Below are 56053 nucleotides of genomic sequence, written 5' to 3'. Positions count from 1 at the left end.
TTGGTGTTGGTGTTGGTACTACCGTCAGTACTCTCAGTTTCAGGAACCGGTTCGGGGTCGGTCGGCGCTGACACAGACGAGACGGCTGAACGAGGGTCGGAGACGCACCGGCAGAACTGCCCGGTGATCCGTGGATCGTCGACCGATTCGGGGAAGAGCAAGGACTCGTCCATCGATCGAATAGTAATACGGGACTAGCGCCATAACGCTTCCGTTGTGTGCTCGGGAACAGTAGAAGTACTTTCTTACTCGATAGCAGGCAGTGGTGAGCGCCAGCGAGCAGATAGTATGAACTGCATACGAGCGACGAGTAAGCCGGTAATATATTATTACGACCGTCGCGCCGTATAATGGGTCAGTGTGACGGCATGACGGTTTCGGCGATTTATTGTCGGCATCCTCCTAAAGATGATGTCGTGTCAATCGTCAATCACGCGTTCGCAACGCGGCGACAGATGGGGTTCCGGTTTCCTGTGGTGTCCGCACGATTGACAACGGACGTGAGACGCGTGGCACGATGCCGGGAATGGTGTCCGTAGCACAAATGCAGGGACTGTGCGTGATGGCCCCTGGGACCCGTCGAACAGACACACCCTCCGACACCCACACCACGACATGACACAGGACACGCTCACAAAAGCCGACGAAGGAAAACGAGTCCTGAACATCGACGGGACCGAAGTCGGCCGCATCGTCGCCGTCGAGGAGGGACGTGGCTACGTCGATCCAGACCCATCGCTCACGAAAACGATCAAGGCAAAACTCGGCTGGGGCGACATCACCCACGGCGCACACCCACTTGACGAGGGCAGTATCGAGGAGATCACCGAGGAAACCGTCCGACTTCGTGGGACGCTTTAATCTCGGCTCTCCGACCGATCCATGTCCAATGACGCTGCTTCTGACTCCATTTCCGACCGATCTGGCGGCACCAACGGCGACGCCGCCGCCCGCAACTCGTCAAACACGGACTCGGCCCACTCGAGTGCAGCCTGCGTATCGTTCTTGATGACGCCCTCGATCTCGGCGCGGTCATTGAGTGCAAAGAGGAAGAGCTGACAGCCCTCGGGCTGTTCGACGATGGTGAGTTCGTATGGGAGCGACTCGATTTCGTATATCTCGAAGTCGCCGTGATTCAGGACGCCGTAGGCCTGGCCCGGGTACGATTTAAAGAGGAAGTCAGCGAGGTCGGGGGTAAGGATCGCCTCGACGGAGAGATCCTCCTCGATGGATCGGTGGTACAATCGGTCGCGCGTCTCCGGAAGGCGTTCTGCAGCGGACGTGCCCCGAACACGTGTCGCGGTCTCAAAACTTGCCGCCAGTTCCTGCAGGGGAGCGTTTGGCGCGTGCGGTTTCGGTTCGGAGACGGTGGCATCCTTGAGGAAGGCCGGTGACATCGGGGCCTCCCGTGGGATGGCAGCGAGCACCTGGCTCGCCTCGCCGATTGCCGCGAACGTCTCGGTGGTCCGGCTGAACTCCTCGAAGACCAGTTGGCCGGCTGCCGTGAGTCGGTAGCCTGACTCGGCGCGCTCGATGAACTCGAAGCGCTCGAGTTCGCGGATCGCACGGTCGACCGTCGACCGCGAGCACGCCAACTGCTCGACGAGGTCGCGCTTTCGCTGTGGCCCGGCCGCAAGCGCCTCGAGCAGTTCGCGTCGCCGGGACACTGTCTCGACGACGTCGGCAGTCGGCGGATACATACAGTCTGTTAGAGGGTCGTCAGTTTCGACTAAAAGAGCATCGGCCAAACTGACGGGTTCCGTGCAGTGGCACTCGAGTTCACACGTGAACTACCCCACCCTACCGCTCGCCTGACGGCTCGCGCTTGAGGGTGGGGCTTCCTGATTCAACGACGCGCTTTGCAGATACGGACGTATCCACAGGGAGCGCAGTCTCTACAGGCGTTCGAAAATCGCTGAGCGATTTTCGCAGCCCATCAGAATCGCTGTGCGATTCTGAGGACGTTGATTCGGAGCGTCCCGCTCCTAACCGCTTCTTGATACCGCGAGAAAGAATATTCCATGCCGCGTTCGCGTCTCTATCCGCTTCAAACCCACACGCCGGACAGGAGTGTTCGCGCACCCACAGCGGTTTCTCAGTCGAAACACCACAGGACGCACACTCTTTGGTCGTCCCACGCGGATTCACCGCGACGAAGTGCGTTCCTTCCCGCTCACACTTGTACTCAAGCATCCGTAGGAACGTCCCCCACGCCGCCCCTGCGCGGTTCCGAGAGTTGCCCGGTAGTTCGACCAAGCCCTTCGCGTCCAAGTCCTCGACCGCTACAAAGTCGTACTCGGTGGCGTAGTAGTTCGAGAGCTTGTGGAGGAAGTCACGGCGCTTGGTCTTCAACTCGGCGTGACGCTCGGCCACGACTCGACGCTGTTTCTCCCAATTCTCAGACCCGTGCTGTTTCCGCGAGAGGTCACGCTGTGCGCGTTCCAACCGTTCGCGTTCGTCGGACAGGTCAAGCGATTCGACGGCGGTTCCGTCGGTGTCGTGGGCGCACTTGAGAATCCCCACGTCGATGCCGACGTACCGCTCGGGATTCTCCGGTTTCTCCGGCGGGTCGTCAGGGGTTTCGACACCGAGGATGGCGTACCACTTCCCGGTCGGTTCCTGTTTGACCGTGACGGTCTTGATTTCGGCGTCGTCGGGGAGGTCACGGTGGAAGGTGAGTGGGATTTCTCCGAGTTTCGAGAGCCACAATCGGGTCCGACCGCTCGTGTTCTTGAGCTTGAAGCCGGATTGACTGTAGGTGAAACTGCGGTACTCGCCCGGTGCTTTCCAGTTGAGCGTGCCGACGCGGTAGCCGTTGTCTTTGCGACCGCGAAGCGTCGAGAGGTTGTCGTACAACCGCTGAACGACTTTCTGAAGCACTTTCGAGTGAACGTGTTTCAGGTCGTTCCACCACTTCTTGAGGCTCGGCAGGAGTTTCTGTTCGCTGTATGCCGAGGTATCGTCGGTTCGGTTGAGTCGGTGGAGGAAGTGGTTGTAGACCTGTCTACAGGTATTGACAGTCCACGCTAACTGTTCTTCGAGAGCGTCGGACGGTCGGAGTCGATACCTGTAGTTGTAGTTCATCTACGAGCGTTCTTCGATGTGTTCGTCAAGTTTCTCTTGGACGAACGAGGACAGACTCAGGTGGTTCTCCTGAATCCACTCCTCTTGGTCGTCGCGGATAGAGATGGTCTTGCGCGTTGCCACACCATAAGTTATGCAAACTGCATACTAAACAGTTGCGATTGCGTGGGACTGTAGGCCGAGCGACGAACGTGTTTGAGAACCGTGCGGCGTTGACGAGACGCTCCGCGTCTCGTTCGCACACCAGAAATCGAAGATTTCTGGGGACGCTGTATCCCCTCCCTACTCGCTCCCTTCGGTCGCTCGTTGAGGAAGGGGCCTTAGCGCCTCAATTCAGGTAAATCGAAGAGACAAGAGAGCTAAGCAGGTCGGCGAGCGTATCGGGAAACGGAACAGTTGCGTTAGACGCCCGTGCTGTAGCGCAGAATGCCGGCGAAGCCGCCGAAGGCGTTATAGAGCTGTTCGCCCTTCTCGAAGTCAGTCGAGATGAACTTCGTCTCGGTGCCACGCTGTTCGGCGATGTCGATGAGGTGGTCGATCGCGTCCTCGCGGTCGTCCTCGATCGCGTCGACATCGCTGCCACACTCGCTGCAGGTGTGGTCCGGCGTCGCTTTGCGGCGGTCAATGACCTCACGATCGGTGTTGTCACACTCCTCACAGTCGTAGGTGATGACGTCCTTACGCAGATCCTCGCTGATCAGCAGGCGGTCGACAGCACCCATCATGAGGTTCTGGCGGGTCTGCTCGAAACCGTAGGTCGCGCGGTCGCCTGCATTGAGTTCCTCGAAAAACTCCTCCATCTGCTTTTTGTCCTTCATCACCTCGGCGTCGGCCAGTGCATCCTCTGCGTTGTCGACGAGATCCCGAAGGCCGGACTCGTCCGTGTAGGCGACATCGAACTTGCCGATGACGTTATCCTGAATCTCGTGGTGAAGGTAGTCGCCGTCTAAGAACTCGTCTTTCGTCGGCGAAGGACCGCCCACGAGGATGCCGTCGAGTTCGTGGCGCTTCGGGACGAACAGGTCGTTCGCCATCCCTGCGACCTCCTGGTAGAAGTTGTCGATCGCCTCGAGACGCAGGCGAGCGAAACGCTGGGCGGACTGGCCACCTTTGCGCTGCTTGCCGGGGACGAGCGAGGAGGCGGACTTCACCGGCTCGACGCGCTTGCCCTTCAGCCAGCCGACGTTTGCCTCGCGCCGGTCGAGCACGACCAGCCCGTAGAGGCCCTTGTCCGCCAGCATGTTCTCGAGTGGCTCCGTCAGGAAGTCAGAGTCACAGTGATAGCGGAAGGACTCGACTGGCTGGGGCGGACTCTCGAGTACGTGCGTGACCATTTCGGTCTGACCGCCGCCGGAGTCGACCGCACCGGAGAACAGTACGATGCCGTTCTCTGGTGGGTAGGTATCGAAGTAGCGCAGTCGGTCCTTGATGCTCGTCAGCGCGTCCTGAACGGCCGTCCGCGTTTGTTTCGACTTGATGTTGGCTGCTTCGCTGTGTTCTTGTGTGACGTGGGCGACCACGTCGCTGATCTGTCGGTCTTCGGGAACGTAGATCGAGACGAGTTGCGTCCCGGATCCATCAAAGTTCTTGAGGTCCTCGATAACCTTCCGGAATTCGTACTTTTTCCGGTCGGATTGGTCCTGCTCGCCCTCCTGGCTCATTATCCGTACAAAACGGTGCTGCGGGTAAGTATTCTTTGACACGCACCAGTGCGTATGCAGGTCATTCCCGGGGAAAACGTCGGCATTTCGGCGGTCGCGTGGCCGCTCGACTACCGCGAGCGCCGGAGGTGACGATTTAAGGTGTTCCCGTCCCACTGTCCGGACAGTAATCGAATATGTCTCACGAGACGGTATATTCCATCGCGAGCGGGAAAGGCGGCGTCGGAAAGACGACGACGACAGTCAACCTGGGGACCGCGCTCGCGCAGGCGGGCAAGCGCGTCGCCATCGTCGACGTCGACCTCGGCATGGCGAACCTGGCCGGCTTCGTCAGCCTCTCACCCGACTCGACGACGCTCCACGACGTCCTCGCCGGCAACGCAGCAGTCGAGGACGCAACGTATCGACTGGCAGAGAACATCGTCGCCGTCCCGAGCGGCATCGGACTAGACGAGTACGCAGAGACCTCACCCGAAGGGCTTCGCGAGGCCGTTTCCGACCTGCGTGCGGCGTACGACTACGTCCTGCTCGACGTCGGCGCGGGCATCAGCCACGAAACCGTTCTCCCGCTCGGCCTCGCAGATGCTGTCCTGCTCGTCTCGACGCCGGAACCCGCCGCCGTCCAGGACACACAGAAGACGATCGAACTTACCGCGCGCGCTGGTGGCGACATCGCCGGTCTCGTCCTCACGCGCACCCTCCCCGGCAGCGATATCTCCCACGAGGACCTCGCCAGCCGTCTCGACGTCCCACTCCTCGCGAGCGTCCCCGAAGACGACGCCGCACGCGAGAGTGTCTACGCCGGCACCCCGCTCGTTGCCTACGAACCGAACGGCCCCGCAGCCGCGGCCTACCGCCGACTCGCGGCTGACCTGGCCGGTATCGAACTCGAGTCCCCCAACGATAGCGAGAAGGCAGCGTCGGATGCGACCGTGGAAGACGATGCCGAAGCAGCGAATGCGAGTTCTGACACCGATGGTGGTGACGATGCGGACGACGATACCGAGGACGACACCGACGCTGATTCGGACGCCGTCTCGAGTGCCATCACCGAAGCCGAGTCGAACGACTGAGTCGCTACCGCGGTCGAGACCTCATTTCACGGCGGTAGGCACCGCCTGAACCGTCGAACTCGGCCTGTCGCGGCGATTTCTATCGTTTGCGATGATTGCAACCGGTTTCGGACTATTGCCGTTTCGAGACAGTGTTTGGATGTGACTGATTTGATTTCATGACTATTCGAGACCGCCGAAAAACGGCCCTGGAGTCCAGATAGGACCGGTATTCCAATAGCGGAGACACCACCAAACAGATTTTTCAACACCGGAAACGGTACGAGCTAATTACTAATTCCATCCCTTCTGGTTGGCTCGTGCATGGAGCGACGAAAAATCCTCCTCGGCAGTGGAGCCGCACTCGCAACCGCACTCGCTGGCTGTTCCAGTAGCGAAACCGACGACGGTTCTGGCAATGGAACCGACGACGACGGCAGCACTGGATCCAGCGGTAACGGATCCGACTCAGGCAACGGGTCTGACTCGGACTCAAGTTCGAGCGCGGACGTGCCGGGATTCGACAGTGACGGATTCGAACTGAGCAGCAGTGACCTCACAGTGATGGAACTCGACCGGAGCGGTGATACGGTCGACGTGCTCGTGAGCACCGAGGTCACCGAGACCGAGGCACTCTACGCGGAACTTGAGTCCGTGGCCGCAGACATCGCGGCCGCGATCACGGACCCGGATCGATTCAAAGACGAGATCGATACGGTGTCGTGGGTTCTCGAACACGACGATAACCGCGTCGTCGGCCTCTACGTCGACGTCAGCTGGGTCGTCGACTACATCGAAGACGAGATTTCGCGCGACGAACTCGTCGACAAAATGATCGACTCGGCTCACTGATCCGAATTAGGCGCTCGCCGCAGACCGGTGCGAGCGACTACGCTGTCGGCAGGAGCCGAGTTACGGCCTGTTTTCTGGAGAAGACGGTGAACGGGTAGCTGTGGGTGTCCGTCGATGCCCGTGCCAGTTCTACATCGAGCGTGGCGCAGCCACACCCAGAACGGAGAGTGCGTTCGCGATCGTGTGCTTCGACGCCGCAACGAGCGCGAGACGCGTCTCGCGGACCTCGGGATCGACATCGTCCGCGAGCACCGGGCACTCACGGTAGAACCCGTTGAACCGGTCGGCGAACTCGCGGGTGTAGGTCGCAATTTGGTGGGGTTCGAGGTCCGAGGCGGCCTCGTCGATAACCGCCGGGAAGCGCGCGATCGTCTCGAGGAGGTCCTGTTCTGCGGGTGTTTCGAGGCGGTCGGCGTCGATGGCGTCGAAGTCGAGTGATTCCTCCTGACCTGCTGCGGCGAGCGGCTCTGTCGGGTCGAAGCCAGCTTCCTCGAGGATACCACAACAGCGCGCGTGGACGTACTGGACGTACGGCGCGGACTGGGCCTCGAAGTCGAGCGCCTGATCCCACTCGAAGGTAATCGCCTTCGTCGCCTGTTTCGAGACGATGTCGTAGCGGACTGCGCCGATGCCGACCTGGTGGGCGATGCGCTCGATGTCCGCCTCGTCTAGGTCGTCGTCGCGGATACGGTCGTCGAGGCGATCTTCGACTTCCTCGCGGGCACGGTCGATTGCCTCGTCAAGCAGGTCGTCTAAGTCAACGCCAGTGCCCTTGCGGGTAGACATCCCGAGCCCGCCGGGGAGGTTGACCCAGGAGAAGATAACATTCTCGAGCTGGTCGGTGTCGTTGCCAAGCAGTTCGAGGGTTTGTCCAAGCTGGTCGGCCTGAAGCTTGTGGTCCTCGCCAAGAACCGTCACTGCGCGGTCGTAGTTCTCGAACTTCCACTCGTGGTGGGCGAGGTCGCGAGTTGTATAGAGAGTGGTGCCATCGGAGCGCAGGAAGACGAGATTCTTGTCGATGCCGTGGTCGTCGAGTTCGAGCTGCCAGGCGTCGTCCTCGTAGACGGCCTCGTCGAGTTCCTGCAGGCGGTCGACCAGTTCGTTGGTGTCGCCATTGCGCATGAACCGCGTCTCCTTGACGAACTCGTCGAACTCCGCGGGCAGGCGGGCCAGACACTCCGTCATACCGCCGAGCACCTGGTCGACGACCTCGCTGACGCGGTCGTAGGCCTCCTCGTCGCCCTCCTCGAGACCCTGCATGATGGCCTCGATTTCGGCTTCGGCGTCTTCGACCTCCTCCTCGGGACCGTCCTCAAGGAACGCGTTGCCCTTGCGGTAGTAGCGCACCAGATCGTACTCGGTGCGGTCGCGTTCCGGTTCGTCCTCTAGGTCCTCCTCGTCGAAGGTCTCGTAGGCCCAGGTGAACGTCGCGATTTGACGACCCGCGTCGTTGACGTAGTAGTGGCGCTCCACGTCGTAGCCCGCGGCATCGAGCAGGCTTGCGACCGCGTCGCCGATGATCGGGTTGCGCGCGCGGCCGACGTGAACTGGCCCGGTCGGGTTCGCGCTCGTGTGCTCGACGACAACGGACTCCTCGCGGTCGTCGAGGTGGCCGTAGTCCGCCTCGGTCGCAGTCTCGAGTGTCATCGCGAGATAGGCGTCACTCGGCAGGAAGTTCAGATACGGTCCCTGCGTCTGCACCGCTGCGACGTAGGTTAGTTCGTCCGCGTCGATTTCGTCGGCGAGTTGGCCCGCAACCTGCGGCGGGGCCGCCCCGGCCTCGCCGGCGAGTCGGAACGCCACGCTCGATGCGAGCACGCTCTCGACGTCTTCCGGCGGTTCTTCGATCCCGAGGTCGTCCGTGGGGTACTCGAGTGCAGCGAGTGCGGACTCGAGTGCGCCCTCGACCTCTTCGCGTAGGGCAAGGAACATACCCGCTCGTATTCAGGGCGCAAGTAAAGGAATGTCGGGTTTCGTTGGTGGCGGGTGCGGCGGTTGTGAGTGCTGTCGTTGGGGGGTGCCGTAGCTGGCAGCGAGAGCGAGAGCCAGAACGAGACTGATCACACTCTGTCAGCGTAGTGACCCTGTCTACACGGAGACGTCTCTCTGCAGTGGAGTTGTGTGTTGGGAAAAGTAAACTTACACGCTATCGTCAGAAGACGACGTCGTGAAGTCGTACGGTATACGTACTTACGCGCGAACGACGTTCGTTGCGCGGGGACCCTTTGGGGCCTGTTCAATGTCGAATTCGATTTCGGTCCCTTCCGTCAGATCCTCGCCGCCAACGTCTTCCATGTGGAAGAACACGTCGTCGTCAGCATCCTCTGTCTCGATGAAACCGTAGCCGCCTGTGTCGTTGAAGAAATCAACAGTACCGTTTGCCATTACGACTAAACAAATCCCCGGCACACGTGTAAACCTTCCGTATTCGTTTTTAGATTTGCTCACTCAATATACGAATGTCCATACAGGGCTTCAATTAGAGAATATCTGTCTATCTGTGGCACTATTCGAGCTATTGTCGCTGTTCCAGCAGAACGTGACCCGGCTTCTGTCGCACCCCCGATTTTCCCAATACAGTTGCACCGCTCTGCAGACAATCACAGCCGCAAAATGGACGAAATCAGCACCCGATCGTGCGGCGGGTCAGCAACGCGATTACTCGGTTGGGTCCAGCGGCGAAACAGTGGACTCGAGTTCGTCGCGTTCTGGCCGCTCGCTATCCGGCGGTACATCCCGTGTCTCCTCGTGTTCACCACCCAGTTCGGCCTGCACCTTCTCGACGAGCAGGTCGACCGCCATCCGGTTTGCCCCCTCGGGGATGATCACGTCGGCGTCCTTCTTCGTGGGTTCGACAAATCGCTCGTGCATCGGTTTCACCGTCTCGAGGTACTGGTCGATGACGCCCTCGAGTTGCCGACCGCGCTCGGCCACGTCGCGTTCGATGCGCCGGAGGATGCGCACGTCTGCGTCGGTCATGACGTAGACCCGCAGGTCGAGCATCTCGCGGATCGCCTCGTCATGCAGCGAGAGGATTCCCTCGAGGACGACGATATCTGTTGGTTCGACGCGCACGGACTCGTCCTTGCGAATGTGTCGCTCGAAGTCGTACTGTGGCATCTCGATAGGCTGACCCATGAGTAGCGCATCGAGGTGCTCCCGAAGAAGGTCCCACTCGAAGGCGTTCGGGTGGTCGTAGTTGACGTCCGTGCGCTCCGCGCGGTCGAGATGGGAGAGGTCCTCGTAGTAGTTGTCGATTGGAATACGGGTGACGGCCTCGCCGACGGTGTCGGCGACTGTCCGCGCGACGGTAGTCTTGCCGGCACCGGTACCGCCGGCGATGCCGATGGCGAACGAAGGGATACTCATCGTCCGTTGCTGGTCCGTTGCGGTCATTAATCCGGTGATTCGGATTCGACGTGTTGGGCCGACAGTTCGGAGGTTGTGACCACGTTTGTCGGCTGATCAAAAACGGCCGCTGCAGCGCGAAAGCGCTCCTCGTGAACCGGGCGGAACGTTTCCTCTGCCGTGTCGAACTCGCTGGGCGACCAGAACGTAGCGTCGGTCGCGTCGCTTCCCGCGATCAGATCGCCGGTGGCTGCCGCGCGCTCGACCACGTAGTACGTCGTTATCACGTGCTTGCCGTTTCGCGGCGGGAGCGAGACCGCATCGAGAATCTCGAGCGACGAGGGGTCGACCTCGAGCCCGGTCTCCTCGGCGAGTTCCCGCGCCGCAGCGGCCTCGGGTGACTCGCCGATCTCCATGTGCCCGCCAGGAAGCGTCCACTCGCCGACGCCCGGCGGCACGCCGCGTTCGACGCAAAGCACTGCGGACTCGTCGGGGTCGACGACCGCGACGGTCGCACAGGGAACCGGATTGTGCCAGACGACGCGCTCGCAGACAGAACAGTACTTTCGCTCGCGATCCTCGATCGTGGTCGTCTCGAGTGCATCGCCACACTGGGGACAAAACGCCGGCGGTCGACTGACCATCTACGCGGTCATCGGGGATGGGGGTTCAAAGCGTTTTCAGTCCGCTGCCGGTGAGCGGGACGACCACGTCGTCATCTTCGGCGAGCGTGCCATCCTCGCGGAACTGCTGGAGGGCGGCAGGGGCGACGGCGCTCGTCGGTTCGACGTAGAAGCCGTTTCGGTGGAGGCGATCCAGCGCGGCCTCGATGGGATCGTCGCCGAGCGCGATAGCGTCGCCGTCGGTCTCGGTGATGGCTTCGATAAGCTGGTTCTTGCGTGCGGGGAGTTCGATCTGAATCCCATCCGCGATGTCGGTTTCGTCGTGGTCGTCCTCCTCGCCAGTTGGGTCGCCACCGACCGCCTCGACGATGGGGGCGTGGCCGGCCGCCTGCGCGCCGAACAGTCGAGGCATCTCGTCGACGATACCGGCCTCGTTCAACAGCGAGAAGCCGCGATAAGCACCGAGCAGGAGTGTCCCATGGCCGACCGGGAGGACGACCGCGTCGGGGACGGTCCAGTCCCGCTGGGCTGCGACTTCGAACGCGAACGTCATCGTGCCCGCGTAGAACGCGGGGTTCCAGGCGTGGCTTGCGTACCAGCCGTCGCCCGATTCGACCGCCTCGATACAGGCGTCAGTCACGTCCTGTCTGCTCCCCTCGATTCGAACCGGGCGGGCATCGGCGCGCTGGATCGTCATCAGCTTCGACTGCTTGACGTCCGCCGGCACATAGATGTCCGCCTCGAGACCGGCGCGAGCCGCGTACGTCGCGATGGCCGCCCCCGCGTTACCCGAAGAATCCTCAATAATCCGGTCGACACCGAGTTCGACCGCGCGCGAGAGCGTCGTCGTCGCGCCACGGTCTTTGAACGAACCCGTTGGGAAGACGTACTCGAGTTTGAACTGTGCGTTCCACTCGGTGTCGTCAACCAGTGGCGTAAAGCCCTCGTGGAAGGTGACGTGTGGTTCGATCGGGAGGAATTCGAAGAACGTCCAGAGACCGTCGCTCGTGTCGAGTTGAGAGAGGGGGAGCGGGTCGCCTTCGGGATGTGGGCGCTCGGTGAACTCGAGTGCGCGGCCGCACTGGCAGCGCCACGGTTCGTTGGGGCCGGCTTCGTACGTGGTTTCGCACGCGGGGCAGATGAGATTGGATGTCATGTGCGGTGGGTTGTGTGGTCTGGGTAGCGAGTGTGAGTGCTGTCGTATATCTGATCAGTGTGTGAGGGTGAAGTCAGTGTGATAGTGTACTGTAGGTGGTCGAGATAGTGAACATGGTCAGTGGAATCGGTGTGAGTACTTGTTGGCAACCCTAGCAATTAGTAGGAATCGATATCGGTGCCAACCGAACAGACGTACTCGCCGGTGGCGACCTGTGGGAGTCGGCGGGTGCGCCAGAGGATGCCCTCGTTGTCGGCGGTGACGGGTGCTTTGGTCTCGCCGAAGGGAGTCGTCACCTCGAAGAGGGTGTCACCGCGGACGACGCGGTCGCCCAGGTTCTTCTCGAAGCTGACGAGACCGCCGTTCGGCGAGCCATACTGATCGAAGCCGTTGGCGCGAGTCTGGCGCTCGAGTTCGACCGTTCCCTCGAGGAAGTCATAATGAGTAAGCACGTTGAAAACGCCCTCGACGCCCTTCCGGATGCTGGTCTTATCCCAGCCGACACAGCCGCCGAGTTCGGGGTCAATGGTCGGAACTCCCTCGTCAGGGGCGGCACGAGCGAGCTGGCCGTCGGGTCCCTTCTGGTCGAGGACGTAGCCACAGCCGAATGCCTTCGCGAGTTCGAGACACTCCTGGTGGAGGCGGTGGCGCTTGCCACAGCGGACACGGACCTCGTTTAACATACGACTAGTTGAGCCCTGGTGGAGGTCGAGTACAAGATCAGCACGTGACGCTGCCTCGAAGGTAGCGGCGGCGATACGCTCGCTGGAGGTTCCGCTCTCGTTGCCGGGATAGGCACGGTTCATCTTCGTGTCGTCGATCGGGTTCCGGTGTTCTGCGATCTGAAACGCGTGATAGTTGACGATTCCGACGATCAGGATCGTTCCCGAAATCTCTGCGGGATCGAGTTGCGGGACAACCCGTTGTATCACGCCGACACCGTTGAGTTCGTCGCCGTCGCTTACCGCCTGCACGTACAACGTCTTCCCCGATTGTGCGCCGTTGATGACGGCGACCGGCAGACCGATCGGGCTCCCATCCCGGGTCTCGCCGACCTCGAGACGGCCCGTATCGATCTCTCCGGGCCCTGCACTCGCCGTTCCGAGCGTCGTCGTCATGCCCCAGTCGACGGACCGGCCGGTCTTTATACTGTCCTTTGATGTCGACTGTCCGCCGGACTCGACACTCGAGTCCGGTGGTCGGACAGTCCTGTTCTGGACCGTTTCACGGGGGACTAACAGTCGGTGATTGACACCTGGAAGTTGATAATGGGCAATCGACATCCGATATCCGACACCCAGGGACCGACACTCAACACCCGACACCAGTCGGCAAAGCACCCTACTCTACTCCCGTCCCCACGCTCGTACGCGCCCAGCGCGGCCGGTCACGGAGTCGACACAACAATCGGGTGACGACGTGCAACAGCGGTAACTCGAGTAGCGGGCCGATCACGAGTGCCATTGCGACGAGCGGTTCGTGGGGGAACGCGACGACTGCGATGGCGAGGGCGGTCGGCGAGTTGCGTGAGAGGATCGTGCAGGTAAGGCAGACGGTTTCCTCGTAGCTGAAGCCGCCGACAGCACTGACAACGAGCCCAAGCAGGAAGGTGAGTGTGTAGAACGCGAGGACGGGGACGGCGAGCAACGCGAGAACGCCAGGGTTAGCGACGAGAACCGTACTCTGGGAAGCAAACATCGCTGCGATTGCGAGTGCGAGAAAGACTATCTGGACCGGTCCAAACGCGGGAAGCAGCGTCTCCTCGACGACCGACTCGTCGAAGTGGCGGGAAAACGCCACGCGACCGATTGCGGCCGCGCCGAGTGGAATGACGAGGACGAGCAGGATGCTCTCGGCCAGCGTCTCGAGTGGCAGCGTGACGAGTTCGCCGGCAAAGACGGCGAGGTAAACGGGGAGCAAGAGCAACTGCAGCACGAGGTTGTAGGGCAGCAACGACGTTGCGAGGGCCACGTCGCCGTCAGCGAGATCGGTGAAGATGAGATACCAGTCGGTACAAGGCGTGACGAGGAGCATGAGCAGGCCGACCCAGAGCGCCGGCTGGTCCTGCAGGAAGACGAAGCCGAGACCGACCGCGAGCAGCGGGTTCCAGACGAAGTTGATCGCGAGACTCGCGCCGGCGACGCGGCGATTGCCGACGGCCGCATGGAGGTCCGCGAGCGGAATCTGCAGGAACGCACCGAAGAGCATCACCAGCAGAAACGGCAGGATCAACCGATCCGCGATGGAAGGGATACCGGAGAACTGGCCCGCGACAAGCCCACCCGCGATAGCGAGGGCGATGGTAGGCGTCTGGTACCGCTCGAGCGCGTTCACGAACGATCCGTCGGCCGGCGCGCGGTTAAACTGCCTGCATCGCTCTGTTCGGGCTGCTGTGCCGAAATTCCGGTGAACGAAACCGCTCAGAACACCAGGTCCGCGTAGTACGGACTCACGAATCCTTCGATGATACCCGCGACCAGAAGCAGGAGACCGACGCCTACGAGCACCCAGAACGCCCGCTCGAGTTCGTCCGCAAACGCGACTCGCGTCGTCCGCCCGCGGAACGCCCGCCAGCCTGTCAGGCCCAGCGTCACCCCGACCGCGGTCGCGATAAAGATCGCAGGAATCTCGAAAATGCCGTGCGGGACGACGAAAGCGACGAGCTCCATCAGTTCGGCTTCTGTGCGGGCGATAACGCCCATGTAGACACCGTTGAACACCAGCGAAACGATTGCCGGAATAACGAGGGCGATGCCGCTGAACGCCGTCGTGATCGCGACCATCCAGTTGTTCCCGAAGAACTCGAGTGCGGCCGCCGGCGCAATGTGGCCCTCGAGTCGGGCTGCGATCGAGGTCTCGATACCGGCGTCGACCAGCGGTGCGCCAGCGCGCCAGCCGATCCAGAAGCTGGCGATCGCGAGGACAACGACTGCTGCGTGGAGCAGCGGTGTTTCGCGGACGTAGGACACCATTTCACGCCAGCCACGGCTGATACCGCCGCGGAACTGGGTCCAGAGGGGTTGTTCGGGCATTTCCGGCGGCTCGAGTCGGCCGCGGTAGTTGACATACAGCGACATCTTCAGCAGGTCGAGCGCTGGGAGGAGGACAATCATCGTCACGAGCGACGTGAACGCGACGACCTCGACGAGCAACAGGATGCGCGAGATGACCGCGATGATGACGGAGGTGCCGATCCAGAGCACGTAGTAGAACAGCGCGTCGACCGGCCGGGCGCGGATGAAACCGGCGGTGCTCGAAAGCGACTCCAAGACGCCAGCGTCGTCAGCGACGACAGCAACTGGTGCGAACGCGAACAGTGCACGAATCGCGGCCAAGAGTACAACGATGACGAGGAGAGCGAGGAGCACGGCGGGTACAGCGACGACAGACGCACCGGTGACTGCTGTAATGGTCCCGACAGTGGCGACGAGACCGACGGTGGCTGCACCGAGGATGCCGACCCAGAGGATGAGTTCGAGGAGCACCAGCCCAAGCAAGCGCAGCCAGTACCGCCGGGCACCGGCGAGGGCAGCGATCATCCCGCGGTCGTTACGGGTGCGGCCGTAGCAGGCACTCAGCTGTGCCGCCGTCGTGACCGCGTAGAGTACGAACGCGAGGACGACCGTGAGGAGGAGCGACCCAAGGATCAACAGGGCAGTCGTTGGCGTAATCAGCAACTCGATGAGCGGTTCGAACTGGCTGACCCACTGTTCGACGGCTTCCTCGCTGGCCTCGGGACCAGGGACCTCTCCCAGATCTGTCTCCTGGACGAACGAGATGATGGACTCGAGTCGACCGCTGAAGCTGAGATACAGGATCCCGATCAGCGCAGCGATCATGGGAACGACCCGGATGATCGCGGGAAGTGCGGCTCCGAGGAAATACACGGGGAACAGGTCCCCGGGACGACGCCGGAGTGCTGCGACGACGGCGGTGACGGAGTCGGAGAGTGACATCGCTATGGGCCGCCTTCGGACCAGTATCAGTTAAGTGAACCTGTCGGAACCGAACAGCGTGTCCGGCGATCAGTTGAACGTGCGGTCCTCGAACCCGTCCTCGGACTCGGTGTCGTCGCGGTTGCCGGAGAGCCGCGGGGTGAACCCGCCCGTGAGGATAACAGCGACGACGATGAGCGCGGCCGCGAGAACGACGTAGTCAGCGCTTGGCTCGTAGCCGGCAAGGCTGGCTCCGGTCGAGATGACGAAGATCGTGACTGCGAAGACGACGGTTGCGAGCAGGCCGATAACGAGGATCCCGATAACACTCGCGAGAAGCCCCTTCATGATGGACTGGATGGATACCATTGTGGGCCGTTTTGGAGCCACCGTACGTAGTGATTGTGACATCCATTGCGTTTCGTACAGCACAACTGTCGTCGAATCAGCAGCGAGCGACTGCCACGGCGAGGTTTACAGGACTACTCCGCCTACAACCGCTATGGTCACCACACTCTCGGCCGATCGCCTCGCGGAACTGCAAGACGCGGGCGAATCGTTCGCGCTCGTCGACACCCGCCCCGAAGACAGCTACAAGGCCTGGCGCGTCCCCGACGCGATCAACTTCCCGTTCGGCCCAGACGAACAACTCGACGAGAACGGCCAACTCGAGTCGTTCAAAGAAACAGTCGGCGACACGAATCAGGTGATCACCATCTGTGCGAAGGGAATCTCCTCGGGAAATCTCGCAATCCAACTCGAGTCCGCCACGGACGAGTACGAGGTGCAGACAGTCAACGGCGGGATGGAGGGCTGGAGCGGCGTCTACGATCACGTCGACCTGAGTGACGAGATGCCAACGGACGGCCTCACCGTCGTGCAAGTCCAGCGCCGCGCGAAAGGCTGTCTTGGCTACCTCGTCGGCTGCGGCGAGACCGGTGAAGCCGTCGTCGTCGATCCCACCGCTGACATCGACGAGTTCGAAATCGCGGCCGGCAACGCCGGGCTCTCCATCGTCGGCGTCGTCGACACGCACGTCCACGCTGACCACGTCTCAGGCGGCCGGGATCTCGCAAACAGCCTCAACGTACCCTACTATCTCGGCGCACGTGCCAAGGAGCGCGGCGTCGAAGTCGAGTTCACGGCGCTCCAGCGCAACGAGGTCCTCGACGTTGGCAGCCTCGAAGTCAAGGCACTCGCCACACCCGGCCACACCAGCGAGATGATCACCCTCCTCGTCGACGCCACCGCACTCCTGACCGCCGACACGCTGCACGTCGACTCGACGGGACGGACCGAACTCGAGTTCAGCAAAGATAGCGAGGCGCAGCGCGCCTCGGAGGATTCGAACGGTGAAACCGTGAGAAGGGGCGAGGACGGTGCGCGGATGCTCTACGAGACGCTCCACCGGACCATCCTGGCGGAACCCGAACACCTTGCGGTCCTGCCGGGTCACGTGACCGTCACTGAAGAGGGCAAGTTCGAGCACGGCTTCCCAGGAGAACCGATCATGACCACCGTGCGTGCGGCACGGACCGGTATCAATCTGTTCGAACTGGACGAGGAGGCGTTCGTTGAACGCATGGCCGACGCTGGCGAGAAGCCCGCGAACTACGAGGAGATCATCGACCGCAACCGCGGGGAACTGGACCTGCCGCCCGAGGAGCGAGTCGAACTCGAGATGGGGCCGAACAACTGTTCGGCGTGAGTGTGGTGTGACTGCTCGCGCCAAGAGCAAGCGGTGAGTCGTCTCTGAACTGACCGGCGGGGACTCTGGATAATGACTCGACGCTACGACTCGCTGTCACTCGCCTGGTACGGGTCGAGGTGGCGCGTGATCGCAGCGCTCGCCCCGATGGAGGACGTGAGCCCGACGGCGACGAGAAACACCAGCGCGGCCAGCGTCGTGTAGCTGAAGACGAGTTCCGTTACCATGGTGGAGACAGTATGTCTCCGAACTAAAACTTTTGTACCAGAGGATCGTCCGAAACGACATGATCTCCCAGGCGTGGTCTGACCGCATCCACCGGGTACAGCTGTTCCTCGGCGAGCATCCCGCGTTGCGCTGGTTTGCGCTGCCGCTCATCTTCATGGGCGCAGTGATCACTGTGCTCCTCTTGCTCGCGTCGGACGTTACGGCCGTCGAGGCCGGCCAGGTCACCGGCCTCTTTCTCCTCGGGTCTGGCGCTGTCACCGCACTCGGGCTCGGTGCCGAACGTGCGCTTAGAGTTGTGTTCGCCTGAACGAACACCCGTTATCGGGAGTACGTCTCGAGGCGCATCAGGCGCTCTGTCTCGCGGTCGACCGTGAAGAAATCCGCAAACTCGAACAGTTCGCCGGACTCGTCACACACTCGTCCGCGAGCCGCGACCGTGACCGTGAGCTCGTCGGCACTCGAGTTCAAATTCGAGTTCGAGTCCGAGTCCGAGTCCGACTCACGCTCGTGTGCTTCGTCACCTGCGAGGAGCAACTCGAGTTCGTGTGTCGTCTCCGGGTTCGGTCGCTCTTCGCGCATGAACTCGATGAACGCCGCGCGATCCTCGAAGGTGCGGTCAGGCCGGTGCTGGGTGAACGCCGGGGCAAGCACCGTCTCGAGGTCGTCGTAGTCGTGGGCGTCGAGCGCGTCGTAGTAGCGTCGAACCAGGCCGGTGGCGTCCATGGCGGGCTATTCTGGCTGGAGTGTGAAAAGCGTGCGCGCCTGTTGAACAATGCAGCAGGTATTACCGCCCGCCAGAGCGCGTCTGAATATCCCTGCAGAAACTGCTCGAGGAGCCAGAAGCAGACCGCGGCGAAAGTAACGAGCAGCCAGGCGAGCCCCTGCACAGTGCTGTTCAGGACTCCGGATCCGAAGAGGATGAATCCGAGACCGGCGAGGAGAGCGATAGTGTATCCGAACGGCCAGCGGCCCATGGCTGGGTTGGTATTCGATGCCTGAGATGATCGGTGTTCGGAGCAACAGATGTTCAGCATCGCAACGCGATCGAATGTCGAATTATCAGATCAGCTACTGAAATGACGTTCAGCAAACACTTACACGAACACCCGCCGTTATGTCCCCCATGGCAACGACTGACGAAGACCAACCCGACGCTGCGTTCAGTCCAGCCGTCGAACTCGAGGAACTCGAGAAGGCCGGGCGCGAACTGGTAAGCATCGACGCCACACCGCTGGCGATCTTCTACCACGACGGCGAGGTCAAGGCCGTGAACAACCGCTGTCCGCACATGGGGTTCCCGCTCGTCGAGGGGACTGTCGACGACGGCATTCTCACCTGCCACTGGCACCACGCGCGATTCGAACTCTCCTGTGGCGACACCTTCGACCCCTGGGCCGACGATGTCCAGACGTATCCCGTCGAGATCCGAGACGGGACCGTCTACGTGAATCCGAATCCAGAGCGAGACCTGCCACCTGCCGAACACTGGGCCAATCGTCTCGAGACGGCACTCGAAGAGAACCTGCGGCTGGTCGCGGCGAAGTCTGCGATCGGCCTGCAGGATGCAGGCGTCGAACCCGAAGAATCGATCGGGACGACGCTCGCGTTCGGGACCCAGTATCGGGAGTCGGGCTGGGGGCCGGGACTCACGATCCTCGGCTGCATGACGAATCTGCTGGACGACGTTGAGCCAGACGACCGAAAACGGGCACTGTACACCGGTATCCGCCACGTCGCGGACGACTGTGCGGGCGAGCCACCGAGCTTCGACCAGCCCGCCTTCGATACGACGGAGGTCACCTTCGACCGGCTGAAATCCTGGTTCCGCGACTGTGTCGAAGTCCGAGACGCTGACGGCGCGGAGCGCTGTTTGCGAACCGCTGTCGCCGCGGACTACTCGGCAGCCGAAATCGCTGAACTCGTCGTCGCCGGCGCGACGGATCATCCCTACCTCTCGACCGGTCACGTCCTCGATTTCGCGAACAAGGCCTTCGAGAGCCTCGAACGCACCGACTGGGAGCACGCTGATACGACGCTCGCGGCGCTCATCGAACCGCTCGTCACCGCCGCCCGCAGCGACGAGCGGTCCTCGTGGCGACAGCCGAACGATCTGGTCGTACTCCTCGAGGACACCTACGGCGGCAGCGTTACAGAAACGAGCGGACTCGAGTCCCTCGCCGCTGCGGGACAGGCTGCCGACGAGCCGTGGACGCCACCCGCAGACCTCCAGGAAATCCTTCTCGGGGACGATCCCGAAGTCATCGTCGACACACTCGCCGAGGCGATTCGGCAGGGAGCGACGACCGAGGACCTCGCGGGCGAGGTCGCCTACGCTGCCGCGACGCGCGTTGCCCAGTTCGGGACCGCGAACGAATTCAGCGACTGGAACACCGTCCACCACACGTTCAGTTACGCGAACGCAGTCCACCAGTTCGCGCGCCGGACGGACGCCGTCGAGACCTACCGTGGCGTCTTCGACGGCGCGCTCTCGGTCTATCTCGACCGGTTCCTCAACACGCCGCCCGCGCCGATTCCCGCCCCCGGCGAGAACGACACCGGACGCGATCCGGACGCCGTTCGCCAGGCGGTACTCGAGACGTTCGACGCTGAGGGCGAGGTGGACGAAGCGGGTCGGTTAGTCGCCGAGTTCTTCGACTGTGGCGGCGACCCCGCTGACTTACGGCAAACACTCGGCCACGGCTTACTACGCGAGGATGCCGGCTTCCACACGCTCCAGAACGTCGAGGCGGCGTTCCGGCAGGCCGAACTCGCCGCCGACACGACAGTGGATCGGGGGCTCGACTCCGACGAACGTGAGCAGCGCCGGCGCGTGCCGTTCATCGCGATGGCTCGCTATATGGCGGCGCACTTCCCGACACGCCGGGAGGCCGAACAGACGTTTACCATCGCTGCGCGACTCAATCGGGGCGAAGCGATTCACGAGGCTGCAGACGCGAACTGAGGCACAAACGAATTACAGTTATACGAAGGTACAGTGAGGCGGAACGCCGTACACAGGGCGCAGGAACGCCGTACACAGGGCGCAAGAACGCCGTGCGCAGGGCGCAGCTCGTCAGTCGCCCTGAATCGTGCCGCCGCCCTCCGGACCGTACCGGTCGGCGTCGTCGTACCGGACACACTTCGCTGTCTGCTCCGGCGTCACCTGATGCGTCGTGATTTCGCCGCGTTCACAGGGTGATTCGAACTCGGTTTCGATTCGGTCGCGAGCCTGTTCGCGGTCACCCTCGGTCGCCGTCGTGAGGACATCCGAGAGGACGCGTTCGGCCGCCGAATCTGCGAGTGTAGGCGGAATGTCGTAGGACTCACGGAGCGCAGCAGGTGTCGCTTCCTCGTCTTCGCTCGTGAGCGTGAGATCGTCACAGAGCAGGTCCTGCCGGAAGTTCGCGACCGCACGCCAGTGATCCTGATCCAGCTCGTAGCCTTCTGGTTGGACCAGTTTCGGACAGCGCGGGTGAAACCGACAGCCACTCGGCACGTCGACGGGGTCAGGCACCTCGCCGACGAGTTCGATCCGCTCGCGGTCTTCGGTCGGGTCGATCCGCGGGACCGAAGAGACAAGCGCCTGCGTGTAGGGATGCTTTGGATCGTTGATGATCTGGTCGGCCGGCCCGACTTCGACCAGTTCGCCTAGATACATGATCCCGATCCGGTCGCACATGTGCTTGAGCAGGGAGAGGTCGTGACTGATGTAGACCGCCGTCAGTCCGAGCTCCGTCTGGAGCTCCTTGAACAGGTCGAGAATGCTCGCCCGAATCGAAACGTCGAGCATACTCGCCGGCTCGTCGGCCAGCAGGAACGACGGCTTGAGCGCAAGCGCGCGAGCGATGCCGACGCGCTGGCGTTCGCCGCCCGAAAGCTCGCTCGGGTACTCGTCGGCGTAGGCCGCAGCCGGTCGGAGTCCGGCCTGTTCAATGGTCTCGTAGACGCGCGCGTCGCGCTCCTCGCTGGTGCCGACGTCGTGCACGTCGAGAGGCTCTTTGACCCACTCGTAGACCGTGAATCGCGGATTGAGTGACTTGTACGGGTCCTGGTGGATGATCTGCGCCTCACGACGGAACTCGTTGAGTTCAGCACCGCCGACGTCGGTGATCTCCTTCCCGTCGAAGTAGATATCGCCACCCGTTGGTTCAAGCAGTCTTATCGCGCTCTTGCCGAGCGTCGTCTTTCCACAGCCGGATTCGCCAGCGAGTCCAAACGCCTCTCCCTCACGAATACCGAGTGAGACGCCGTCGACGGCTTTGACTGCGTCGTTGCTCTCGCCGTGGAGGATGCGCGAGACGAGTCCCGTGTTGACCGGGAAGTGCTTCTCGAGTCCCTCGACACGGAGCTTGTACGTTTCGTCGTGATCGTCGCCCGCGGTGGCGGCGGTGGTCGACTCGGCGTTGGATTCGGGGTCAGAATCGAGTCCAACTGCGTTCGGATCAGTCATCGAGTCTCACCTCCGCTTCCGCGGCCTGCTCGTCGGCTGTCCCAACCGGTTCACGGTCGCCAAGGTCCTGCTCGCGCCAGGTCTCTTTCTTGCCGGCTTCCGCCTGCAGGTGCTCGATCTCGTCGGCGCGGTGGCACTCGACCTGATGGCCGTCGCCGTAGGACTCGGGTTGGGGCGTTACCTCCCAGCATTCCTCCTCGGCGAACGGACAGCGCGGTGCGAAGCGACAGCCTTCGCCAGGGTCGACAAGCTCCGGCGGCGAGCCGGGGATGGAGATGAGTTCCTGATCGTCGTCGCTGATGTCGGGGAAGGCGTTTCGCAGTCCGAGCGTGTAGGGGTGGCGCGGGTTCGTGATGATCGTCTCGGCGTCCGCGAGTTCGACGATTCGGCCGCCGTAGACCACGGCGATGCGGTCGCAGGTTTCACTGACGACCGACATGTCGTGGGTGATCATGATCATCGCGCTGTTCAGTTCCTCCTGCATCTCTTTGATCGTCTCCAGGATACGGTCCTGAATGACCACGTCGAGCGCCGTCGTTGGCTCGTCTGCGAGCACGAGCGACGGCGAGAGCGCGAGTGCGAGCGCGATCATCGCACGCTGGGCCATCCCACCGGAGAACTGGTGGGGATAGTCGTCGATGCGGTCGGGATCGATCCCGAGATCGTCGAACAGTTCGCGGCCGCGCTCGCGGGCCTCGGCCTTCGAGGTGTCGTCCTCGTGGTGTCTGATCACTTCGACGATCTGGTCGCCGACAGTGTAGACAGGGTCGAAGCCGTTCATCGCGTTCTGCGGAATCATCGAGATTTCCGACCAGCGGATCTGGCGTCTGAGCTCTTTGTCGGAGAGCTCGGTGATCTCAGTTCCGTCGAACTCGATGGAGCCGTCGACGATCTCGGCATTGTCCGGCAGCAAGCGAATGATCGACTTCGCAAGTGTCGTCTTCCCGCTGCCACTTTCGCCGACCAGACCGACAGTCTCGCCGCGCTCGATCGACAGCGAGGCGTCGTCCGTCGCACGAACCCAGCCGTCGTCGGCACCGTAGTACGTCTTCAGTCCGTCAATATCGAGTAGCGTCATTATTGGTGGTTGAGTTCAGGGTTGACCTCTTTCTCGAGCGTGCGGCCGATGAAGAACACCGACATTACGAACAGCATGATGCAGATGCCCGGTGGGAAGACCCACCACCACGCCTCGCGGATCGCGTTCGCGGTGTAGACGTTGTAGATCATCTCACCCCACGAGAGCATGTTCGGATCGCCAAAGCCGAGGAACGAGAGGCTGGCCTCGGCGATGACTGCCCACGCAACTGCGAACGCCGCGTACAGGAACGTCAGCGGCAACACGTTCGGCAGGATGTGGCGGTACATGATCCGCACGTGGCCGGCACCGATGGCCTGTGCACTCTCGACGTACGGTCGTTGCTTGTGGCTCAACACCTGCGCTCGGATCACCCGCGCCGTCGAGCGCCACAGAATCAACACGATCGCCACGATGATGTTGACGATACTGCTGCCCAGGACCGCCACGAGGACGATCGCGAACGGCAGGAACGGCACACCGTAAACGATGTCGGTGATCCGCATCAGCACGTCGTCGACCCAGCCGCCGAAGTAGGCGCTGATGAGGCCGACGTTCGTACCGATGAAGACAGCCATGAACGCCGCGAGACTGCCGACGATCAACGTCACGCGCGTCCCTGCGATAAGCTGGGACAACACGTCCCGACCCATGTCGGTCGTTCCGAGGGGGTGCGCTACCGAGGGGGACTCGAGTCGGTCGCCGACTGCTCGCTCACCCGGATCGTACGGTGCGAGTCCGGGTGTCGAAATCGTGAAGTCAAAGAGCTCGATCGTGTACGGTCGAGCGAAGATCCCGATGAAGATGAACAGCGCGAGGATCGCCAGCCCGATCTGCCCGAGTCGGTCGCCTTCGAATACCTCGAATCGCTGTCGGAGCGATGCGAATCGCTCGCCGATGCTGGTCGTCGTGCTGTCGATCGGTGACGGTTGTTCGGTGCTCATTCGTACTCCACCCTCGGATCGAGGTAGACGTAGGCGAGGTCAGCGACGAAATTCATGATGATCACGACCGATCCCATGAGGAAGAACGCCGCCATCGCCAGCGGATAGTCGTTGTTGTTTACCGCACTCACCATCTCACGACCCATTCCTGGCCAGTTGAAGACGGTCTCGATGACGACCGAGCCACCCATCGCAGTCCCAGTCGCGATTGCTGCAACCGTCACGATCGGCAGGATCGAGTTTCGAGCGGCGTGCTTGTACAGTACCGTCCGCTCTGGCAGTCCCTCCGCCTTCTTGATCTCAATGAAGTCGGCGTTCAGAACGTCGAGCATCGTCGAGCGCATGAGCAGCGTCGGCGTCGCCAGATAGGCAATCGCACCGGTCAACGCCGGCAGGAACAGGTGGTGCAGGAAGTCAAGCGAGCCGTACCGGGCGACGAAGCCGCCGCCGAGCTCACCACCCGTCGTGCGCATCCCACTCGAGGGGAACCAGCCGAGCCAGAAGACGAACACGGACAGGAGGACGATGCCGACCCAGAACTCCGGCGAGGAGCGGGCCACGAGCGTCACGATGATGCCACCGCGTTCGAACCGCGAGTCGCGCCACCAGCCCATGAGGGCACCGAAGGTGATGCCGATGATGTAGGCGAAGATGAGCGCTGTCGCCATCAGGACGATCGTGTTCATGAACCGGACAACGATGATGCTGGTCACCGGATCGTTGTAGATGAACGACTGGCCGAAGTCGCCGGTCAGCAGCTGGCGAACGTATTCGATGTACTGCACGTGGAGGGGTTCGTTTAAGCCGAGCTCTGCGATCCGCTGTTCGCGCTGTTCGGGTGTCATGCCGTCCATGATGAACATGGATGTCGGATCGCCCGGCATCATTCGAAAGAGAACGAACAGGAGCGTAAAGAACGCCCAGAACGTGACGACGAGCTGGAGACACCGTCTCACGACGTAGGCTCTCAGTCCCATCGGTCACCACACCCAGTGTCGCTAATGAATATCATGTATCGTATCGTATAGTTGTTAAATACAGTAGTGGAGGGTCGCGTCGATCAGTTACTGGTCTTCGCCGTAGTGGAGTCGACCGTCGTCGTTCCAGCCGTAGCCACCGTTTGCGAGTTCCTGACGTGCGGCCTCTAAGTCCTCGTTGAACTGCTCGACGTCGGGATTGTGCCAGAACTCGTTGTGCTCGGAGATGGTCGAATGCGTCACTGTCCCCATGCCATCACGGATGAACTCGACGTACTCCTCCTTCGGGACACCGTAGGAGAGTGCCCGGCGAATGTGGCGGTCGCCCAACGGTTCGCGGCGCATGTTGTACTCGATCATCGCGTACCCGATGGCCTCGAACTCGGCGAGATCAAGGTCGTCGTCATCTCTGACACGATTGACGGCCGTCGGCTGTGGCACCGCACCAACCATATCGAGCTGACCGGCCTCGAGATCGTTGACGAGCTGTGCGGTGTCTGCACCGGGAACGCGGATGAGGTTGTCCGCGTTCGGTGCCTCGAAGTGGTCGTCGAACGCCGATAGCTGCAGTTCGGCCTGGCGCTCCCAGTCAACGAACTCGAACGGGCCGCTGCCGGTCCAGTTCTCGTCTTCGAAGTCGACGAGCTCGTCAGGATCGACATCGCCCCAGATGTGTTCAGGGAAGATGTACACCTGTCCGAGGACGTTTGCCACGAACGGCGCGTACTCCTCTGCGAGGTGGAACGTAATCTCGTTCCCCGAGGTGTCGATCTCCTCGATATCCTCGACGAGCGAGCTGTAGGTCGGCGAATCGGCGTAGAGTTCGTAGGTGAACGCCACGTCGTCGATCGTCACTGGCTCGCCGTCGTGGAAGGTGTGGCCGTCCTGAATCTCGACGGTGTAAGTCATGCCGTCGTCTTCGATGACGGGGTCGTCTGCCGCCAGCCACGACGTCGGCATCCCGTCCTCGCCGATCCGGTAGAGTTGATCGTAGAGAAGGCGGACGAACTGCCGGTCAGGCGTCGCCAGGTCCCGCATCGGGTTCAGCGAGATGATCTCGGACGGGTAGCCAAAGCGGACCGTGTCGTCGCCCGTCGGCGTCACCGACGTCAGGTTCCAGAACGAGTTCAGCCCTTCACCGAGCGTCGGATTGATGTCGGTGACACGGGAACTCGCGTACGGCTCGTAGCCGCCTTCGTTCGCGATGTACGTTCGCGGTTGATCCTCCGCGATGATCTCCTGGGCCTCGTAGACAGTCTGCTGGCGCTCGTCTTCGTCGACCTGCGTCACCTGCAACTCCGCCAGTTCGTCGTAGTCGGGGTTTTCGTACCCCGGCGTGTTTCGACCGCCCTGGTCTGTCGTCGAGGAATGGTGCATATCGAAGATGAACGTGTGCGGGTCGATCCGCTCCGGCGTACCACCCCAGCCGAGCAGTGACGCGTCGAAGTTCTGTTCGACGACCACCTGATCAACGTGCGCGGTGAACTCCAGTTCCTCAAGATCGACATCGAAGCCAAGTTCTTCCCAGTTGTCGGAAACGATGTCTGCGAGTTCGTTACGGAACGGGTTCGTACCGGCCGTCGGTGCGACGAGGTGAATCTCTGGGACTTCGTCACCGAGATTCTCCGCACCCTCGACATCCGACTCTTCGTTCTGACTCACACAACCTGCGAGACTGGTCGTCAATCCCGCTGCACTTGCAGCCCCAACACCCTTCAGCACCGTACGTCGCGATTTGCTATCGTCTCCCATTCTACAGCAGTACGTCTAATCAAAGATATATAAAGGTGTGTGATTCAAAAACAATAGGACTAGTAGCACACCACATACAAACGTTTCACATACTAATCGATAGCTACATATTCACAATAAGAGGAAGTTGTAATTAGCAATTCTTACAGATTTCTGATTCGGTCACACGAGGAACCTTCTTATATAGTGGGCGGCAGGTGTGACTTGTGGAGTGTCACGTCTACTACGAGGGTGACGACGACCCCAAGAAGTGCACCGCGTGCCGACTCGAGAAGTTCGACGAGGCGACGCTCTATCGCACAATGCAACAGGTGCCGTACGGCGTCGTGCTTAACCCCCACGCCGAGCAAGCGCTCTCGCCAGCCGACGCCGACGACGGATTGGGCACGCTCGTGGCCCTCGACTGTTCCTGGGAGTCAGCAGAGGAAGCGGCGTTCAAGATGAACGGCGTTCACCGGGCACTCCCCTTTCTCGTTGCTGCGAACCCGGTTAACTACGGCCGCCCGTTCCAGCTGACGACCGTCGAAGCGCTCGCCGCTGCCTGCTGTATCTTTGACGACTGGGACCGCGCCGAGGAACTGCTCTCACACTTCCGATGGGGAGAAACGTTCCTGACGCTCAACGAGGAACCGCTGCGTCGGTACAGCGAGTGTGCCGACTCCACCGAGGTCGTCGCCGTGCAAGAGGAGTATCTTGCTGCCAGCGAGGATGACGGTACCTGACGCTGGCGAGTCCGAAACCATGAGCGAGTCCACACCCGGCGCACAGGACCACAGCGGTTATATGCACCACGGGCCAACGGAGCGACATGCCAAGTTTCGACGCCGCCGAAGACCGGATGCTCAACAAGATGATCTGCATGCGCTGTAACGCACGCAACTCCGCGGAATCAACGCGTTGCCGCAAGTGCGGCTACAAGAACCTCCGTCCGAAGGCCAAAGAGCCACGCGCAGCATAATTCACTCGTCTGGTTTGGCCACGCTACCTCGTGGCCGGTGGACGACCCGTTTCTACTCCGCTTCCGACGCCGCTTAGTTGCATCTTCCTCAACCTGCTCGGGAACATACTCCACGCGACACGCCGTACCCGAACTGACTGAACCGATTCCAAATAGCCATTGCTTATTATGGATCATCAGGCTCTACAGCGAATCACCGGGATCTGTTACGAATCAAAGGGACTAATTATATCGATTATCATTCACAGCCATGGATAGATCAACTTCCATGAGTGTACAGCTCGATAACTGGTCCGGACGACGGAGGGCAAACTGATGCACCCGCTGCTCGTCGACGCGCTTCGACTCGAGTTCGAATCGAGCGCCTACAGTGTGATCGAGCTGCTCCCGTCGTTGCTTGCGGCGATCCTGTTCGTTGCAGTTGGCATCTACGCTGGTCGCAAGATCCAGCCGGTCGTGAGCGACGCTGCACAGCAGGCCGGTCTGGACGACCACGTCCGGGGAACACCGTTTGGAACACTGGTTCCAGACGACACAGCAGCAGTCTCGCGGGCAGTTGCCGTCCTCGGAAAGTACTACGTCGTCCTGCTTGCCGTGTTCGCCGCTGGGTCACAACTCGAGTTGCAGTTCGTCACGACCTGGAGTGAGTATCTCCTCATCACCGTTCCATCAGTCCTCATTGGCATCACTATCCTCGTCGTGGGTGTCTTCGTTGCCGACGCCGTCGGCGATATCGTCCACCAGTCGGGGCCGGTCCAGTCGTCCGGATACGCCTCTCTCATCGCTGGGTCGACGACGGCGCTCGTCTACTTTGTCGCTGCAGTCATCGGCCTCGACATGATGGGACTCAACGTCGCCATCCTCTACACGTTCGGGCAGGCGTTCGCGTTCGGTGCCGGCCTCGCCGTCGCCCTCGCCATCGGTATTGCGTTCGGGTTGGGTGGAAAGGAGTACGTCGAAGCCAACGCCGACGACTGGTTCGACGGGACCGAGAAGTCCACTGCCGATCCAGCCCCTGCAGCTGACGACTGAACCGGTTCCCAGAACCACAACTCGCTATTGTTACCGCCGGGTCGTGATTGGAGCAAAGCACGGGGACGAGCACTGCGGTTGTACCGGTAACGACGGACAGCAGTTCGTATGAGCGTGTCGAGAACGGACTCGGCGCTGAGACGGACACAGAAACGAAAGCGGCCGACGCGAGGAAATCGTCGGTCAGTTGTCCGGATACTTCGGCTCGCGCTTCTCGGCGCGCTCGAGTGCCGTCTCGACGACGTCGCGAACGTCGCCGTGGAAGACGTTGCCGTGGCCTGCGTACATGTGCTCGACAGTGTCCGGGAACTGCTCGAGCAGCTGTTCGATACTCTCGATGAGCTGTTCGCGGGACTGGCCAGCCATGTCGGTGCGTCCGAAACTACCGTAGTCGAACGCGCCGTCGTCGTGGACAACCACGTCGCCCGAGAACAGCGTCGTCTCCGAGACGAACGAGACGTGATCGTCCGCGTGTCCCGGCGTGTAGACCACGTCGAACGTCTCGTCACCGATCTGGACCGTATCGCCGCCGTCGATTGAGTGATCTCGCTGTGGGTGGTGGTTGTAGGCGTACACCGACGGATCGAACGCCTCACAGACCGCATCGAGTTGACTCACGTGGTCGCCGTGCTGATGTGTCAGAACGACAGCGTCGAGGGCGTCCGTGTGCTCGCGGATCGCATCGACGACGCCGTCCCACGCGCCCGCATCGACCAGGGTTGTCTCCTCGCCGACCGCGAGAAATGCGTTACACGTGAACGTCTCCGCGTCTTCGGTGACGTGGTGTACCTCCATAGGAGTGTACTCGAGTGCCGGGATGAAAATCGTGCCGTCTGATTCCGTAGACCGATTGGCCAAGAGTGCGGTCACGTGATCGGCCAAAAGCCGGGAATCATGCCGCAGTGGTTCTTTCGAGCCTATTTCGCACAGTACGTAAACGAATATAAACGGGTGACCACGGAATTTTTGAATGCCGGGGTCCAAGGAGTTACTGTATGGGATTCGGAAGCTACGACGAATCCGAACAGCAGGAAGTGGACGCTGATTTTAACGAGGATGACGCCGTAAAATCAGGGGAGAACAGCCACGATGGAACGATCGAGTTCGAAAACGGGGCATCGAGTGACGAGCTTCTCGACCGTCTCAAGGATATCAAGGACGAAGGCGACGACGGCTAACGCCGGACTCGATTTTAATCGCAGGCAGCACCGATGAAAGCCGGGGTACGGGCGCTGGGCATCGCCGAATCGTACCGCGGCCGGCGTGAGCACGAGCGACGAGAGCAGTGCCGACGAGGGCGGTGTCAGTGTGCTCGGGACGCAGCCAGTGACAACGATAGCCGCGGAAACGGCGACAGCGGTGGAAGCGACGACAACACTGGAGTCGTCCACCGAAGCAAGAGCACTCTGGCTGGCGCTGTCGTCCGCGCTGATCGGGTCGTCGATGGTCTCGCCTACGGTAATTGCACGGTCGGGGGGATCGACGCGACTGACGCTGTGTGCTCACTCCTCGCGACCGCGTGTCGGCCCGATGTTCGGTACGTTCTGCTCGGTGCCATCGCCCCGGCATGGTACAATATTCTCGACCTGTCACGGATCCAGGAGGCCGCCGAGCGGCCGGTCCTCGTAGTTACCTTCGAAGCGAGTCCCGGACTCGAGGACAACCTGCGAGAAGCGTTTTCAGGCGAGGTGCTCCAGCACCGACTCGCGGTCTATCGGAGGCTGCCGCCACGAACCGAGGTGACGGTTAACGACGAAACGGTCTACGCCCGGTGGCTCGGCTGTGATCGCGAAGAGGCTGTGTCCGTGATTCGGGCGTTCACACCGGTTGGCGGGCGGCCGGAGCCGATTCGCGTCGCGCGACTCGCGGCTCGGGCTGGTGATTCGTACAGGCAGTCTCCGAAAGACGATCACGACTAAGATGCCGGCACTGCCTCGTCGAGGTCGAACACCAGCACGTCGCCCTCGCTGACGCCGTGTTCTTCGGTCCATTCGTAGACCACTTCGAGGACGTACTGCCCGCGCCCGGGATACTGGTGGTCGGCACCGTCCTCGTCTGGCCCGGGTTCGGGCGCGTGGTGAATGTCGGTGATCGTACCCTCGTCGTCGGCATAGATGATGTCGATGCCGTAGTTCATGTCGGGCATGTGGAAGACGCGGTCGTCCATCTCGTCGAATACGAACAGCATGCCGTCCGTCGGCGGCAGCATCTCGGTTCCGCTGAGTCCCTGCAAGGTCTTTTGTGGCGTATCGGCGATGAGCGCGGTGACAGACGCGAGTTCCGCCCCGTCCGGGCTCTCCACGCGAACCTCGGTCAGCTCGTAGTCACCGTGTATCGTCACGCCGTCGTCAGTGGTCGTGGTGGCGTTGTCCCCGGTCGAATCAGCATTGCCACCGTCATCTTCGGACTGTTCCGTCCCAGAACCGTTAGTTGACTCGGGTTGATCGCCAGCGTCAGCATCGAGACAGCCAGCGACTGCACAGACGCCAGCGACGCCAAGCAGGTGTCGTCGAGACCACTCCCAGGGCATACGATGGTCGACACCAGAGCGGAGTAAGTGAGTTCTGTTTGTTCTCAGAGGAGTTTCTGAATGAGCTTGTGGTGGTTCGACTCGAAAGAAAGTGCAATGGATCTACAGAGAATCGTTCAATGGTACCACTGATCACACCAAGGGAACAGTTACGTATCCACCGTCGAATCACTTGGTAGCCAGTGAGTGACGGATGACCGAGTAAGTTGTCTCGTTTTCCGGCCCCGCAACGCCTGCACACCGCTCCGTCACGACAGCCATGACAGACTACCCGACACGCGACGAACTGGACGAACAGTACACCTGGGATCTGACCCGCCTCTACGAGACGCCGGCCAACTGGGCGCGCGCCGCAGACGTTCTCGAGTCCCAACTCGAAAGAGTACATGATCACCAGCAGCCGACCGACTCACCCGCCGCGCTGGCAGCCGCACTCGAGTCCATCGAGTCTATGCTGGTTGCCAAGAGCCGGCTAACTCTCTACGCGCAATTGCACCGAAACGAACACCCGACGGACGAGAAGCGGCGCGACCGCCACAGTCGCGGACAGCGACTCGCCGCCAGCGTCGACGAGGCCGTTCGTGGGCTGCAGCGGCGAATTCAGCGCGACGCAGCGAGCGTGCGAGCCTTCCGTAATGGAACGCACACCGAACTGGACGGCTGGCACGCCTACCTCGACGACCTCCTCGCGCAGGCACCACACACCCGTGGTGCCGACACCGAATCGGTCATCGGTGCGTTCGCGCCCGTTATCGAGGCCCAGACGGATACGATCGCCGCGATCAAGACTGACGATTTTGATCCACCAACTGTCGAGGGACCGGACGGCGCTCCGGTTACCATCGACCACGGCACGTATCGGGAGACACTCGATACCCCCGACCGATCAGTCCGCCGACGAGCGCACACGGCGTACATCGACGCGCTGGCTGACCACGACCACGCGCTCGCGGCGGCGCTCACCGAGAAAATGCGCGCTCATGCGGCCCTCACAGCGGTTCGAAACTACGAGTCGGTCCGCGAACTCGCACTCTCGGAGCGGAGCTATCCCGACACCGGGATGCACACCTCGTTTGCCGAAGCCACTCACGACGCGGTTCTCGGGAACGTCCGCGATCACCTCGGGGCGTATCACGGGTTACTCGAGAGCCGCCGCGACCGACTCGGCGTCGAGACACTGCGTCGGTGGGACGAGCGGGTGCCGGTGGTTCCCGACGACGCGGACGCTCCCGAGATCACGTTCGAGGAACTGTGTGACCATCTCCTGACCGCAGTCGAGCCGCTCGGCACGGACTATCGGAACCGACTCGAGTCGGTGCTCGGCGAGCGCCGGATCGATGTCTATCCAACGGCGCGAAAGCGGACGGATATTCCGGCGTACTGTCCCTCGAGTCCGGACGCCGGACCGTTCGTGCTCGCGAACTTCCGCGAAGACGTGCGGACGGCGTTCTACCTCGCGCACGAACTCGGCCACGCGATGCACATCGAGTGTATGCGGGCGACCCAGCCACCGCGGTACGTGAACAGCCCGCGACCGGTCAGTGAGGTACCGAGTCTGGTCCACGAACTGCTGTTAGCCGATCATCTCCGCAAGGAAGGCGGCCCGGAACTCGTCCCGTTCGTCCGCGAACGCCGAGCGCAGTTCCTCGCCGGCAACGTCTACGGCGCTGGCGAGAGCGCAACGTTCCTCCACGAGGTGTACCGAACCGCCGAGTCGGGGACCGACCTGACGCCGGATCGGCTCTCGGAACTGTACGCGGACATCGCCGCCGAGTTTCGCGCGCCGGTTACGCCACCAGAGTGCGACACGGCTGCAGCGGCGCGGGGCGCACCCTGGCGACAACAGGCATACACCCGCGATCCGTACCACAACTACCAGTACGTCACCGGCACCGTCGCGGCCGTCTCGGTCGTCAGGCGGCTTCAGTCTGGCGCGCTCTCGGCCGAGGAATATCTCGCGTTCCTCCGAAACACGGGTCGGCATGAGTCGAGTACCTCGTTTGACGCGCTCGGCGTCGACGTGACGGCGGCTACGCCGTACGAGCGCGTGGCGAGCGAACTCGAGTCGATCCGGGCTGCTCGGCTGGGCTGACCCAACTTCGGCCCCGTCGGCAGGTAGCGGCTAGTGGCGTGCACCCGCGACCCGAAAGACGTAGTAGGCGTCCGTCTGAGCCACACCTATGGGAGAGATGGAGGACCTCTGTGTCACCGAGTGTACGCGCTGTCCCGCACTCGTCGACTCTCGTAGCCAGATCGTCAACGGCACCGGCCCCGAAGACGCCGACATCCTGTTCGTCGGCGAGGGACCAGGCGCACAGGAGGACAGCCAGGGAGAGCCGTTCGTCGGCCGCAGCGGCTCCGTGCTTGACGACCAACTGCGAATCGTCGGGCTGGATCGCGACACCGTCCGCATCACTAACTGCGTGCGCTGTCGTCCACCGGAGAACCGCGACCCGACGACAGACGAACTCGAGAACTGCCGCGGCTATCTCGAACAGGAAATCGAACTGCTCGATCCCGACGTGATCGTCACGCTCGGGAAGGTCCCGACGGAACACCTGCTCGACCGCGACGTTGCGGTGACGAAGGAAGCCGGCTCCGTCGAGGACGTTCGCATCAACGACACACCCCGGCGACTCCTGATCTGTGTCCACCCCGCGGCGACGCTGTACGACCGAAGCCAGGAGGAGACGTTCGCGTCGGCACTCGAGCGCGCCGCCGAACTGGCGGGGGTCGACGGCAGTGAAAACGCGAGCGGGCAGACGCGACTCGACGGCTTCTAAAGAGAACTCAGACTTCGTCTCGATCCGTAAACGTATACCGCCGCGCAATCTGGCCGTCCTCGAGTTCGTGGAAATCCGCGAAGCCGAATTCGACGGACTCGCCGTTCTGGACGCCCGAGAAACTGCCGCGGACTGCTGCTGTATTCGTCTGTTCGTCGACGACGACATCGTGAACCTCGTGGCTGCCGTCCTCGAGTGGGCGGCCCTCGAGATAGAACTCGCGGAGGGCCTCGCGGCCAGTGATCGCGCCCTGTCCGGGGCGTTCGTAGCGAACGTTTTCGGTGAACAGTTCGACGAGGTCGTCGTAGCGTTCGTCGTCGACGGTGTCGTAGTACTCGCGAACGACGGACTCTGGGTCGTGATCGGATGCAGTCATCGGTGGCCGTACACGTGCGAAGCGTATATGTCTCCGTTCGCAGGCGAGATCTGCAGTCGGCGGTGGGCAACTCGCGTGTACGCCAGACAGAATCGCCGCGCGCAATTGCGCGAATGGCAATACACTTCAACGCGCCACTCCCAGATCCGATATGAGCACCCTTGCTGCTGACGCGGAGCAGTCTCTCGCCTCCGTCGTCGTCGTCGACTACGGGCTGGGGAACCTCCGAAGCGTGACGCGCGGACTCGAACGAGCGGGTGCCGACGTCGAGATTACCGACGATCCGGACGCCTTCGCAGACGCCGACGGTGTCGTCCTCCCCGGCGTCGGCGCGTTCCGCGAGGGCGTCGAGAACGCCGATCCGATCCGCGAGGACCTCCTTGCCGTCGCCGAGCGCGGACAGCCACTGTTCGGTATCTGTCTCGGGATGCAGATGCTGCTGACCGCAAGTGAGGAGGGCACCACCGATGGTGAGTCAGCCGTCGAAGGACTCGACCGCATCCCCGGCACGAACGTTCGCTTCGACGGCGGGCAAAAGGTCCCGCACATGGGCTGGAACGAACTGGCCGTCGAGCGCGACCACCCGCTGGTTGAGGGAGTCGACGGAGAGTACGCCTACTTCGTCCACTCCTATTACGCGGTTCCCGACGACGAGACAAACACAGTCGCGAGCACCGACTACGAGCGCGAGTTCCCCTCGATTGTCGCCAACGAGGCAGGAAACGTCTTCGGCACCCAGTTCCACCCCGAAAAGAGCGGTGAGACGGGACTGCAGATCCTGCGGAACTTCGTCGAGCTCTGTGCAGACCGCTGAGTAGTAGAGCAGTAGGCGTCTGAACGGCAGTCGTCTGAGCACTCATTGCTCCGTTCTCGCCACTACCGAGACCACTCCTACGACCACCATTTAGACGCTCCACGCCGTACCATCCAACGAACACGCCATGAGCCGTCTCCAGCGCCAGATCAGCCTCGTTCTCGGTGCCGTCTTCTGTACCATCTTCGGGCTCACCGTCATCGGCGAACTGCTTGCACTCGAGTCCGGCATCTGGACAGACACCGGGACAGAGATCGAGGCCGAGAACGGAACATCGCCCGAGACGGACGATCTCGCGCCGGTTTCGGTCGGTGGGGCCGTGCTCGTGTTACTGGGATCAGCTGCGTTCGTACTCGCTGGCATCCGCGAGTCCATCACGGTCGGTGGACGCGAGGTTAGCTGGTGGCAAGTGATGAATTTCGGGTTTTGCATGCTGGCTTTTGGCTGGATTGGGCCGCTGGTGTCGGCGATTCAGACGGCGCTTATGCCAGCGCTGATCCCGCTCGCTGTCGCTGTCGCGACGCTTGGATTCGGACTCGTCCGACTGGGACGCGAGCAACCGACTGCGGTCGACGACAGCGATCCGTTCCCGATCGAAGTCGCGATGACGGTTCTCGTCGGCGGTATTCTGGTGATTTTCTCGATTATGTACGTGCAGTTGTTTTTCAGCTTGCACTAGCGATCGGGTAACCCCCGCTGTGCATCACAAACGGACTCCGACTCCGACTACAGAAACTCGCGAACCTCTGAGTACCACATGTCGTGGTAATCGACGTGGCCTACGCGTCGTGCGATGGCGACCGCCAGGACGTGCCAGCAGAGGTCCGTCGGATCGTCCGCATCGAGGTTGTACTCGCTGTCCTTGCAGGTACAGCCCTCGTTCTCGATGATGTACTCGTCGTCGTAGCCGACGACGATCGTAAAATCGCGATAGGATTTGACGCGATTCTCCCCAACGGCCTCGATGGCCTGGACGCCGCGGTCACCGTGGAGGCGCGAGATTTGTTGAACCACATCGGGAGTCAACTCACCCGCCTCCTCGAGTTGGGCCTGCCAGCGCTCGACGGGAGTCACGTCCGGCACAGTCGTGACTGTGTCCCGGACTGTAAAATCGGTTTGGTTGTGCTCTTGTGTTCGTCCCAGGCGCTCTATACCACGCCGCTTTTCGTGCGCTACCGACGAGAGATGAGATAGACATGCGCATCACCGAGGGTGGAGTCGAACTCGAGGTCCCGGGTGAGCAGACGGACGGAGTCGAGGAATCGGTCTTCTACAACCCGCGCCAGGAACTGAACCGGGATCTGACGATCGCGACGCTGCGCGCCTATCGCGAGCGCGAAGAGCGCGCCGAGTCCTACCTCGACGCGATGACCGCGAGTGGTATCCGCGGTGTTCGGGCTGCCGCCGACGGCTGGGACGTCACCTGCTGTGACGTCAACGAGGACGCGATCGATCTCGCCCGATCGAACCTCGCACGTAACGACTGCGAGGGGACCGTCGAACAGCGCAACGTCAACGCGCTCATGCACGAGCAGGTGTTTGACGTGATCGACCTCGATCCCTACGGGACGCCGATGCCCTTTGCCGACGCGGCGTTTGCGAACTGCCGCGACCTGGTCTGTGTCACCGCAACCGACACGGCACCGCTCTGTGGCGCACACTTCAACAGTGGCGTCCGCTCGTACTCTGCGGTGCCGCGAAACACCGACTACCACGCCGAGATGGGCGTTCGCATCCTCCTCTCCGCGCTCGCCCGCAGCGCCGCCCGCTTCGACGTTGGCGTCGAACCGATCCTCACCCACGCGACCAGCCATTACGTCCGAACCTACCTCGAACTCGAACACAAGGCCACCACAGCCGACGCAGCAGTGGACGAACTGGGCCATATCCACCACTGCGAGGACTGCCTCTACCGCGAACACGAACGCGGGCTGATCGCCAACCCACTCGAGACGTGCCCACACTGTGACGGGACTCGAATGCTCACGGCGGGGCCAGTCTGGCTCGGTTCGATCCGCGATCCGGAGTTCGTCGCCGCGGTTCGTGAGGAAGTTTCCGCACCCGACGAGTTCGGAACGGCAGAAAAGGCTCGTGAGTTGTGCGCCGAACTCGAGTCAGAACTCGACGAGCCGACCCACTACGACCAGCACAAACTCTGTCGTAACTGGGGACTGCCGGCAAACGCGATGGACGACTTTCTCACCGATCTGCGCAAGGCGGGCTACGAAGCCTCGCGGGCACACTACGGTGGCACGACGTTCAAGACAGATGCGAGCGTCGGAGAGATTCGTGCGGCAACGGAAGGTAATCTCGGCTGAGAGAGGGGCCGCGCGTATTTGGTCGTTCCCCGCGTCTAGATACCCGTGCTCGAACGCAGGGACGACCACATCGAAACCGGCAAGCGGATCGTTCGCCTCGCGCGCACCGAACAGCTGACGCTACTGTCGGCCGGCGTCGCCTTCTACGGCTTTATCTCACTCGTCCCGCTCATGCTGCTCGCGCTCGGTATCGCCGCCTCGATCGGTGGCGAAGCACTCGCATCCCGGCTCACCGCCGGGGCTGGTGACGTGCTTACACCGGCGGCCCAGGAGGTGCTCGCAGAGACGATCGTCGATGACACTGGCCGACAGAGTGCGACCGTCGCCGGCGCACTCGGGGTGCTCTGGGGATCAAGTCGTGTCCTGCGCGGGCTCGATCGGGCGTTCTCCGAGGTGTACGGTACCGCTGGCTCGAAATCCTTTCTCGATACCCTCTGGGACGCAATGATCGTCTTACTCGCCATTTCTGCCGGCCTCGCACTCGTCGGCGCACTCGAGTTGGTAATTCAGTTCGTCCCGATCGTGCGAACGATCGGGCCGCTGCTCATCCTGCTTGCACTATTTATGTCGTTCCTGCCGCTCTATGTCATCTTCCCTGGGAAGGATATCAGTGTTCGAGAGGCGATTCCTGGGACGCTCCTTGCCGCTGTGGGCTGGCTTGCACTCAGTCGTGCCTTTTCACTGTACGCGAACATTGCGACCGGCTACGCACTATATGGTGCGCTTGGTGCGGTCTTTCTAGTATTGATCTGGCTGTACGCTGGCGCGATCATCCTCATCTTCGGCGCGATCTGCAACGCTGTGCTTGCCGGCCGTGAAGTGGATCGGCAGCTACAAAGTCCCGGCGCTCGACAGGTTCAGACAGAAGCGATGACCGACGACGCCACGGGGGCCGACGAGGGGACGCCGACGGAGCGCTCGGAGTCGTCTGGACCGTCCGATCCATCCGCACCATCAGAACCGTCTGACCCGTCCGAATCGACCGCCTCGGACACACGGGAGGTGTCGGATACGGTTGACGAGCCAGGTGAGTCGACCGAGACGGATCGCGTGAGGACCACCGGGCAGCGCCGAGCCAGCGCCCGCACTCGAGATCGGTCGGACGATCCCGAGGTGCTCCGCGAGGAGATCGAGCGCCTGCGCGACCGCGTCGAGACCTTCGAGGAGAACGTCGAGCGTCGAACGGTCGAAAAGGAATCACTCGAGAGCGAACTCAAACGCTATGTTCGCCGGCGTGTGCGCCATAGCCACGCCCACGGCTGGGGGCCGTACCTCGTGTTGCTCTATGGAACCGCGATGGCGATCGCGGCGTTTTACTTCCTCAGCGGCGGCTGGGCAATTCTGGCGATGTTCGTCGTCTGGACGTCGACGCTCGGCGTCTACCTGCTGATGGTGCTGTTCGGAGCTGGCATGTCGGTGCTCGGGATTCCGGGGCGACTCCGGGATCGGATCGGTGACTGGCGGTCCTGATCCTGCAACCGACGCTCTTTTCCCGGTTTCTGTTCCGCACACTCCATACTACACACCCCACCTCCGCAACACACGTACGGCGCTGCAGTCGTGGGTAACATGTTGTCTATTAGCTAACCAATCGACGCTTATAACAACGCGTTGCGTGTAGCAGAAACTGATGTGGTTTGACCCCGCCACCGTTGAAGCCGTTAGTGAGCTATTCCCCGAGTGGGCCGCCCTCCTCTTTGCGCTCCTCTCACACCTCGGAAGTGTCTGGTTCGTCGCCCCAACCGTCGTGCTCGCTTACTGGTTCGGCGATCGCGAGCGATTTGCCCCCTGGCTCGCCATCGCGATGGGGGGCTATGCCGTCATGGTCGGCTCCAAAGGGTTCTTCGCGACGCCACGGCCGGACGTGCCACCACCACTCTCTCCCGCAGCACTCCCGATCGGCCTCGAGCAGTTCTACGCCCCCGCCGTCGAACTCACCACCACCAGCTTTCCCAGCGGCCACGCCATCGCCGGCACCATCATCTGGACGATGCTCGCACTCGAGTCCCCCGTCGGCACGCGCCGCCAGCGTGCGCTCGTCGCGGCAGTGATGATCGCGCTCGTCTCGCTCTCACGGGTCGTGCTCGGCGTCCATTTCCCGATTGACGTAATCGTCGGCGTTGCCGTCGCACTCGGCTATCTCGCGCTCATGCTCACCGTTCGCTCCTGGATCGGTGCCCGCGACCCACACCGCGTGGCAAGCGCGCTGTTCGCCATCGCAGGTGTAATCGCGCTGCTCGCGCTGCTGACCGGCAACCGAGTCGACGGCGCGGCCCTGCTCGGTGGCTCGGTGGGGGCACTCATCGTCTGGCAGTACGCGACACCACCGCAGACGCCGTGGCCCGTCACGACAGGCGTGCTTCTTCGCGCGGCTGCTGGGGTCACAGCGCTAGCGCTCCTTGCGCTCGTACTGATGGTACTCGAGTCCCTCCTGGTCTGGTTCGTCGTGGGTGTCGCGGGTGGCGTGACGGTTGTCGGGTTGCCGCGACTTGTAACGGAACAGGCGTCACCGCGGTCACAGGTCGGTGCTATCGAGCAGTAGCCCACGGCTCGGCCCCACTCGATTCAAATTCAGAGCGAAGAAACAGGAGACAGTATGCCGTTGCTTTCAGAACGTCTCGAGATAGCGGTCGAGCTCCCACTGGGAGACGTCGATCAGGTACTCCTCGAACTCCTGGCGCTTTGCCTTGACGAACTTCGAACCAACGTGGTCACCGAGCGCATCGTAGACGACATCGTCCGCCTCTAAGGCGTCGATGGCTTCGCCGAGGTTCGACGGCAGCGTTTCGATACCGTAATCCTCGCGCTTCTGCTCGTCGAACTCGTAGATATTCTCACGCACTGGGTCTGGACAGTCGAGATCGTTCTCGATGCCGTTCAGTCCGGCGTGGATCATGACGGCGATAGCGAGGTACGGGTTACAGGACGGGTCGGGCGAGCGCAGTTCGACGCGCGAGGCAGCGGGCACACGGGCGGCCGGCTTGCGGATCAGCGACGAACGGTTGCGGTCCGACCAGGCGATGTAGACCGGTGCCTCGTAGCCCGGAACGAGACGCTTGTAGCTGTTGACCGTCGGGTTCGCGACCGCCGTGATGGCGGGTGCGTGCTCGAGGATCCCTGCGGTGAATGCCCGAGCCTCGTCGGAGAGATCGAACTCGTCGTCACCGTCGTGGAAGGCGTTCTCGCCGTCCTCGGTAAAGAGCGAGATGTGGGTGTGCATCCCGGAGCCGTTGACCTTCGGGATCGGCTTCGGCATGAACGTCGCGTGGTAGTCGTGCTGGGCGGCGATTGCGCGGACGACCGTACGGAACGTTGCGACGTTGTCCGCGGTCGCAAGCGCGTCGTCGTAAGTAAAGTTGATCTCGTGTTGTCCTTCGGCGACCTCGTGGTGGCTCGCCTCAACTTCGAAGCCCATGTCTTCGAGACCGTAGATGATGTCGCGGCGAACGTCGCTTGCGAGATCTTTCGGCGCGAGGTCGAAGTACCCACCGGCGTCGTTCGTTTTCGTCGTTGCGCGCCCGTCCTCGTCCTCTTCGAAGAGGAAGAACTCCGGTTCGGGTGCGGCGTTGACCGTGTAGCCCATCTCCTCGGCGCGCTCGAGTGCGCGCTTCAGAACGTAGCGTGGGTCACCCTCGAACGGTTCGCCAGTCGAGGTGTTCACGACATCACAGATGAGGCGGGCGGATGCACCCTCCTCACGGTCACGCCACGGAAGAATAGCGAACGTGTCAGGGTCGGGGGTAAGTCGCATGTCCGACTCCTGAATACGAACGAAGCCCTCGATCGAAGAGCCATCGAAGTAAATACCCTCAGCGAAGGCCTTCTCGGCCTGTCGTGCCGGGATCGAGACGTTCTTGACGGTTCCGAGAATGTCAGTAAACTGAAGACGAAGGAAATCGATATCGTGTTCCTCGATCTCGTCGAGGACATCTTGTTCGGCAGCCGTGATGTTTCCGCTTGTCATCTTTCTCGTCGTGGTAGCCAAGTAACTCCCTGACTAAAACCCTACTGTTCTGAGCAATTCTTCGCTCACCGGAGTGGAATTGAATATTCGTAAATTTCTAAAGGCCTCGATGAGTGGGTGAACGTGATGACGTACGAAAATCTCGACGCAAAACTAGTGAATGCCCTCCTCGGGGACGGGCGTGCGAGCCTGCGCAGCCTCGCCGAAGAACTCGACGTGTCCGTCACGACGGTCTCGAATCACCTCTCGGACCTCGAAGACGAAGGAGTCATCGAAGGCTACACACCCAGAGTCGACTACGATGCCGTCGGCTACGACGTAACCGCAGTTATCCAGCTCCAGGTCGAAGGGAACGCTCTCCCCGACATCACAGACACCCTGCGTGACCACCGCCAGATGATCAGCGTCTACGAGGTCACCGGCGACTACGACGTGATTGCCATCGGCAAATTCAAAGACACCGACGGCATGAACGATCAGATCAAAGAGCTCCTGACCGACCCCGATATCAAGGCCTCGAACACCAGCGTCGTGCTCAACGCCGTCTCCGAGAACGAACAGTTCGAACTCGACATCGGCGAGGACGCCTGATCGGCAGCGAGACAGCCCGATAACTCAAATCGGTCACCGAGACAACCACAACCGCAACCACAACCGTCGGCCTACGGCGACCCGAGACCACACTGTCTCCCTCGCTTTCGATTCCACTCGAGTACGCCCAGTCCCAGCAGACGTCATTCCAGAAGCCAGAGGACTCGGCTTACTCGAGTTCCTCTGCCACTGGCATCGATTCAAGATGACCAGCTTGTGCCTTCCAGAGGGCTGCATAGCGACCGTCAGCCTCAAGGAGGTCGTCGTGGGTGCCGCGTTCGACAACCTGCCCGTCGGACATGACCAGAATCGTATCGGCGTCCTTCACAGTGGAGAGCCGGTGTGCGATAGCGAGGGTCGTCCGATCTTCGGTAAGCCGATCGATCGATTCCTGGATCAGCCGCTCAGTTTTCGTGTCGACGGCGCTCGTCGCTTCGTCCAGAATCAGAACCGGCGGGTCGGCGAGGACGGCCCGCGCAAGCGCGATTCGCTGGCGCTGACCGCCAGACAGTTTCACGCCGCGCTCGCCGACCCGCGTCTCGTAGCCGGACTCGAGTTCGGTGACGAACTCGTGGGCCTGGGCGGCGTTTGCGGCCTCGCGGACGGCCTCGTCGCTGGCCTCGAAGTGGCCGTAGCGGATGTTGTCGGCGATGGTGCCGTCGAAGAGGAACGTGTCCTGGTCGACGTAGCCAACCGCGGATCGCAGGTCCGCGAGCGCGAGGTCGCGCACGTCGTGGCCGTCGAGCTGAATGGAACCGTCCTGGACATCGTAGAGCCGAAGGAGGAGTTTGAGCAGCGTCGACTTGCCGGCACCTGTCGCGCCGACAAGCGCGACCGTCTCGCCGGGATCGGCCGCGAAGGAAACATCCTCGACGACGGTTTCGGGGTCGGTATCGTCGCCGAGTCGGGCGTTGGTGTCTCCGTAGCTGAACGAAACGTGGTCATACGTGACGCGGCCGTCGACGGTCTCGGTGTCGATCTCGACCGGGTCTTCGGGGTCGTCGACGTGGACAGGAATGTCCATCAGTCCGAAAACGCGCTCGCTCGAGGCCTTGGCGTTCTCGTACTGGTCGACAATGTTCGAGACCTCCGCAAGCGGGTCGACGATGCGCTGGGTGAGCATCAGGAAGACGACGAAATCGCCGACGGAGAGAGTCCCAGTCAGCGGCCCCGGTGCGGTGCCGGTCGCGAGCCAGAGGCCACCGACGAGGAAGGTCGCGGCGAAAGCGAGTCCCGCGAGCAGTTCCATCCCCGGCCGGTAGACGTAGGTCAGTTTGAGCACGTCCATCGTCCGGTCGAAGAGGTTCTTCGAGGAGTCACTAACGCGGTCGACTTCGTAGGGTTCACTCGAGGAGGTCTTGGTGAGGCCCATCCCTGCGATGGCGTTCTCGAGGCGGGTGTTGAGCCGGCCGACGGCAGAACGCTGGCGGACGTACCGGGGTTCGACGACGCGCATGAACCAGAGGGTAAAGAGCACCATCGCGGGCACCGCGAACAGGGTGACGAACGCGAGTTGCCAGTTCAGGTAGAACAGGACCCCGGCGATGCCGGCGACCATCACGATAAGGCGCGCCGAGTTCATCAGCGCGTTGTCCAGGAAGAGTTCGAGGTTCTGTGTGTCGTTGTTGAGGACGGCCATGACCTCGCCGGTCTGCTTGTCGTCGAAGAAGGCCATGTCCAGCCGTTGCATCTTCTCGAAACAGTCGACCCGGACGGTGTGCATCACGCTGTGAGCGAACAGGTTGGCCGTGACGCCGTAGATCCAGGTGAAGACGGCGACAACGACGAACGAGACGGCAATGGCAACGATCGTGAACCAGAACTGGGCCATCGGCTCCACCGGCAGCCAGGCGTCGGGAACGAGCGGCAGTTCGAACGCGCCGTCCGCGTCGGTGAAGATCGCGTCGATGGCGACGCCGAGCAACAGCGGCGGAACGAGACTCGCCATCCGCGCGACGAAGTTCGCAACCATACCCGCGGAGAACCACCCCAATCGACCCGGTGCGTACGACAGAAAGAGTCTCGAAATCGGCCGGTCGACATCCTCCCGGTAGACGTCGAACGGCGTCTCGTCGGTCTCGGTAGTCACTGTCACTCGCTATTGTTTCGAATCGTAAGTCCACATCGATCGAATACGCCGACGTGGCGCATCTGGGGCGACAGCACCACGATGCGTGTATACTTTTCCAACGGACAACTATACCCGACTCTCGGGCTTTATGCGGCCTCTTGCCGTGAAATAGTCTATCATGCACGAGCCGAGTGGGACTCAAGTACCCCACGGGAGCGAAGGTGGGCGACGCGATGGGGACAAAGAGAGCAACGAGGGCGGAGAAAGCGGTAAGGGTGGGCAACAGTGGTGCAACGGGAGTCGGAGGCGATACCTCGCCACAGTCGGACTGGTTTCCGCGGGCGTCGTGAGTGGCTGTCTTGGACTCGGGAACGACGAATCGGACGTGCTCGGTGATCCCGAATATCGGGAGGGGAGACCGGACCCGGGAGGGGTCTCTATGGAGGAGATGCCGGACCTGAACGGGGGCCTGACGATCTACTCGGGACGCAGCCAGCCACGGATCGGCGAACTGATGGAGTACGTCGAGGCACAGTACGACGACCTGACCATCGAGGTCAGATACGACGACACGGCGGATCTGATCAGCACGATCGAGACGGAAACCGAGACGCCAGCGGACGTCTTCTACGGTAGCGAGACGCAGTCGATGACCCACCTCAAGGACGAGGGCTACACCGTCGAGTTGCCCGACGAGGTCGTCGAGCTGGTCGATACGGGCTCCGTCGATCCGGATGGTCACTGGACCGGTTTCACCCGCCGATTCCGCGCGGTGGCGTACAACGCGGACACGTACGATGCCGACGAGTTACCTGACGATATCTTCGCCTATGCGGAGGACGAGCGATTCCAGGACGATATCATGTGGCCGCCAGACCAGGGCTCGTTCCAGGCGTTCATCACCTCGATGCGGCTGCTCCACGGCGAGGACGAGACCCGCTCGTGGATTCGGTCAATGATCGACAACCAGAACATCGAAGTCTCACCCGGCGGCGATAGCGCGCTGGCACAGGCTGTCGGCGACGGCGAGGTCAGCGTCGGGCTGACGAATCATTACGTCGTCCGCGATCACGGTGGCGACTCCGTCGGCCTGGCGTTCACCAGCGACGATGCGGGGGCGATGTACAACGTCACCGGCGGTACGGTGATGGCCGACAGCGACGACACCGAGACCGCCGCGAACTTCGTCCAGCATATGCTCTCGGCGGAAGCTCAAGAGTACTTCGCGACGACCACCTGGGAGTACCCCGTCATCGACGGCGTCGCCCCACTCGAGGAACTCCCCGGCACGGACGAGTTCGATCCACCCGAGTTTGACCTGAACGAGCTCGACGACCCTGACCCAACGCTCGGACTCCTGCGCGAGGAGAACGTTCTCTGAGGGGACTGACAACAGCATGCGACTTTCAGAGTGACGACATGGGACCAGATCCATTCCGGACGGACGACGCCGTGACAGCGCCGCCACGCGACGGGCAAGCGCACACGATATCGTCCGGAGACAGTGCCACTGAAGGCGACAAGTCGGGAGATGACGGGCGCTCGCGACCGTGGGGACTCACCCTGCTGGCCGCCGCCGTCGCCGCCGTAATCGTCGTCCCCGTCGCCTGGATCGGCGTGATGGCGTTCACCGTCGATCTCGAGCGGGCGCTGTCGATCGTCTTCCGGCCGATGACACTCGAGATCCTCACGAACACGCTCGTTCTGATCGCGCTCGTCACCACCTTCTCGGTGCTCATCGGGGTCCCGCTCGCGATACNCCGCTCAGAGATGTGTATAAGAGACAGGATCTCCCCTTCAGGCGGTTCTGGCTGGCCGCACTCGCGCTCCCGCTCGTCATCCCGAGCTACACCAGCGCGTACGCCTTCATCTCCATCTGGGGGCCGCACGGGCTGGCCCAGTCGCTCGTCGAACCGCTCGGCATCGCCTCGCTGCCCGAACTCTACGGTATGCCCGGCACCGTCGCCATCCTCACGCTGTACAACTACCCGTTCGTCTTCATCACCACCGTCGCGGCGCTGCGCGCGTTCGACAAGACGTACATCGACGCCGCTCGCACCCTCGAAGACAACCTGTTTGGCGTCTTTCGAAAGGTCGTCCTCCCGATGACGAAACCCGCCATCGCCGCTGGGGCGCTGCTTGCCGCCCTCGAGACGGCCGGCGACTTCGGCGTCCCCGCCATGTTGCGACTCAACGTCTTCACGCGACAGATCTACGTTGAACACAACGCCCTCTCCCACGATTACGCCGCGATGCTCTCCCTGCACCTCGTTGCGATCACGCTTGTCATCCTCGTCCTCGAGTACGCCGTGCGCGAGCACCGGACGATCCACGGCGGGAGTCGCGGCGGCTCGCGCTCGTACACGTTCCACCTCGGTGCCTGGAAGTGGCCGGCGCTGGCCGTCTGCGCCGCTATCGTCGCTCTCGCGGTCGTCCTTCCGGTGTCGGTGCTGCTGTGGTGGCTCGTCCGCGGTCCCGAAACCTACGTCGGCTCGTTTGGTTTCCGACTCGAGTACGCGCTGAACTCGGTGTCGGTCTCACTGTTGGCCGCGCTCGCGGCGGTCGTGCTCGCGTTGCCAGTTGCGTATCTCTCTGCCCGGTATCGGTCGGTCGCGTCGACGGTACTCGAGCGCGCGACGTACGTCGGCTTCGCCGTGCCCGGCGTCGTCATTGGACTGAGCCTGGTCTACTTCGGATCAGCCTACGCACCGACGCTGTACCAGACGATTCCGTTGCTCGTCTTCGCCTACGTCGTGCTCTACCTGCCGCTCGCGGTCGGCGCGGCCAGGACGGCCTTTCTCTACGTTAACCCGCGATTCGTCGAGGCCGCCCGGTCGCTCGGCTGTCCGCCGCGTACGGCCTTCCGTCGGGTGACGCTTCCGCTGGTCGTCCCCGGACTCGTCGCCGGTGGCGCGCTGGTCTTCCTCCACGGGATGAAGGAGTTACCCGCGACGCTCCTCCTCCGCCCCGCCGGGTTCGACTCGCTCGCGACGTTCATTTGGATGGCCGAGCGCAACGCCTACTACGGCTACGCGGCGGTCCCCGCACTCGTCCTCGTCTGCGTTTCGGCGCTGGCAATCGTCGGCGTGTTGCCTGGCAATGGCACCTCACTCTGGCGGCGCGTGCGTCGTCGCATCGGGACCAAACGTATGAACCCGCCAAATCAGAACGAAGAGAGGGCCGAACGCGACGACACAGCCCCGTTCAGCCGATCCGGTGGTCCACCCACCCGGACACGGAGCGCGACCGACGGCGGGAACCCCGTTCGAGGCGACACAGCCGCCCATCCGCAATCGGACAGCGGAGAATCCAATCGGTCACGATCGGACAGCGAGGAATCCAACCGTTCGCTATCGGACAACGATGCGTCGTCCGTGCTCGAACTCGAGTGCGTCACGAAATCCTACGGCGCGCGACCAGCCGTCTCAGACCTCTCGCTTTCAGTCCAAGAGGGCGAACTGCTCACGTTACTCGGCCCTTCCGGCTGCGGGAAGACGACGACGTTGCGTCTGATTGCAGGACTCGTGCGACCCGACAGCGGCAGCATCCGGATCCGTGACGACTCTGTGGCAGACACCGCCGACGAGACGTTCGTCCCATCCGAGAACCGCGACGTCGGTATCGTCTTCCAGGATTTCGCGCTCTTCCCCCACAAGACGGTCGCGGAGAACGTCGCTTTCGGCCTCGGTGATCGTGATGGTGCTGGAAAGGATGGACAGCCTGCCGACGAACTCGTCGACGACCTCCTCGAGTTAGTCGGGCTCAGCGACTACCGCGATCGGTTCCCGGACGAACTCTCTGGCGGCCAGAAACAGCGTATCGCACTCGCGCGGTCGCTGGCTCCGGAACCGGACGTATTGTTACTCGATGAGCCGCTGTCGAACCTCGACGCCGGCCTTCGCGTTCAGATGCGCGAAACCGTTTCGGAGATACTCGACCGGGTCGACGTGACGGCGGTCTGGGTGACCCACGACCAGACCGAGGCGCTCTCGGTCGGTGATCGGACTGCCGTGATGATCGACGGAGAGATTGCCCAGGCCGATTCCCCGCGGGCGCTGTTTATGCGCCCCGAATCGCGGGCGGTCGCGGACTTTCTGGGGCAGGCGAGCTACCTCCCCGGACGCCAGAACGGCACTGAGACTGTCGAAACGCCGATTGGCTCGCTCGACGGGGATCGGATAACACTGCAGTCCAGCGCTGAACGGTTCGCATCTGCGGATCGGGAGCAGGCACAGGAGTACAACGACGGTGGCAGCAGTAGCGACAATGACGCCAGTGCTGACGTCGACGCCACCAACAACAACAATGACAACAACAACAGCACCCACAACCTCGATCTCCTCCTCCGCCCCGACGACATCTCTATCACCAACAGCGCACCCGACACCGCCGACGGCCGAATCGTCCACCGCCAGTTCACCGGTTCGACGGTCCGCTACCGGGTAGTACTCGAGTCCTCAAGCGGGCTGGAAAACACACAGTCAGTCGGCCAGCGTGACGAGAATATCGTAGATAGCGCGCCGGTACTCGAGTGTCGCTGCTCACACGAGACGTGGTACGAGGTCGGAACGCCGGTGTCGGTGTCGATTACGGCGAGTCATGCGGTGCCGGCATTTCCGCTGTAGGAGCTGCGGATGTGGACGTTGACATGGTGGGACGGGCTATCGGGAGCCGGGCCAGAGTGTCTCAGTCGGTCTCCGAAAGTTCCGTCTCGGTCTGGTCCGCCTGCAACACGAACGTCCGCTCTGGCGGTGGCGCGAGACGTAACTCCACGGCCGCCGTCAACCGGTAGTACTTCCGATTCCCGCGCATGTACCAGTCGACCAGGCCGGCCTCCTCGAGCGTCGAGAGGTGGTGGACCGCCGTCTTACCGTCCATTCCGACATCCTCCGTCAGCTCCGAGACGTACTTCGGCTCGCGCGACAGTTCGCGCAGAATCTCGAGTCTGGTCCCGTTCCCCAACGCCTCGATGAGAGACATATGACAGTCGTCGATGGCCGTACACAGAAGCGTTGTGTAGGTACAAACACCAGACGTACCAGATTTCGAGACTGTTGGCTCAGAATCAGGTCCAGGTTTATGGCCATCCTCGTCGTAGTTCGAGGGCATGAGTGACCGGGTCAACGTACCGGACGACCGCGACCGCACACAGCGAACGATCACGGACGGCTTCTTCGAACGCGAGGTCTACCTCTCCCGCCAGGAAACCGCCACCTTCCTCCGAGACCTCGCAGATCAGCTCGAAGCCGACACGAACGTCACCGTCGCCGGCTCAGAGTGGGAAATCCCCTTCGAGTACCGCGAACCGATCGAGGTAGAGATCGAGTTCACGAAACAGCGCGAGCGCGAACTCGAGATCGAACTCGAGTTCAGCGAGGCGACCGACGGCGGCGGCTCGGGACTGTCGGTCCGGTGAGTCAGGAGCGAAGGAGATCAGGCACACCGGCTATCGAGCACGCCACCCTGGACGAGCGCCGCGCAGAGTCGCTGCCAGTCGTCGGGTGTGTGCCACCCCCAGCCGTGTTTCCGGACGCCGTCGCTCCGGGCGAACTGAGCAGTCGCGAGTCGAAGCGTTCGTTCGATTCGGTCACGAGACTGTACCTCATCAACGGCCTCTCCACTCATTGCCCGGTCAGCAATCACCGTCGCAACCGACGACGGCGAGCACTGTACCAACCCCCAACTGGCCGTCATCGCCACGAGAAACGCCCAAATCCGTGCTCGTGTCTCTGGATCAGTGAGCCCCTCACGGCTGGCGACCAGCGCCGGACCGTAGACCGGATACTGTTCTGCGATCGAAATCACGTCGACGGTCGCACCATCGCGCTCGAGTCGCGTCGCATCCGCCGCAACACCCGTGACCGCGTCAACCTCTCCGGACTCGAGTGCAGTGCGTTCCTCACCGTCCAGTTCGATGATGTCGACTGCGTCACGGATACCGGCCTGGGAGAGCAAGAGCTGGCCGAGAAGGCCGGTTTCGGACGCTGGCGGCATGCCGAGTCGACGGCCACGAAGCTGGTCGAGGCGCTCAAACGGCTCGCCGAATGCGGACTGCGTCGTGTAGAGGACGACGGGCGAGCGCGGGAGGAGGACTGCAACTGGCACGACATCACGGCCAGCGGCGCGCTCGCAGAGAACGGTCGCCGCGCCCGCGACGGCGAGGTCTGTTTCCTCGTCGTCGACGACTGTTTGGACGGCTGCACTTGAGCCGGCGCAGGCGTGGTACTCGAACTCGAGTTCGGACTTAGTCTCGGGCTCAAGCTTGGGTTCGGGTTCGGGTTCGGATTCAATCGGACGATCAGTTGTACCGGGCTCGTCGTCAGTAGCAGCCGCAATCGGTCCGAACAACGCCCCGTGGAAGCCGTTCGGATGCCAGTTGAGTGCGACACGAATCGGCTGTTCGGTTTCGTCCCGACGGTCGTGGTCGGAACGAGTGGCAGGATCAGAAAGGATTGCTAGCTGGGATCGGTCCCCACTCGAGTCCGAACTGATCGGCGTCCCGTTCTCGTTGTCGTCGAACTGTGCTGCCTGCCGGAGCAGACGGCCGGCGTGCTCATCCGCGACGCCTCGCGCAGTAGTCGCGAGTGCATCCACTGCGTACCATGCGTTCGGCGGCCGCCCCGGCGACGAAGTTTGGACGGTCGTGCGCTCGACGAACCCGCGCTTCTCGAGTCGATCGAGACTCGTCCGGGCGGCGTTCTGGCTCAGACTTGTCCCGATGTGAATCGCGGTCAGCGTCGCCGTGCGGTCGAGGTCGGCCTCTCGAATCCGACACAGCAGGTACGCGAGGACACGGCCGGCGTCCTCGCCGAGACCTGCCGCGAGCCGTGTGATGAGCGGCTCGTCCGCGTCCGTGAGCACCGGGAACGTTCGCCTGTCCATGGCGTGATGCGGACCAAGCTACCACCGCGAGGCGCATAAAGTCGAAGCTGCCGATCTCTGTCACATGGAGACAGGGGGTCGCTCGCTCAACGAATATACAGGACGAAGAGCCCCAGTGCAAGCAGGAGTAGCCCCCACCAGAGCGAGTCGCCGGGAAGCACTTTCAGGATGAGCGTGACGACACCCGAAGAGAACAGCGACCAGCCGATTGTCGTTTGATACGTCATACGGACTCGACGCCCACGGGACCCATAGTTTACCAGCCTGCCGAGACACAGCCACAGCGAGAGCTGTGGCAGCGTATCACTAGCGCCAGCGCCGTGCCGGTGCCGATAAAATAACCGGTCAGACTCGAGTCCACTCTGTACTCGAGTCCAATGGTGAGTGGTCGATTCGGTGGGGCTGTACGGGTTGTACGTGTGCAGTGTACGGGTGTACAGACCTACGAGAGTACGTCTACGCTATGCGGGAGCGCGGTTGGATGGGGGGTGTAACCTGAGCCGAGTTACATCATGCCGCCCATGCCGCCGCCCATACCGCCCATGCCGCCGGCACCTGGGGCACCGCCTTCGTCGTCGCCCTTGTCGGTGGAGAGGTCACCGGCAGAGATGATGTCGTCAATCTTGAGTACGAGGTTCGCGGCCTCAGCAGCGGAGGTCACGGCCTGCTCCTTGGCGTGGGCTGGTTCGACGACACCGGCGTCGTAGGTGTCCTCGATGTCGCCCGTGAAGACGTTCAGGCCGGCCTCGACGTCGCCGTCGTCGTGTGCAGCACGGAGGTCGACGAGCGTGTCGATGGAGTCGAGTCCAGCGTTCTCGGCGAGCACGCGTGGGACGAGCTCGAGCGAGTCGGCGAAGGCCTCGACGGCGAGCTGTTCGCGGCCCGAGACGGAGTCGGCGTAGTCACGCAGGCGCGAGGCGAGTTCGACCTCGATGGCACCGCCGCCGGCAAGGGCGCGACCGTCGGAGACGGTCTGGGCGACGACGTCGAGTGCATCGTTGACGCCGCGCTCGAGTTCGTCGACGACGTGGTCGGTGGAGCCACGGAGCAGGAGGGTGACGCCGTGGGCGTCCTCGCCCTCGACGTAGAACAATTCGTCCTCCTCGTCGCGGAGAACGTCACCGTGGCCGAGGTCCGCGGCGGACGCGCTGCCGAGGTCGGAGACGATGGCCGCGTTGACGACCTCCGAGAGGAACTCGAGGTCGGACTTCTTCGCGCGGCGGACGGCGAGGATGCCCTCCTTGGCGAGGTAGTGCTGTGCGAGGTCGTCGATGCCCTTCTGGCAGAAGACGACGTCAGCGTCGAGGTCAGCGATCTGCTGGACCTTCTCCTTGAGCTGCTCTTCCTCGCGGTCGAGGAACTGCTGAAGCTGATCTGGGTCCGTGACGGAAACCTCGGTGTCGATGTCGGTCTCCTCAACCTCAATCGGCTCGTTCAGCAGCAGAATGTCGGCGTCCTCGGCCGAGGTTGGCATGTTGTCGTGGACCGGGTCCTTGTCGATAATGCCGCCCTCGAGAAGGTCGGACTCGGAAACGCCGCGGCCGGTCTGGGTCTCGATGTTGAGGAACTCGAGGTCGACGACGTTGTTGCCCTCGGCGTCCTCGACGGTGACCTGGCGGACGGCCTCGACGATGAGCTCGGCGAGGTGTTCCTTGTTGACCTCGGTGCCCTTGCCGGTCATCGAGGTTTCGGCGACCGAGCGCAGGAGGTCTTCGTCCTCGGTGTCGACGTCGACGGCGATGTCGTTGATCTCTTCGCGAGCCTGCTCGCTCGCCATGTGGAAGCCCTTGATGATCGCCGTCGGGTGGATGTCCTGCTCGAGGAGGTCCTCGGCGTTCTTGAGGAGCTCACCGGCGATGGAGACGGCCGTCGTGGTGCCGTCACCAGCCTCGTCCTCCTGGGTCTCGGCGACCTCGATGATCATTTCGGCCGTCGGGTTGTCGATATCCATCTCCTGAAGGATGGTGACGCCGTCGTTGGTGATCGTTACCGATCCCATCGAGTCGACGAGCATCTTGTCCATCCCTTTCGGGCCGAGTGTGGACTTGACGGACTCAGCGACCGCGCGAGCGGCGCTGATGTTGTAGTCCTGCGCGTCCTTGTCCTTGACGCGCTGGGAGTCCTCGCTCATCACGATCATCGGCTGTCCCTGCTGCATTCGCTGGCTCATAGTCAGCCGAATCATTGATTGTGATTCTACATAAAAGCACCGATACAGAGATATCAACGGGAGAAACGGACCACCACCGAAAACGCGAGAAAACCACCGTAGTGCACGCCGATATACTCAGAACGGGCGCGCTCCGTCGCATTCACGAGACGCCATCACAGGACGCGACAGCCCACCATCTTTAAGTATAAATCCCCGATCACGGCGACAGTGGTTCGACTAGCGAGGGCGAGTCGACACTCGGATCGTTGACCGCGGTCGAAACCGGATACGCACGCATCTCCGCGGCAGGATGGGGGGCGAGCAGATCCGCCGGATCGCCGCCAGAGAGCCACTGCTGCTCGTCGGCAGGGTCGAGAATCACCGCCATTCGATGGTGGAGGTCCACCACGAGGTCGTTCGGCTCCGTCGTGATGATCGTAAACGTTTCGAGTGGCCCCGGGTCAGCACCATCAGTATCACTTTCAGCGGCCCCACCGCCGAACGCGTCGAGGCCAGTCTGGGTCGTCTCGTCCTGCGGCCGCTCGCGGCGCACCCAGAGTCCCGCCAGCGCAAATGGCCGGTCGTCCTCGAAGGCGACCCGGTAGGGGTGTTTGCCGTCGTCCGTCTCGACCCACTCGTAGAAGCCATCGGCAGGGACGAGACAGCGCCCGGCCGCGGGCGTCTCGCGGTCGTTCGCGTCCTGCTCCATCGCTGCACTCTCTGCATCCGCAACCGTCGCCTGCCGATATGCGTCCCGAAAACTCGGCTTCTCGTTGACCGTCTCCGCACGCGCGTTGATGATCCCTCCACTCGCATCGTCGGCCCACGTCGGCACCAGTCCCCACTCGAGTTCCCGGATCGTCGTCGGCGTCTCATCAGTGATCACTGGGAGGTCCTGGCTGGGAGCCATGTTGTATCGCGGGGAGAACTGCTCGCCATCCGATGCAAACCGCGCACCGAACCGGTCTTCGAGCTCGTCCTGCGCGAGCATGAGTGTGTAGCGGCCGCACATACTGTCACCCTCGCTCGGCGCGGGTAAAGCGTTGTTCGCTCGATGATCGGCAGGTCCGAGACTGGCAAGTAGTGAGCGGTGATTGGGAGCGACGACAGCGGTCGTTGCGGCACGCGAAACGACAGCCGCATGCGTAGTAGGCAACTACTCGTTGGTACGCGCTGCGTACTGGCTCGGCAGTCGGACGTAGGCCCATCGTTACGATAGCGGTTCTCTTCGGACTATGGTCTGGGCCACCAATGACGACAACCGGGTCAGACCGCTACGAAATGATCGTGTGTCAGGACGGGAAGCTCGAGATTCGAGACCGCGAGAAAGCAAACTGCTGGATTGCAACGGATTCCCCGATCGAGCTCGAGCGGTGAGAGTGCTGCGCTTCCAGTCGGCTGTGTCCGTCTACAAGCCACGGATACGGGTGCTACTCGAGGGTAGCCCATACAGGTAGGATCGACTGAACTCACCGTATTCTCTCAATACGTGAGCCTGCAGACTCGACGCATCTCGGACAAGGTGTGTCGGCCCACTATAGTAGCCACTGCAAGTCACTGCACACCTGATCGCACGGCGGCAGCGCGGTTCGGAGCGAGTGAACTGAGCGAGAACCGCGAACGTGCGATCAGTGTGTAACTAGTTGCAGTTGGTACTATAGGAGCAGATCCTCTCGAGGACATTGTTCGTCGTGTGAAATTCAAGAAACGCCAGGACTGGGATTTGAACCCAGAATCCCAAAGGGAACACGCTTTCCAGGCGTGCGCCTTACCGTTCGGCCATCCTGGCTCACCTTATCGTAACCACGTCCCTCGTTTAACTCTTACTTTTAGTCGTCGTCAGTGTCAGCCGTCGTCAGTCCAGTGCGATGAACGGTGTCCCATCAGCATCGACCGACCACGTGCGAAATCAGTCCTGCGTCCGCTCCGCCGCCCGCTTCGCCGACCAGGCCGCCACCCGGTACTCGAGTACGTACGCGCTCACAGCAGTCCCCACACCGACGAGGACTGCGACGACGAATCCCTGTCCGATCGAGACCAGCGGCTCGACGACCAGCGCGTAGCCCTGGACGAGGACCAGAAACGCCATGAAGCCGACTGCGCCCCACAACAGGGCAGATTTTGTCCGTGGGTTCATTCGTCGTTCACTCAGTGGAGTGCAAAACGGCGATTACTCGAGTGACGCGATCGCTTCGATCTCGATGCCGACGCCCTTTGGGAGCGCGGCGACCTCGATAGCACTGCGGGCCGGCGGCTCGTCGTCGAAGTAGCTGGCGTAGGTGTCGTTCATCGCGTCGAAATCCTCGATGTCGTCGAGGAAGACGGTGACCTTGAGGATGTCTGCGGGAGTCGCGCCAGCTTCGTCGAGGACGGCGACGAGGTTATCGAGGGACTGCTCGGCCTGCACGTCGATCGGTTCGTCGTCGAGGAGATCGCCGTCGGGCGTCAGGGGAATCTGGCCGGCGGTAAACAGCAGGTCGTCGTTGGTTGCCGCCTGACTGTACGCGCCGACTGCGGATGGTGCCTCGTCGGTATCGATGATTCGCTTCATACCCGCTACTGCTTCCCGATTGGTCTTAAATGCAGGCGAAACACGATCGATTGTCGAGAAGCAAAGAGACGAGCGTACGTCGCGGGCCGATCAGGCCAGAATATCGACCACGTACCCCTCCTCTCGGAGTGACTCCAGAAACGCATCGACGTGGTCAGGGCCGCGCATCTCGAGTTCGATCTC

General features: G+C 62.2%; 57 protein-coding genes, 1 tRNA gene and 1 pseudogene (2 of these 59 only partly in view). 23 read left to right on the top strand and 36 right to left on the bottom strand.

The window, feature by feature from the left end; all coding sequences use genetic code 11:
- Positions 1-173, bottom strand: partial view of a hypothetical protein gene (locus C482_RS06420; RefSeq protein WP_006166705.1) — the 5' end (the start) only. 694 nt of this gene lie to the left of the window's left edge; only the first 173 of its 867 coding nucleotides appear in the window; its start codon is at positions 171-173; the stop codon falls past the left edge of the window.
- Positions 174-615: 442 nt separating this feature from the next.
- Here C482_RS06420 and C482_RS06415 point away from each other — a divergent pair, with 442 nt between their 5' ends.
- Complete coding sequence (locus tag C482_RS06415; protein ID WP_006166703.1) at positions 616-861, top strand: hypothetical protein; 246 nt, start codon at positions 616-618, stop codon at positions 859-861.
- On the opposite strand, the gene C482_RS06410 is transcribed toward C482_RS06415, so the two are convergent.
- The 4 genes from C482_RS06410 to prf1 form a co-directional block, all read right to left on the bottom strand.
- A complete protein-coding gene (locus C482_RS06410; RefSeq protein ID WP_006166701.1) occupies positions 858-1700 on the bottom strand; it encodes a helix-turn-helix transcriptional regulator in 843 nt (280 codons plus the stop codon). The two genes, C482_RS06415 and C482_RS06410, sit on opposite strands and share 4 nt — an antisense overlap.
- Before the next feature lie 100 nt (positions 1701-1800).
- Positions 1801-3084, bottom strand: a complete 1284-nt coding sequence (locus C482_RS06405) for an RNA-guided endonuclease InsQ/TnpB family protein (protein ID WP_006166700.1) — start codon at positions 3082-3084, stop codon at positions 1801-1803.
- Positions 3085-3207, bottom strand: coding sequence for a hypothetical protein (locus tag C482_RS22625; RefSeq protein ID WP_006166698.1), 123 nt, complete (start codon positions 3205-3207; stop codon positions 3085-3087).
- A gap of 278 nt (positions 3208-3485) precedes the next feature.
- Entirely contained in the window at positions 3486-4745 is a 1260-nt protein-coding gene (prf1, locus tag C482_RS06400; protein ID WP_006166697.1) for a peptide chain release factor aRF-1, read from the bottom strand.
- Positions 4746-4921: 176 nt separating this feature from the next.
- Between prf1 and minD the strand changes: the two genes are divergently transcribed.
- The gene (gene minD / locus C482_RS06395) at positions 4922-5818 is read left to right on the top strand and encodes a cell division ATPase MinD (protein WP_006166695.1); all 897 of its coding nucleotides are present in this window, start codon (positions 4922-4924) and stop codon (positions 5816-5818) included.
- 303 nt (positions 5819-6121) lie between these two features.
- A complete protein-coding gene (locus C482_RS06390) occupies positions 6122-6649 on the top strand; it encodes a hypothetical protein (RefSeq protein WP_006166694.1) in 528 nt (175 codons plus the stop codon).
- Positions 6650-6778: 129 nt separating this feature from the next.
- Here the strand turns inward: C482_RS06390 and argS are convergent, their stop codons facing one another.
- From argS to C482_RS06345, 9 genes are all read right to left on the bottom strand, one after another.
- A complete protein-coding gene (gene argS, locus C482_RS06385) occupies positions 6779-8581 on the bottom strand; it encodes an arginine--tRNA ligase (RefSeq protein WP_006166693.1) in 1803 nt (600 codons plus the stop codon).
- A gap of 258 nt (positions 8582-8839) precedes the next feature.
- Positions 8840-9034, bottom strand: coding sequence for a cold-shock protein (locus C482_RS06380; protein ID WP_004268146.1), 195 nt, complete (start codon positions 9032-9034; stop codon positions 8840-8842).
- A gap of 273 nt (positions 9035-9307) precedes the next feature.
- Complete coding sequence (udk, locus tag C482_RS06375) at positions 9308-10018, bottom strand: uridine kinase (RefSeq protein WP_049896529.1); 711 nt, start codon at positions 10016-10018, stop codon at positions 9308-9310.
- Positions 10019-10044: 26 nt separating this feature from the next.
- A complete protein-coding gene (locus C482_RS06370; RefSeq protein ID WP_006166691.1) occupies positions 10045-10641 on the bottom strand; it encodes an NUDIX domain-containing protein in 597 nt (198 codons plus the stop codon).
- Between the two features lie 25 nt (positions 10642-10666).
- Entirely contained in the window at positions 10667-11776 is a 1110-nt protein-coding gene (locus C482_RS06365) for a threonine synthase (RefSeq protein ID WP_006166690.1), read from the bottom strand.
- 158 nt (positions 11777-11934) lie between these two features.
- On the bottom strand, positions 11935-12894 hold the full coding sequence (locus tag C482_RS06360) for a succinylglutamate desuccinylase/aspartoacylase family protein (RefSeq protein ID WP_006166689.1): 960 nt from the start codon (positions 12892-12894) through the stop codon (positions 11935-11937).
- Positions 12895-13117: 223 nt separating this feature from the next.
- Positions 13118-14110, bottom strand: a complete 993-nt coding sequence (locus tag C482_RS06355; RefSeq protein ID WP_006166688.1) for an arsenic resistance protein — start codon at positions 14108-14110, stop codon at positions 13118-13120.
- Positions 14111-14196: 86 nt separating this feature from the next.
- Positions 14197-15732 (bottom strand): stage II sporulation protein M, encoded by a 1536-nt coding sequence (locus C482_RS06350; protein ID WP_006166687.1) that lies wholly within the window; start codon positions 15730-15732, stop codon positions 14197-14199.
- 69 nt (positions 15733-15801) lie between these two features.
- A complete protein-coding gene (locus tag C482_RS06345; protein ID WP_006166686.1) occupies positions 15802-16080 on the bottom strand; it encodes a hypothetical protein in 279 nt (92 codons plus the stop codon).
- 133 nt (positions 16081-16213) lie between these two features.
- Between C482_RS06345 and C482_RS06340 the strand changes: the two genes are divergently transcribed.
- Positions 16214-17419: an MBL fold metallo-hydrolase gene (locus tag C482_RS06340; RefSeq protein WP_006166685.1), complete on the top strand. Its 1206-nt coding sequence runs from the start codon at positions 16214-16216 to the stop codon at positions 17417-17419.
- A gap of 83 nt (positions 17420-17502) precedes the next feature.
- Here C482_RS06340 and C482_RS21760 read toward each other — a convergent pair whose 3' ends face one another.
- Positions 17503-17646: a hypothetical protein gene (locus C482_RS21760; protein WP_006166684.1), complete on the bottom strand. Its 144-nt coding sequence runs from the start codon at positions 17644-17646 to the stop codon at positions 17503-17505.
- Positions 17647-17705: 59 nt separating this feature from the next.
- Between C482_RS21760 and C482_RS06335 the strand changes: the two genes are divergently transcribed.
- The gene (locus tag C482_RS06335; protein WP_006166683.1) at positions 17706-17954 is read left to right on the top strand and encodes a hypothetical protein; all 249 of its coding nucleotides are present in this window, start codon (positions 17706-17708) and stop codon (positions 17952-17954) included.
- An 11-nt stretch (positions 17955-17965) separates the two neighbouring features.
- On the opposite strand, the gene C482_RS06330 is transcribed toward C482_RS06335, so the two are convergent.
- Complete coding sequence (locus C482_RS06330) at positions 17966-18370, bottom strand: nuclear transport factor 2 family protein (RefSeq protein WP_006166682.1); 405 nt, start codon at positions 18368-18370, stop codon at positions 17966-17968.
- Between the two features lie 400 nt (positions 18371-18770).
- Between C482_RS06330 and C482_RS06325 the strand changes: the two genes are divergently transcribed.
- Complete coding sequence (locus tag C482_RS06325; RefSeq protein ID WP_006166681.1) at positions 18771-20609, top strand: Rieske (2Fe-2S) protein; 1839 nt, start codon at positions 18771-18773, stop codon at positions 20607-20609.
- A gap of 111 nt (positions 20610-20720) precedes the next feature.
- Here the strand turns inward: C482_RS06325 and C482_RS06320 are convergent, their stop codons facing one another.
- The 5 genes from C482_RS06320 to C482_RS06300 all read right to left on the bottom strand — a co-directional run bounded on the left by C482_RS06320 (position 20721) and on the right by C482_RS06300 (position 26848).
- The gene (locus tag C482_RS06320; RefSeq protein WP_006166680.1) at positions 20721-22097 is read right to left on the bottom strand and encodes an ABC transporter ATP-binding protein; all 1377 of its coding nucleotides are present in this window, start codon (positions 22095-22097) and stop codon (positions 20721-20723) included.
- A complete protein-coding gene (locus C482_RS06315) occupies positions 22090-23175 on the bottom strand; it encodes an ABC transporter ATP-binding protein (protein WP_006166679.1) in 1086 nt (361 codons plus the stop codon). Before C482_RS06315 ends, C482_RS06320 begins: the two co-directional genes overlap by 8 nt.
- Positions 23175-24119 carry an ABC transporter permease gene (locus tag C482_RS06310; RefSeq protein ID WP_006166678.1) on the bottom strand — a complete coding sequence of 315 codons (945 nt, stop codon included), beginning with the start codon at positions 24117-24119 and terminating at the stop codon, positions 23175-23177. Before C482_RS06310 ends, C482_RS06315 begins: the two co-directional genes overlap by 1 nt.
- A complete protein-coding gene (locus C482_RS06305) occupies positions 24116-25096 on the bottom strand; it encodes an ABC transporter permease (protein ID WP_006166677.1) in 981 nt (326 codons plus the stop codon). The genes C482_RS06310 and C482_RS06305 overlap by 4 nt, the downstream gene beginning before the upstream one ends.
- An 87-nt stretch (positions 25097-25183) precedes the next feature.
- Positions 25184-26848, bottom strand: a complete 1665-nt coding sequence (locus C482_RS06300; RefSeq protein ID WP_241431890.1) for an ABC transporter substrate-binding protein — start codon at positions 26846-26848, stop codon at positions 25184-25186.
- 206 nt (positions 26849-27054) lie between these two features.
- Between C482_RS06300 and C482_RS06295 the strand changes: the two genes are divergently transcribed.
- The 3 genes from C482_RS06295 to C482_RS06290 all read left to right on the top strand — a co-directional run bounded on the left by C482_RS06295 (position 27055) and on the right by C482_RS06290 (position 28838).
- Positions 27055-27570 carry a DUF367 family protein gene (locus C482_RS06295; RefSeq protein WP_006166675.1) on the top strand — a complete coding sequence of 172 codons (516 nt, stop codon included), beginning with the start codon at positions 27055-27057 and terminating at the stop codon, positions 27568-27570.
- Positions 27571-27656: 86 nt separating this feature from the next.
- Positions 27657-27806 carry a 50S ribosomal protein L40e gene (locus C482_RS20325; RefSeq protein ID WP_006166674.1) on the top strand — a complete coding sequence of 50 codons (150 nt, stop codon included), beginning with the start codon at positions 27657-27659 and terminating at the stop codon, positions 27804-27806.
- 315 nt (positions 27807-28121) lie between these two features.
- Positions 28122-28838, top strand: coding sequence for a hypothetical protein (locus C482_RS06290; RefSeq protein WP_006166673.1), 717 nt, complete (start codon positions 28122-28124; stop codon positions 28836-28838).
- A 183-nt stretch (positions 28839-29021) separates the two neighbouring features.
- Here the strand turns inward: C482_RS06290 and C482_RS06285 are convergent, their stop codons facing one another.
- Entirely contained in the window at positions 29022-29633 is a 612-nt protein-coding gene (locus C482_RS06285) for an MBL fold metallo-hydrolase (protein ID WP_006166672.1), read from the bottom strand.
- Between the two features lie 200 nt (positions 29634-29833).
- On the opposite strand from C482_RS06285, the gene C482_RS06280 reads away from it, so the two are divergent.
- Together C482_RS06280 and C482_RS06275 are read left to right on the top strand one after the other, a co-directional pair.
- The gene (locus tag C482_RS06280; protein WP_006166671.1) at positions 29834-30016 is read left to right on the top strand and encodes a DUF5786 family protein; all 183 of its coding nucleotides are present in this window, start codon (positions 29834-29836) and stop codon (positions 30014-30016) included.
- 33 nt (positions 30017-30049) lie between these two features.
- Positions 30050-30757, top strand: coding sequence for an endonuclease dU (locus C482_RS06275; protein WP_006166670.1), 708 nt, complete (start codon positions 30050-30052; stop codon positions 30755-30757).
- On the opposite strand, the gene C482_RS06270 is transcribed toward C482_RS06275, so the two are convergent.
- Positions 30754-31368, bottom strand: a complete 615-nt coding sequence (locus C482_RS06270) for a DUF192 domain-containing protein (protein ID WP_006166669.1) — start codon at positions 31366-31368, stop codon at positions 30754-30756. The genes C482_RS06275 and C482_RS06270 overlap by 4 nt on opposite strands.
- Before the next feature lie 259 nt (positions 31369-31627).
- On the opposite strand from C482_RS06270, the gene C482_RS06265 reads away from it, so the two are divergent.
- Positions 31628-33460, top strand: coding sequence for a M3 family oligoendopeptidase (locus C482_RS06265; protein ID WP_006166668.1), 1833 nt, complete (start codon positions 31628-31630; stop codon positions 33458-33460).
- A gap of 88 nt (positions 33461-33548) precedes the next feature.
- Positions 33549-34151 carry a uracil-DNA glycosylase gene (locus C482_RS06260; RefSeq protein WP_006166667.1) on the top strand — a complete coding sequence of 201 codons (603 nt, stop codon included), beginning with the start codon at positions 33549-33551 and terminating at the stop codon, positions 34149-34151.
- A gap of 7 nt (positions 34152-34158) precedes the next feature.
- Here C482_RS06260 and C482_RS06255 read toward each other — a convergent pair whose 3' ends face one another.
- Positions 34159-34527 carry a nuclear transport factor 2 family protein gene (locus C482_RS06255; RefSeq protein WP_006166666.1) on the bottom strand — a complete coding sequence of 123 codons (369 nt, stop codon included), beginning with the start codon at positions 34525-34527 and terminating at the stop codon, positions 34159-34161.
- Positions 34528-34678: 151 nt separating this feature from the next.
- On the opposite strand from C482_RS06255, the gene hisH reads away from it, so the two are divergent.
- The gene (gene hisH / locus C482_RS06250; RefSeq protein ID WP_006166665.1) at positions 34679-35341 is read left to right on the top strand and encodes an imidazole glycerol phosphate synthase subunit HisH; all 663 of its coding nucleotides are present in this window, start codon (positions 34679-34681) and stop codon (positions 35339-35341) included.
- 127 nt (positions 35342-35468) lie between these two features.
- On the top strand, positions 35469-36020 hold the full coding sequence (locus C482_RS06245) for a hypothetical protein (protein WP_006166664.1): 552 nt from the start codon (positions 35469-35471) through the stop codon (positions 36018-36020).
- 47 nt (positions 36021-36067) lie between these two features.
- On the opposite strand, the gene C482_RS06240 is transcribed toward C482_RS06245, so the two are convergent.
- Complete coding sequence (locus tag C482_RS06240) at positions 36068-36424, bottom strand: hypothetical protein (protein WP_049896525.1); 357 nt, start codon at positions 36422-36424, stop codon at positions 36068-36070.
- Between the two features lie 113 nt (positions 36425-36537).
- Here C482_RS06240 and C482_RS06235 point away from each other — a divergent pair, with 113 nt between their 5' ends.
- The 3 genes from C482_RS06235 to C482_RS06225 all read left to right on the top strand — a co-directional run bounded on the left by C482_RS06235 (position 36538) and on the right by C482_RS06225 (position 40201).
- Entirely contained in the window at positions 36538-37659 is a 1122-nt protein-coding gene (locus C482_RS06235) for a tRNA (guanine(26)-N(2))-dimethyltransferase (protein WP_006166662.1), read from the top strand.
- 45 nt (positions 37660-37704) lie between these two features.
- A complete protein-coding gene (locus tag C482_RS06230; protein ID WP_006166661.1) occupies positions 37705-39129 on the top strand; it encodes a YhjD/YihY/BrkB family envelope integrity protein in 1425 nt (474 codons plus the stop codon).
- A gap of 160 nt (positions 39130-39289) precedes the next feature.
- Complete coding sequence (locus tag C482_RS06225) at positions 39290-40201, top strand: phosphatase PAP2 family protein (RefSeq protein WP_006166660.1); 912 nt, start codon at positions 39290-39292, stop codon at positions 40199-40201.
- A gap of 66 nt (positions 40202-40267) precedes the next feature.
- Here the strand turns inward: C482_RS06225 and glnA are convergent, their stop codons facing one another.
- Positions 40268-41623, bottom strand: a complete 1356-nt coding sequence (gene glnA, locus C482_RS06220; protein ID WP_006166659.1) for a type I glutamate--ammonia ligase — start codon at positions 41621-41623, stop codon at positions 40268-40270.
- A 126-nt stretch (positions 41624-41749) separates the two neighbouring features.
- Between glnA and lrp the strand changes: the two genes are divergently transcribed.
- Positions 41750-42214: an HTH-type transcriptional regulator Lrp gene (lrp, locus tag C482_RS06215; protein ID WP_006166658.1), complete on the top strand. Its 465-nt coding sequence runs from the start codon at positions 41750-41752 to the stop codon at positions 42212-42214.
- Positions 42215-42383: 169 nt separating this feature from the next.
- Here the strand turns inward: lrp and C482_RS06210 are convergent, their stop codons facing one another.
- Positions 42384-44303, bottom strand: a complete 1920-nt coding sequence (locus C482_RS06210) for an ABC transporter ATP-binding protein (protein ID WP_049896524.1) — start codon at positions 44301-44303, stop codon at positions 42384-42386.
- Between the two features lie 160 nt (positions 44304-44463).
- On the opposite strand from C482_RS06210, the gene C482_RS06205 reads away from it, so the two are divergent.
- Both C482_RS06205 and C482_RS22955 read left to right on the top strand, forming a co-directional pair.
- Positions 44464-45666 carry an extracellular solute-binding protein gene (locus C482_RS06205; protein WP_152421979.1) on the top strand — a complete coding sequence of 401 codons (1203 nt, stop codon included), beginning with the start codon at positions 44464-44466 and terminating at the stop codon, positions 45664-45666.
- Positions 45667-45704: 38 nt separating this feature from the next.
- Positions 45705-48910 (top strand): annotated as a pseudogene (locus C482_RS22955) (ATP-binding cassette domain-containing protein).
- Between the two features lie 61 nt (positions 48911-48971).
- Here the strand turns inward: C482_RS22955 and C482_RS06195 are convergent.
- Complete coding sequence (locus C482_RS06195) at positions 48972-49265, bottom strand: ArsR/SmtB family transcription factor (RefSeq protein WP_006166654.1); 294 nt, start codon at positions 49263-49265, stop codon at positions 48972-48974.
- Between the two features lie 127 nt (positions 49266-49392).
- Here C482_RS06195 and C482_RS06190 point away from each other — a divergent pair, with 127 nt between their 5' ends.
- Complete coding sequence (locus C482_RS06190) at positions 49393-49701, top strand: amphi-Trp domain-containing protein (protein WP_006166653.1); 309 nt, start codon at positions 49393-49395, stop codon at positions 49699-49701.
- A gap of 17 nt (positions 49702-49718) precedes the next feature.
- Here C482_RS06190 and C482_RS06185 read toward each other — a convergent pair whose 3' ends face one another.
- From C482_RS06185 to C482_RS06175, 4 genes are all read right to left on the bottom strand, one after another.
- Entirely contained in the window at positions 49719-51167 is a 1449-nt protein-coding gene (locus C482_RS06185) for an ABC transporter substrate-binding protein (protein ID WP_006166652.1), read from the bottom strand.
- An 86-nt stretch (positions 51168-51253) separates the two neighbouring features.
- Positions 51254-51394, bottom strand: coding sequence for a hypothetical protein (locus C482_RS21755; RefSeq protein ID WP_006166651.1), 141 nt, complete (start codon positions 51392-51394; stop codon positions 51254-51256).
- Between the two features lie 278 nt (positions 51395-51672).
- A complete protein-coding gene (gene thsB, locus C482_RS06180) occupies positions 51673-53325 on the bottom strand; it encodes a thermosome subunit beta (protein ID WP_049896523.1) in 1653 nt (550 codons plus the stop codon).
- 211 nt (positions 53326-53536) lie between these two features.
- On the bottom strand, positions 53537-54331 hold the full coding sequence (locus C482_RS06175; RefSeq protein ID WP_049896522.1) for an SOS response-associated peptidase: 795 nt from the start codon (positions 54329-54331) through the stop codon (positions 53537-53539).
- 239 nt (positions 54332-54570) lie between these two features.
- Here C482_RS06175 and C482_RS22620 point away from each other — a divergent pair, with 239 nt between their 5' ends.
- Positions 54571-54696, top strand: a complete 126-nt coding sequence (locus C482_RS22620; RefSeq protein ID WP_004217278.1) for a hypothetical protein — start codon at positions 54571-54573, stop codon at positions 54694-54696.
- A 331-nt stretch (positions 54697-55027) separates the two neighbouring features.
- Here C482_RS22620 and C482_RS06170 read toward each other — a convergent pair.
- The 4 genes from C482_RS06170 to ilvA form a co-directional block, all read right to left on the bottom strand.
- Positions 55028-55108, bottom strand: a tRNA-Ser gene (locus C482_RS06170).
- A gap of 120 nt (positions 55109-55228) precedes the next feature.
- Entirely contained in the window at positions 55229-55456 is a 228-nt protein-coding gene (locus tag C482_RS06165) for a hypothetical protein (RefSeq protein ID WP_006166648.1), read from the bottom strand.
- 33 nt (positions 55457-55489) lie between these two features.
- Positions 55490-55870 carry a Rid family detoxifying hydrolase gene (locus C482_RS06160; protein ID WP_006166647.1) on the bottom strand — a complete coding sequence of 127 codons (381 nt, stop codon included), beginning with the start codon at positions 55868-55870 and terminating at the stop codon, positions 55490-55492.
- Between the two features lie 90 nt (positions 55871-55960).
- A protein-coding gene (gene ilvA / locus C482_RS06155; protein ID WP_006166646.1) for a threonine ammonia-lyase crosses the window boundary here: on the bottom strand, positions 55961-56053 show its final stretch. 1119 nt of this gene lie beyond the right edge of the window; 93 of the gene's 1212 nt are visible here — the last part of the coding sequence; its start codon lies off the right edge, out of view; the stop codon is at positions 55961-55963.

This window comes from Natrialba chahannaoensis JCM 10990 (assembly GCF_000337135.1).
Taxonomy (GTDB): Archaea; Halobacteriota; Halobacteria; order Halobacteriales; family Natrialbaceae; genus Natrialba; species Natrialba chahannaoensis.
The sequence above is the reverse complement of the archived record's forward strand: the minus strand, read 5'-3'. Positions and strand labels throughout refer to the sequence as shown.

Excerpts from the sequence above, each read along its gene's own strand:
- C482_RS06415 (WP_006166703.1), top strand. The coding sequence starts at position 616 with ATGACACAGGACACGCTCACAAAAGCCGACGAAGGAAAACGAGTCCTG.
- C482_RS06410 (WP_006166701.1), bottom strand. The coding sequence starts at position 1,700 with ATGTATCCGCCGACTGCCGACGTCGTCGAGACAGTGTCCCGGCGACGC.
- C482_RS06405 (WP_006166700.1), bottom strand. The coding sequence starts at position 3,084 with ATGAACTACAACTACAGGTATCGACTCCGACCGTCCGACGCTCTCGAA.
- prf1 (WP_006166697.1), bottom strand. The coding sequence starts at position 4,745 with ATGAGCCAGGAGGGCGAGCAGGACCAATCCGACCGGAAAAAGTACGAA.
- minD (WP_006166695.1), top strand. The coding sequence starts at position 4,922 with ATGTCTCACGAGACGGTATATTCCATCGCGAGCGGGAAAGGCGGCGTC.
- C482_RS06390 (WP_006166694.1), top strand. The coding sequence starts at position 6,122 with ATGGAGCGACGAAAAATCCTCCTCGGCAGTGGAGCCGCACTCGCAACC.
- argS (WP_006166693.1), bottom strand. The coding sequence starts at position 8,581 with ATGTTCCTTGCCCTACGCGAAGAGGTCGAGGGCGCACTCGAGTCCGCA.
- C482_RS06380 (WP_004268146.1), bottom strand. The coding sequence starts at position 9,034 with ATGGCAAACGGTACTGTTGATTTCTTCAACGACACAGGCGGCTACGGT.
- udk (WP_049896529.1), bottom strand. The coding sequence starts at position 10,018 with ATGAGTATCCCTTCGTTCGCCATCGGCATCGCCGGCGGTACCGGTGCC.
- C482_RS06370 (WP_006166691.1), bottom strand. The coding sequence starts at position 10,641 with ATGGTCAGTCGACCGCCGGCGTTTTGTCCCCAGTGTGGCGATGCACTC.
- C482_RS06365 (WP_006166690.1), bottom strand. The coding sequence starts at position 11,776 with ATGACATCCAATCTCATCTGCCCCGCGTGCGAAACCACGTACGAAGCC.
- C482_RS06360 (WP_006166689.1), bottom strand. The coding sequence starts at position 12,894 with ATGACGACGACGCTCGGAACGGCGAGTGCAGGGCCCGGAGAGATCGAT.
- C482_RS06350 (WP_006166687.1), bottom strand. The coding sequence starts at position 15,732 with ATGTCACTCTCCGACTCCGTCACCGCCGTCGTCGCAGCACTCCGGCGT.
- C482_RS06345 (WP_006166686.1), bottom strand. The coding sequence starts at position 16,080 with ATGGTATCCATCCAGTCCATCATGAAGGGGCTTCTCGCGAGTGTTATC.
- C482_RS06340 (WP_006166685.1), top strand. The coding sequence starts at position 16,214 with ATGGTCACCACACTCTCGGCCGATCGCCTCGCGGAACTGCAAGACGCG.
- C482_RS21760 (WP_006166684.1), bottom strand. The coding sequence starts at position 17,646 with ATGGTAACGGAACTCGTCTTCAGCTACACGACGCTGGCCGCGCTGGTG.
- C482_RS06335 (WP_006166683.1), top strand. The coding sequence starts at position 17,706 with ATGATCTCCCAGGCGTGGTCTGACCGCATCCACCGGGTACAGCTGTTC.
- C482_RS06330 (WP_006166682.1), bottom strand. The coding sequence starts at position 18,370 with ATGGACGCCACCGGCCTGGTTCGACGCTACTACGACGCGCTCGACGCC.
- C482_RS06325 (WP_006166681.1), top strand. The coding sequence starts at position 18,771 with ATGGCAACGACTGACGAAGACCAACCCGACGCTGCGTTCAGTCCAGCC.
- C482_RS06320 (WP_006166680.1), bottom strand. The coding sequence starts at position 22,097 with ATGACTGATCCGAACGCAGTTGGACTCGATTCTGACCCCGAATCCAAC.
- C482_RS06315 (WP_006166679.1), bottom strand. The coding sequence starts at position 23,175 with ATGACGCTACTCGATATTGACGGACTGAAGACGTACTACGGTGCCGAC.
- C482_RS06310 (WP_006166678.1), bottom strand. The coding sequence starts at position 24,119 with ATGAGCACCGAACAACCGTCACCGATCGACAGCACGACGACCAGCATC.
- C482_RS06305 (WP_006166677.1), bottom strand. The coding sequence starts at position 25,096 with ATGGGACTGAGAGCCTACGTCGTGAGACGGTGTCTCCAGCTCGTCGTC.
- C482_RS06300 (WP_241431890.1), bottom strand. The coding sequence starts at position 26,848 with ATGGGAGACGATAGCAAATCGCGACGTACGGTGCTGAAGGGTGTTGGG.
- C482_RS20325 (WP_006166674.1), top strand. The coding sequence starts at position 27,657 with ATGCCAAGTTTCGACGCCGCCGAAGACCGGATGCTCAACAAGATGATC.
- C482_RS06290 (WP_006166673.1), top strand. The coding sequence starts at position 28,122 with ATGCACCCGCTGCTCGTCGACGCGCTTCGACTCGAGTTCGAATCGAGC.
- C482_RS06285 (WP_006166672.1), bottom strand. The coding sequence starts at position 29,633 with ATGGAGGTACACCACGTCACCGAAGACGCGGAGACGTTCACGTGTAAC.
- C482_RS06280 (WP_006166671.1), top strand. The coding sequence starts at position 29,834 with ATGGGATTCGGAAGCTACGACGAATCCGAACAGCAGGAAGTGGACGCT.
- C482_RS06275 (WP_006166670.1), top strand. The coding sequence starts at position 30,050 with ATGAAAGCCGGGGTACGGGCGCTGGGCATCGCCGAATCGTACCGCGGC.
- C482_RS06270 (WP_006166669.1), bottom strand. The coding sequence starts at position 31,368 with ATGCCCTGGGAGTGGTCTCGACGACACCTGCTTGGCGTCGCTGGCGTC.
- C482_RS06265 (WP_006166668.1), top strand. The coding sequence starts at position 31,628 with ATGACAGACTACCCGACACGCGACGAACTGGACGAACAGTACACCTGG.
- C482_RS06260 (WP_006166667.1), top strand. The coding sequence starts at position 33,549 with ATGGGAGAGATGGAGGACCTCTGTGTCACCGAGTGTACGCGCTGTCCC.
- C482_RS06255 (WP_006166666.1), bottom strand. The coding sequence starts at position 34,527 with ATGACTGCATCCGATCACGACCCAGAGTCCGTCGTTCGCGAGTACTAC.
- hisH (WP_006166665.1), top strand. The coding sequence starts at position 34,679 with ATGAGCACCCTTGCTGCTGACGCGGAGCAGTCTCTCGCCTCCGTCGTC.
- C482_RS06245 (WP_006166664.1), top strand. The coding sequence starts at position 35,469 with ATGAGCCGTCTCCAGCGCCAGATCAGCCTCGTTCTCGGTGCCGTCTTC.
- C482_RS06235 (WP_006166662.1), top strand. The coding sequence starts at position 36,538 with ATGCGCATCACCGAGGGTGGAGTCGAACTCGAGGTCCCGGGTGAGCAG.
- C482_RS06225 (WP_006166660.1), top strand. The coding sequence starts at position 39,290 with ATGTGGTTTGACCCCGCCACCGTTGAAGCCGTTAGTGAGCTATTCCCC.
- glnA (WP_006166659.1), bottom strand. The coding sequence starts at position 41,623 with ATGACAAGCGGAAACATCACGGCTGCCGAACAAGATGTCCTCGACGAG.
- lrp (WP_006166658.1), top strand. The coding sequence starts at position 41,750 with ATGACGTACGAAAATCTCGACGCAAAACTAGTGAATGCCCTCCTCGGG.
- C482_RS06205 (WP_152421979.1), top strand. The coding sequence starts at position 44,464 with ATGCACGAGCCGAGTGGGACTCAAGTACCCCACGGGAGCGAAGGTGGG.
- C482_RS06195 (WP_006166654.1), bottom strand. The coding sequence starts at position 49,265 with ATGTCTCTCATCGAGGCGTTGGGGAACGGGACCAGACTCGAGATTCTG.
- C482_RS06190 (WP_006166653.1), top strand. The coding sequence starts at position 49,393 with ATGAGTGACCGGGTCAACGTACCGGACGACCGCGACCGCACACAGCGA.
- C482_RS06185 (WP_006166652.1), bottom strand. The coding sequence starts at position 51,167 with ATGGACAGGCGAACGTTCCCGGTGCTCACGGACGCGGACGAGCCGCTC.
- C482_RS21755 (WP_006166651.1), bottom strand. The coding sequence starts at position 51,394 with ATGACGTATCAAACGACAATCGGCTGGTCGCTGTTCTCTTCGGGTGTC.
- thsB (WP_049896523.1), bottom strand. The coding sequence starts at position 53,325 with ATGCAGCAGGGACAGCCGATGATCGTGATGAGCGAGGACTCCCAGCGC.
- C482_RS06175 (WP_049896522.1), bottom strand. The coding sequence starts at position 54,331 with ATGTGCGGCCGCTACACACTCATGCTCGCGCAGGACGAGCTCGAAGAC.
- C482_RS22620 (WP_004217278.1), top strand. The coding sequence starts at position 54,571 with ATGACGACAACCGGGTCAGACCGCTACGAAATGATCGTGTGTCAGGAC.
- C482_RS06165 (WP_006166648.1), bottom strand. The coding sequence starts at position 55,456 with ATGAACCCACGGACAAAATCTGCCCTGTTGTGGGGCGCAGTCGGCTTC.
- C482_RS06160 (WP_006166647.1), bottom strand. The coding sequence starts at position 55,870 with ATGAAGCGAATCATCGATACCGACGAGGCACCATCCGCAGTCGGCGCG.